This is a genomic window from Streptomyces sp. NPDC050147, assembly GCF_040660195.1.
Taxonomy (GTDB): Bacteria; Actinomycetota; Actinomycetes; order Streptomycetales; family Streptomycetaceae; genus Streptomyces.
The window spans coordinates 1-51,898 of sequence record NZ_JBFALJ010000042.1 but is presented as its reverse complement, the minus strand read 5'-3'; the positions used below and the strand labels follow the sequence as shown (position 1 = coordinate 51,898).

Genomic DNA, 51,898 nt, shown 5'->3' with positions numbered 1-51,898 from the left:
ACGTCGAGACCAAGCAGGCCATGCGCCCGCGCGACGCCATGGCGTCCGCCGGTAAGACCCTGGTCGAGCTGTTCGGTCTGGCCCGCGAGCTCAACATCGACGCCGAGGGCATCGACATGGGCCCCTCGCCGACGGACGCGGCCCTGGCCGCCGATCTCGCCCTGCCGATCGAGGAGCTCGAGCTCACCGTTCGGTCGTACAACTGCCTCAAGCGCGAGGGCATCCACTCCGTGGGTGAGCTCGTGGCCCGTTCCGAGGCGGACCTGCTCGACATCCGCAACTTCGGTGCGAAGTCGATCGACGAGGTCAAGATGAAGCTGAACGGCATGGGTCTCGCGCTGAAGGACTCGCCTCCCGGCTTCGACCCGACCGCTGCCGCGGACGCCTTCGGCGCCGACGACGACGCGGACGCCGGGTTCGTCGAGACCGAGCAGTACTAAGAGCTCGGGACGAGCGGTTTGAATTTGGCTGCGGGATCGTTGTGGTTGATCACGCAGTTCCCCGCGCCCCTGACGGGGCGCGGTGCCACTGACTCCGGTACCTGATACGGCCGGGGCAGATCACAAGGAGAAACACCATGCCGAAGCCCACCAAGGGTGCCCGTCTGGGCGGCAGCGCCGCGCACGAGAAGCTTCTGCTGGCGAACCTCGCCAAGCAGCTCTTCGAGTACGGCCGCATCACCACCACCGAGGCGAAGGCCCGTCGCCTGCGTCCCTACGCGGAGCGTCTGGTCACCAAGGCGAAGAAGGGTGACCTTCACAACCGCCGCCAGGTGCTTCAGGTGATCACGGACAAGAGCATCGTCCACACGCTCTTCACCGAGATCGGCCCGCGTTACGAGAACCGCCCGGGTGGCTACACCCGTATCACCAAGATCGGTAACCGTCGTGGCGACAACGCGCCCATGGCGATCATCGAGCTGGTGGAGGCCCTGACCGTGGCCCAGGAGGCCACCGGTGAGGCCGAGGCGGCGACGAAGCGCTCCGCCAAGGACGCCGAGGTTTCCGAGCCCAAGGTCGACACGACCAAGGGTGACGAGGCTGCCGAGCCCGCCGCGGACGCGGCCGGTGAAAGCGCGAAGGACGCCTGAGGCTCTGCCTTGCTGTGAGCGGGTCCGCCCTTGGGGGCGGGCCCGCTTTCGCATGCACCTGGCGCTGAGAGGATTACTGGTGTGAGTGATGTAGTAGAGCCCGGCTTCGTGCGGGTGCGCCTCGACCTTTCGTACGACGGCAAGGACTTCTCCGGCTGGGCCAAGCAGAAGCAGGGGCAGCGGACCGTCCAGGGGGAGATCGAGGCCGCGCTGCGGACCGTGACGCGGTCGCAGGAGACGTACGAGCTGACCGTCGCCGGGCGGACCGACAGCGGGGTGCACGCGCGGGGGCAGGTCGCTCATGTCGATCTGCCTGAGGGGGTGTGGGCCGAGCACAGCGACAAGCTGCTGCGCAGGCTCGCCGGGCGGCTGCCGCACGACGTGCGGGTCTGGAAGGTCGCCGAGGCTCCCGCGGGGTTCAACGCGCGGTTCGCGGCCGTGTGGCGGCGTTACGCCTATCGCGTGACCGACCACCCGGGTGGCGTCGATCCGCTGTTGCGCGGTCATGTGCTGTGGCACGACTGGGAGTTGGACCTCGACGCCATGAACGCCGCTGCCGAGCGGCTCATCGGTGAGCATGATTTCGCCGCGTACTGCAAGCGGCGCGAGGGCGCCACGACCATTCGTACGCTCCAGGAACTGCGGTGGGAGCGGCGGGCCGACGGGATTCTCGAAGCGACCGTGCGGGCCGATGCCTTCTGCCACAACATGGTGCGATCCCTGGTCGGCGCCATGTTGTTCGTGGGTGACGGGCACCGGCCCGTGGAGTGGCCCGCCAAGGTGCTGGCCGCGGGCGTGCGGGACTCCGCTGTGCATGTCGTACGGCCGCACGGGCTGACGCTCGAGGAAGTCGGTTACCCCGCCGACGAGTTGCTCGCCGCGCGCAGCAAGGAAGCCCGCAACAAGCGGACGTTGCCCGGCGCCGGGTGCTGCTGAGCCCCGGCTGCCGGACTCGCGAGTGCCGGACTACTGCGGGGCGTTGGCCGCGGCGGAAGCCTGCGCCTCGCCCCGCCGCTGGATCTGGCCGAAGGCGAAGCGGGCCAGGTCGTCGCCGACCGTGTAGACCTTGCGCTCCTTGGTCGTGACGTCCTTGGCGCTGGTGAAGCCGGACGTCGTGAAGTAGGCGTAGCGGCCGTGGGCGTTGTACGTGCCGCGGCAGACCGCCGTCTGGCAGAAGGCGGGGACGCCCTTGCCGGGGAGCGCGACGACCAGGCCTTCCTTGGCCTGTTCGTTGACCTTGGTGGCCTGGGCCGCCGTGTCGAAGACGGCGACGCCGACCGTCACGGCGATGTTGTCCTTGACGTAACTGGCGCGGAAGAGTTGCGTGCAGTCGTTCTTGGTGAGGATCGCGCCGAGCGCGGGCTGGGCGACGCTCGCGCACTTCTTCGTGGCGCTGGTGGCGCCCTTCTTGTAGACGCGGTCGCCCGAGGTCAGCGACTTGCCGGGGAAGAGCGTGTCGGCGCTGAGCGGCGCCTTGTCCTTCTTGGCGCTGGAGATGAACTCCTTGGGGTCCGGCGGAGGCGGCGGCGTCGTCTCCTCGAAGGACGGGCCGGGGTTCTCGCTCGCGCCGGGGATGTCGGCGGTCGAGGGCAGCTCGCTCGCCGGTTTGTTCGACGCGGAGGTGTTGTCGCTGTTCGCGGAGACGACCGCGACGGCGACGGCGGCCGCGACCACGACGGTGGCGAGCGCGCCGCCGCCGATCATCAGCCATTTGCGGCGCCGGGTGCGCGATTCGGACGCCTCGGCGAGCGCCGCCCAGTCAGGGGTCCGCGAATCCCCTGGACCCCACTGAGGTCCCCCTTGCCCAAAGCTCATGCGCCGCATCTTAGACGGGCAGTTGGGGATGTTGAGCGGGGGCAGGGGGAGGTGGCCGACCTAGCCTGATCCCTATGAATACGGGCAAAGTAGCTGTTAATGGATGGTTGCTGCGGCCGGTGACCTGGCACGCCTGGGCGGCGCTCGGGGCCGTGCTGATCGCCGCGGTCGTCCGGGTGGGGCTGAAGAGCTCGGGCGGAGGGATGGACAACGCCATCGTGGTGCGGGCGGCCGAGGCCTGGCTGGAAGGGCGTTCGCCCTACGCCGACCGGCACTTCCTCTATCTGCCGGGCGCCGTGCTGGCCGCGGTGCCGCAGGCCCTGCTCCCGCAGTCCGTCGTGCGGTTCCTCGTGCCGGCGGGGGTCACGGCCTCGCTCGTCTTCGGGTGGGGGTGTGCGCTGCGCATCCATGGCGTTCCGTGGCGCAGTCGGTTCGGGGTGCTCGGGCTGCTCGCGCTCGCCGTGGGGTTCGCGCCGTTCGGGCACCTGATCAAGCTCGGCAACTGGACCGTGGCGTCGGCGGCCGCGCTGCCGCTGGCGCTGCTGCTCATCTGCCGAGGGAGGTGGGGGGCCGCCGGCCTGGTGATCGGGGCCGTCGTGGCCGTGAAACCGCTGCTCGTGCCGGTGCTGCTGCTCTTCGTCTTCGCCAGGCGGTGGCGCGCGCTCGGCGGTGCGGTCCTCGTGCCGGGGGTGGTGTCGTCGCTTGCGGCGCTCACGATGCCGGACCCCGCGGGGTTCTTCACGCGGACGCTGCCCTTCCTGCTGCGGGGCGACGACAGCTTCGTACGGCTCTACGAGGCGTCGCCCGCGGCCGTCCTGCCGCGGCTCGGGGTGCCGGAGGGGGTGGCGACGCTGATCGCCCTGGTGGCCGCGGGGGTGGGGGTGTGGTGCGCGTGGCGGCGCTGGCGGGGCGGTGGCGCGCAGGAGCCGCGGGTGGTCGAGACCGCCGTGATGCTGATGCTGGCGGCCTTCCTGGTGTCCAGGCCGTCGTACGACCACTATCTGCTCGTCGCCGTGCCGCTGCTGCTCGCCGGGGTTCTCGTGCCGGGGGCGGTGGCGCGTGAGAAGTGGTTCTGGCTGGCGCTGGTCCCGCAGGTCCCGGGGTTCACCTGGCCCTGGCTGGAACCCGGCACCCGGCGGGCCTTCCGGGACTGCGTAACGCTGTGTGTACTGGCCTTCACGGTCGGCCGGTCCTGTCTGCGGCCGAGGGCGGTTAACCTGGGTGGCGCAGGACCTTCCGAGGCGTTGGAGTCGGCTGTGCCGGTCTCCAGGGCCGCGTTTTGACCCGTACGGGGCAGCGCGGGTACTCTCGGGGATGTTATGCGTATTGGTGTCGTCGTTCTCACGCGAAGGGCCCATACGTAGGTTCCCTGGAGCAGTTACCAGTGGCTCGCATACGGGCAGCGTCCCCGGCATTGTGAGCCCCAGCTGCATGATCGCTTCCTGGGTGCCGTGTGTCTGGACCCCATCCACTGAAGAAGCGAAGGCTACGAAGTGCGTACGTACAGCCCCAAGCCCGGCGATGTGACCCGCCAGTGGCACGTCATTGACGCTCAGGACATCGTCCTGGGCCGTCTGGCGACCACTGCCGCCAACCTCCTGCGGGGTAAGCACAAGGCGATCTACGCCCCCCACATGGACATGGGCGACTTCGTCATCATCATCAACGCCGACAAGGTTCACCTGTCCGGCAACAAGAGGACCCAGAAGTTGGCGTACCGCCACTCCGGCTACCCGGGTGGTCTGCGTTCCGTCCGCTACGACGAGCTTCTTGCGAAGAACCCCGAGAAGGCCGTCGAGAAGGCCATCAAGGGCATGATCCCCAAGAACACCCTGGGCCGTCAGATGCTCTCGAAGCTGAAGATCTACGCGGGTGACCAGCACCCGCACGGCGCTCAGCAGCCGGTCCCGTTCGAGATCACCCAGGTCGCGCAGTAGTTCCGGCCACCACCCCCAAAGACGTAAAGAAATCTGAGGAGAATCGTGGCCGAGACCACCGTTGAGCAGCCGGTCGAAGAGACCGAGGTTGTTGACGTCGAGCAGTACACCACCGAGTCCGAGGTGCCCGTCGAGGGCGAGTACACCTCGGAGTCGAACGCCGCGCGCTTCGGCGACCCGCAGCCGGCCGCCGGCCTGGGCCGTCGCAAGAACGCCATCGCCCGCGTCCGGATCGTCCCGGGCACCGGCAAGTGGAAGGTCAACGGGCGCACGCTCGAGGACTACTTCCCGAACAAGGTCCACCAGCAGGAAGTCAACGAGCCCTTCAAGGTGCTCGAGCTCGACAACCGCTACGACGTCATCGCCCGCATCTCGGGTGGCGGCGTCTCCGGTCAGGCCGGTGCGCTCCGTCTCGGTGTCGCCCGTGCGCTGAACGAGGCCGACGTCGACAACAACCGCGCCGCCCTCAAGAAGGCCGGTTACCTCAAGCGTGACGACCGTGCGGTCGAGCGCAAGAAGGCCGGTCTCAAGAAGGCGCGCAAGGCTCCGCAGTACAGCAAGCGCTAATCTGCCTGCTTGTGCTTTTCGTTCGCCCCGGCGGCACGTTGTGTGCCGCCGGGGCGTTCGTTTATCGGAAACCCTGGTGATACCGGGGAGGGACCCCGGTGACCCCGGGGTAGAAGTCCGGAGGAGGACAGCAGTGGGACGACTCTTCGGCACGGACGGCGTGCGCGGTGTCGCCAACGCGGATCTGACGGCCGAGCTCGCGCTCGGGCTCTCCGTGGCGGCGGCTCATGTGCTCGGCGAAGCGGGCACGTTCGAGGGCCATCGGCCGGTCGCGGTGGTCGGACGAGACCCCCGCGCCTCAGGGGAGTTCCTGGAGGCCGCGGTGGTCGCCGGCCTCGCGAGCGCGGGCGTGGACGTCCAGCTCGTCGGTGTGCTGCCCACCCCCGCGGTGGCGCATCTCACCGGTGCGCTGGGCGCCGACCTCGGCGTGATGCTCTCCGCGAGCCACAACGCCATGCCGGACAACGGCATCAAGTTCTTCGCGCGCGGCGGCCAGAAACTGGCCGACGAGCTGGAGGACCGCATCGAGTCCGTGTACGAGGACCACCGCACCGGCGATCCCTGGCAGCGCCCCACGGGCGCGGGCGTCGGCCGTGTGCAGACGTACGACCAGGGCCTCGACCAGTACGTGGCGCACCTCCTCGGTGTGCTCCCCAACCGCCTCGACGGACTGAAGATCGTCCTCGACGAGGCGCACGGCGCCGCCGCCCGCGTCTCGCCCGAGGCGTTCGCGCGCGCCGGTGCCGAGATCATCACGATCGGCGCCAAGCCGGACGGCCTGAACATCAACGACGGCTGCGGGTCCACGCACCTGGACCTGCTCAAGGCCGCCGTCGTCGAGCACGGCGCCGACCTCGGTGTCGCGCACGACGGTGACGCCGACCGCTGCCTCGCCGTGGACCACACGGGTGCCGAGATCGACGGGGACCAGATCCTCGCCGTCCTGGCGCTCGCCATGCGCGAGCACGGCACGCTGCGCGAGAACACCGTCGTCGCCACGGTCATGTCGAACCTGGGCTTCAAGCTCGCCATGGAGCGCGAGGGCCTCTCCCTCGTGCAGACCGCCGTCGGCGATCGGTATGTCCTGGAGTCGATGAAGCAGCACGGCTTCGCCCTCGGCGGCGAGCAGTCCGGGCACGTGATCATCCTCGACCACGCGACCACCGGAGACGGCACCCTGACGGGGCTGCTGCTCGCGGCGCGCGTCGCCGAGACCGGGCGCAGCCTCGCGGAGCTCGCCGGGGTCATGGAGCGGCTCCCGCAGGTCCTGATCAATGTGCCCGACGTCGACAAGACGCGGGTCAACACCTCCGCCGAGCTGTCGGCCGCCGTCGCCGAGGCCGAGCGTGAACTGGGCGCCACGGGACGGGTGCTGCTGCGCTCGTCCGGCACGGAGCCGCTGGTGCGCGTCATGGTGGAGGCCGCCGACATCGACCAGGCGCGGTCGGTGGCCGGGCGTCTCGCCGATGTGGTGAAGTCGGCGCTGGGCTAAGGCAGTTGTGACTTGGCCGTACGGTCGTGCTGCCTGGCCCAGAAGAACTTCTGGGCCAGCAGCGTGAGCGTCCCGGCCAGGACGATGCCGAGCAGGTTGAGCAGGAGCTGCTCGGTGGAGCCCTGGGTCTGCTTCGCGTCGCCGTAGCTGAGCGCCACCGCCGCGTTGGCGGCCGCCGGGACCGTCGTCACCGAGATCGCGACGCCGACCAGCGCGCCCGATTTGGACGAGGTCAGCGAGAGCGTGCCGGCGGCCCCGGCGAGGACCGCCACGACGAACGAGAACCAGTCGGGCGCGTAGACGAAGCTGGTGTTGGGGCGGTCCTGCTCCAACTGTTTCTCGGTGAACAGGCCGACGGCGTCCATGAAGAAGCTGAAGCCGACCGTCATCGCCATGGCGATGGCGAAGCCCACCAGGATCGCGACGAGCGAGCGCAGCGCGAGGCGCGGGGCACGTCGCACAAGAGCCGTGCAGAAGCCCGCCAGCGGCCCGAACTCCGGGCCCACGGCCATCGCTCCCACGATCAGGATCGCGTTGTCGAGCACCACGCCGCAGGCCGCGATCATCGTGGCCAGCGTGATGAAGGCGACGTACGTGAACGAGAGCGTCGACTCCTCGTGCGTCGCGTCGGTGAGCTGCTCCCACAGGACCGCGTCCGCGCCCTCGCCCGGTGCGTCGTCCGCCGCCTTGTCCGCCCGCAGGGAGAGCGACAGGTCGATGTTCTCCAGCGCGATCGAGCCCGACTTGTCGATGCCGAGCGCGCGCAGGCCGCCGATCAGCGTGTCACCCGCCTCGCGGGCGACGTCGCACGTCACGATGTCGCCCACGGGGTCGCGGGCCGCGCCCGACATGACGGCCAGATGGGTGGCGCCGACCGTCTCCTCGATCAGGCGCACCACGTCGTCCGTCTTGTCCGCCGGGGTGATCAGGCGCAGATGCAGCATCCGCGCAGGGTATCCGGGGGCTGCCGGGGTTACAGCTTGCGCAGGCTCAGGCGCCGCACCTTGTGGTCGGCCCCCTTGCGGATGACCAGGGCGGCACGGCCCCGGGTGGGGGCCACGTTCTCCAGGAGGTTGGGCTTGTTGATGGTGCGCCAGGTCGTACGGGCGTAGTCCAGGGCCTCTTCCTCCGAGACCTGGGTGTACTTGCGGAAGTACGAGGACGGGTCCTGGAACGCCGTGTCGCGGAGCTTCTTGAAGCGGTTCAGGTACCAGCTCTCGATGTCCTCTTCGCGCGCGTCCACGTACACGCTGAAGTCGAAGTAGTCGGCGAGGCCCACGCGGGTGCGGCCGTCCTTGCCGGGGAGGGCCGGCTGGAGGACGTTCAGGCCCTCCACGATGAGGATGTCGGGGCGGCGGACCGTCAGGCGCTGGTCCGGCACGATGTCGTAGATCAGGTGGGAGTAGACGGGCGCCGTCACCTCGTCCTTGCCCGCCTTGATGTCGGCGACGAAGCGGGTGAGGGCGCGGCGGTCGTACGACTCCGGGAAGCCCTTCCTGGACATCAGGCCACGGGCCTCCAGTTCCTTGGTGGGCAGGAGGAAGCCGTCGGTCGTCACACGCTCGACGCGGGGGTGCTCCGGCCAGCGGGAGAGCAGGGCCTGGAGGAGGCGGGCGACGGTCGATTTGCCGACGGCCACCGAGCCGGCGACTCCTATGACGAAAGGCGTGCCCGACTGGGAGCCCTTCTCGCCGAGGAAGGTGTTGAGGGCGCCGCGCAGGCCGTCCGTCGCGCCTACGTAGAGGTTGAGGAGGCGGGAGAGCGGCAGATAGATGTCACGGACTTCGTCCAGGTCGATGACGTCACCCAGGCCGCGGAGCTTGTCCAGCTCCTCGGCGGTCAGGGGAAGCGGCGTCTTGTCACGCAGGGCGCTCCACTCGGTGCGGGTGAGGTCGACGTAGGGAGTCGCCTCCGGCCTGTGCCGGTGGGCGCTCCGCGCGGTCGTCGGGGGTACGGAGACCGATGAGATCACAGTCCATTGTTACGGCTGTTTGAACGGGCCGGGGGGTGGGGTGTGTCACCCCCCGCGGGGCTTGAACGGATGAGGTGCCCGCCCTCGTAGGCTGCTGCCCGTGATTATTGGGGTCGGAATCGACGTGGCCGAGATCGAGCGGTTCGAGGCGGCGCTTGAACGTACGCCCGGGATGGCCGGGCGGCTCTTCGTGGAGCGGGAGCTGCTGCTGCCGAGCGGGGAGCGGCGGGGGATCGCCTCGCTCGCGGCGCGGTTCGCGGCCAAGGAGGCGCTGGCCAAGGCGCTGGGCGCGCCCGCGGGGCTGCGGTGGACGGACGCGGAGGTGTACGTCGAGGAGAGCGGTCAGCCGCGGCTGAGGGCGAAGGGGACGGTGGCCGCGCGGGCCGCCGAGCTGGGGGTGCGGTCCTGGCATGTCTCGCTCAGCCATGACGCCGGGGTGGCCTCCGCCGTGGTGATTGCTGAGGGATAGGCCCTGGGTGACACTCGGGGGTATGCGTACTGCGTACCCGGTGGAGACGGTCAGGGCTGCTGAGCGGGAGCTGATGGCGAGGGTGCCGGAAGGTGCCCTGATGCAGAGGGCGGCGGCCGGGCTCGCGGTGGTCTGTGCCGAGGTGCTCGGCAAGGTGTACGGCTCCCGGGTCGTGCTCCTTGTGGGGAGCGGGGACAACGGCGGCGACGCGCTGTACGCCGGGGCCCGGCTCGCCCGGCGTGGGGCCGGGGTGAGCGCGGTGCTGCTCTCGCCCGAACGGGTGCACGGGGGCGGGCTTGCGGCCTTTCGTGCGGCTGGGGGGAGGGTCGCCGGCGGTGGCGCCGGGGGTGCGGAGGGTGCTCTGCGCGTTCCTGACGTCGTTCACGTTCTTCGCGGGGCCGATCTTGTCGTGGACGGGATCGTGGGCATCGGCGGGAAGGGCGGCCTGCGGCCCCAGGCCTCGGAACTGGCCGGTGCGGTACGGGATGCCGGCATCCCCGTGGTCGCCGTCGACCTGCCGAGCGGTGTCGACGCGGACACCGGAGTGGTCTCGGGCGAGGCTGTCCGTGCCGACGTGACGGTGACCTTCGGGGCGTACAAGCCGGGGCTGCTGATCGATCCCGGGCGGGAGTACGCGGGTGTGGTGCGGCTGGTCGACATCGGGCTCGAGCTGGGCCGTCCGGAGCTGGGCCGTCCCGGGCTGGGCGGGGGCGAGGTCGAAGCTCTGCAGTACGCCGATGTCGCCTCGCTCCTGCCGATGCCGACCGGGGAGAGCGACAAGTACCGGCGGGGCGTCGTGGGGATCGTCGCCGGGTCCGACCGGTATCCCGGAGCGGCGGTGCTCGCCGTCGCGGGCGCGCTGCGGGGTGGCGCGGGGGCCGTGCGGTACGTGGGGCACGCGGCGGATGCCGTCATCGCGCGGTTCCCGGAGACCCTCGTTTCCGCGGGCCCGCCGTCCAAGGCGGGGCGCGTGCAGGCCTGGGTGGTCGGGCCGGGGCTCGGGGACGACGCCGGGCGGCTCGCGGATGTGATCGCCGCCGATGTGCCCGTGCTGATCGACGCGGACGGGCTGCGCCTCGCCGACGCGGCAGCCGTGCGGGGGCGGGAGGCGCCTACCTTGCTCACGCCGCATGCGGGGGAGGCGGCGGCGCTGCTGGGGGTCGCGCGGGAGGAGGTCGAACGCGGGCGTCTCGCCGCTGTGCGGGAGTTGGCGGGGCGGTACGGGGCGACGGTGCTGCTCAAGGGGTCCACGACGCTGGTCGCGGGGCGGGGGGACGGTGCGGTGCGGGTCAACCCCACGGGGACGCCCTGGCTGGCCACCGCGGGCAGCGGTGACGTCCTCTCGGGGCTCGCGGGGGCGTTGCTCGCGGCGGGGCTCGGTGCGGGGGACGCGGGGGCTGTGGGCGCGTATCTGCATGGCCTCGCGGGGCGGCATGCGGCGGATGGGGCGCCTGTGGGGGCGCATGACGTGGCAGAGGCGATTCCCGCGGCTTGGCGGGATGTACGGGGGCTTCGCTGAGGGCGGCGGTGTTGCGGGGGGTCCGCTGGGGGCGCGGGGCCGTCTTTGGGGTCTGCCTCTGCCCTCTGCGGGGCGTCGTGTGTTGCTGCGGGGCCGGTCCGTCTGTGGGGGCGGGGCCGCACCGGTATGTCCGTCCTCGCTATCGTCCGGTGGCCGCGGGGCTGCTTCGGCTCCGGAGTGCCGCGAACCGTGCTCCGGGCGGACAAACCGGCACGTCCCCTCGCGTCTCGCTGCCGGGCAATCGGGCGGGTGGGTGGGAAAGCTTGTTCGTTGCGGTTGAAGCTGCGGGGTGACGGTGGGGGCGGATGCGGGGGAGCGGCGCAGCCCGGCGGTAGGGAGATCGTCAGAGGTGGGCTCTGAGACACTGGTCGGCGTTATGACTGAGACCGCACCTTTGCGTGCCCGCGCCGAGATCGATCTGGCCGCCCTCCGGGCCAACGTGCGGACTTTGCGTGCCCACGCGCCAGGAGCCGCCTTCATGGCCGTCGTGAAGGCGGACGCGTACGGCCACGGGATGGTGCCCTGCGCCCGTGCCGCCGTGGAGGCGGGAGCCACCTGGGTGGGCACCGCGACCCCCGAGGAAGCCCTCACGCTGCGGGCCGCCGGCATCCAGGGGCGCCTCATGTGCTGGCTGTGGACGCCGGGCGGGCCCTGGCGCGAGGGCGTCGAGGCCGATCTCGACATGTCGGTGAGCGGGCTCTGGGCGTTGCGCGAAGTGTCCGCCGCCGCGCGGGCCGTGGGGCGTACGGCGCGTATTCAGCTGAAGGCCGACACTGGCCTCGGGCGCAATGGATGCACGCCCGCCGACTGGCCCGAACTCGTCTCGCAGGCGCTGCAGGCCGAGGCCGAGGGCCTGGTGCGCGTCACCGGGCTCTGGTCGCACTTCGCGTGCGCCGACGAGCCAGGACATCCGTCCATCGCCGCTCAACTGACGCTGTTCCGCGAGATGGTCGCCGCCGCCGAGGAGCGGGGCGTCCGGCCCGAGGTGCGGCACATCGCCAACTCGCCCGGCACGCTCACCCTTCCGGAGACCCACTTCGATCTCGTACGCCCCGGAATCGCGATGTACGGGATCTCGCCCAGCCCCGAGGTCGGCACCCCCGAGGAGTTCGGACTGCGGCCCGTCATGCGGCTCAGCGCCTCGCTCGCCCTGGTGAAGCACGTGCCGGGGGGTCACGGCGTGAGTTACGGGCATCACTACGTCACGCCCGGCGAGACGACCCTTGGACTCGTCCCCGTCGGGTACGGGGACGGGATCCCGCGCCACGCGTCCGGCACCGGACCCGTGCTCGTGGGCGGCAAGTTGCGGACCGTCGCCGGAAGGGTGGCGATGGACCAGTTCGTGGTCGACCTCGGCGGTGACGAGCCGGCGGTGGGCTCCGAGGCGGTGCTGTTCGGTCCCGGCGACCGGGGCGAGCCGACCGCCGAGGACTGGGCACAGGCGGCGGGCACCATCGCGTACGAAATCGTCACCCGCATCGGATCGCGTGTCCCGCGCGTCCATGTGAACGAGGGACCGGCACGGCGCGAAGCGGACGGCGTCTGAGGAGGAGCGGCACGTGAGCGAGACCAGCACGGGGGCGGCCGCGGACGCGGTGACGGAAGTCGTCGCGGCGGCCGGGAACTGGCGCAGGGCCGGCTTCGCCGGTGCCGCGATAGGTGTCGTCGCCGCGGGCGCGGCGGCCGGCGTCGCCGTCGAGCGGCTGACCGTCGGCCGCGGCATGCGCAAGAAGGCGCGGCTCGCACTCGACGCGTCAGGTCCGTACGGCTCGCTGCGCGGCCTGCCGGGCCAGGCGTACGCCGACGACGGCACGGAACTCTCGTACGAGGTCGAAGAGGTCGAGGCGGACAGCGAGCAGGCACCGCGCCGCCGCAGGCTCTTCGGACGCAAGTCGCCCGCTCCCGTCACCGTCGTCTTCAGCCATGGCTACTGCCTGAACCAGGACTCCTGGCACTTCCAGCGGGCGGCCCTGCGCGGCGTCGTGCGCTGTGTGTACTGGGACCAGCGCAGCCACGGCCGCTCCGAGCGCGGCGTGGCGCAGCTGGCGGGCGGGGCGCCGGTCTCCATCGACCAGCTGGGGCGGGATCTGAAGGCCGTCATCGACGCGGCGGCGCCGGAGGGGCCGCTGGTGCTCGTCGGGCACTCCATGGGCGGCATGACGACGATGGCGCTCGCCGACCATTTCCCGGACCTGATCCGCGAGCGTGTCGTCGGCGTCGCCCTCGTGGGTACGTCCTCCGGGCGGCTCGGGGAGGTCAATTTCGGTCTTCCGGTCGCCGGGATGAACGCTGTGCGGCGCGTGCTTCCGGGGATTCTGAAGGCGCTCGGATCGCAGGCCGAGCTGGTGGAGAAGGGGCGGCGGGCCACCGCTGACCTCTTCGCCGGGGTCATCAAGCGCTATTCGTTCTCGTCGAAGGAAGTGGACCCGGCGATCTCGCGGTTCGCCGAGCGGATGATCGAGTCGACGCCCATCGACGTGGTCGCGGAGTTCTATCCGGCGTTCGCCGAGCACGACAAGACGGAGGCGCTGAAGTACTTCGCCGAGCTTCCGGTGCTCGTCCTGGCCGGTGACAAGGACCTGGTGACGCCCAGCGAGCACAGCGAGGCCATCGCCGACCTGCTCCCGGACGCCGAGCTGGTGCTCGTCCCGGACGCCGGGCACCTGGTCATGCTGGAGCACCCCGAGGTCGTCACGGACCGCCTTGCGGACCTTCTCGCGCGGGCGGGGGCGATGCCCGCGGCGGCCGGTGCACGGGCCTCCAGCCGCTAACGTGGGTGGGCATGGAAGCACCGCACAACGTGGCCCCCGTGAACTCCCTCGCCATCACCGTCACCTCCCCCGAGCAGATGGGCGACCTGGGTCGCCGCCTGGCCAAGCTGCTCCGCCCCGGCGACCTCGTGATGCTCACCGGCGAGCTCGGCGCCGGCAAGACGACACTGACCCGCGGCCTGGGCGAGGGCCTCGGCGTTCGCGGCGCCGTCACGTCGCCGACCTTCGTCATCGCCCGCGTCCACCCGTCCCTCTCCGACGGCCCGCCCCTGGTGCACGTGGACGCGTACCGCCTGGGCGGCGGCCTCGACGAGATGGAGGACCTCGACCTCGACGTCTCGCTGCCCGAATCCGTGATCGTCGTGGAATGGGGCGACGGCAAGGTCGAGGAGCTCTCGGAGGACCGGCTGCGCGTCGTCATCGACCGGGCGGTCGGCGACACGACGGACGAGGTGCGGGAAGTGACGCTGACCGGCGTCGGCCCGCGCTGGGCCCAGGCCGACCTCACCCTGCTCTCGGCCTGATCCTCGTCTTTTCGCCCAACATTCCGACAAGGCGTCGGGAAGATGTTGCGCGGCGCGCTGCGCGCGTGGTCACATGGATACCGGCACTGGTTAGGTCTACCTAACCACGTCTGCCCCGGAGTCCAGGAGGCATCCATGTCGGCTTCAGAACATGACGCCAAGCCCCGGCCGCACGGGCTGTCGGGGCCATCGGGGATTTCCATGCGCGATCTGCTGGCGTCCTGCGCCGCCGCGAGCGAGGTCTCCACACCGCCGCGTGCCCCGGCATCCGGGGGCGAAGCGGCTACGGAACGACGACGACCTTCTTGCTGATCGTCGCGAACTCCCACATCGCGTTGCCGTCCTTGCGCGACTCGCGGATGCCGCCGGTCTTCTTCGACGGGTCAGGCTTCGGCGTCGAGCCGTCCACCGCCGCGCTGAAGCCGATCGCGATCCCGTCCACGGTCGCGAAGCGCACGACATGCTCGATCGCCACGCCATCCGTTCCGGTGACGGTGCCCGAGCGAGAGGTGACGGCGTACGTACCGGGGACCGGGTCCACCGTGCTCGGCGTGACCTTGAAGGTGCGCTGCGCCTTGCCGGAGCCGCCGACCAGCCACACGCGGTCCTCGCCCACGGAGTAGACGACCCGCTCGCCCGAACCGGACTGCGCGGGGACCGCCGCCGGATCGGCCTTGTCCTTGGGGGAGCGCGAGGCCGAGGCGGAAGGGGACGTGTCCGGTTTCTTGCCCAGGGTGTCCGGCGCGCTGGCCGAGGCCTGGTAAGCGAGGAAGCCGACCGCGGCGAGCGCAGCGGCGGTGAGCCCGGCCACGAATCCCGAGCTGCTCCTGGACACCTGCGCCACCCTCTTCGTGCTCCGTACGGCTATGGAGTGACGTTAGCAGCAGGTGTGCGGCATCCTCGGTCGGCCGTGCTCCGGGCGTCGGAGCCGTAGGCTATTCGCGTGCTCTTGCTCGCTCTGGATACCGCCACCCCCGCCGTCACCGTCGCGCTGCACGACGGCTCGTCCGTCGTCGCAGCCTCCAGTCAGGTGGACGCCCGCCGCCACGGCGAACTGCTGCTTCCCGCCGTCGACCGGGTGCTCGCCGAGGCGGGGCTCGGACTCGACGCCGTGACCGGCATCGTCGTCGGCGTGGGCCCCGGCCCGTACACAGGTCTGCGCGTCGGCCTGATGACCGCCGACACCTTCGGCCTCGCGCTCGGCGTGCCGGTGCACGGCGTGTGCACGCTCGACGGCCTCGCGTACGAATCCGGCGTCGAGGGCGGCCCCTTCGTCGTCGCCACGGACGCGCGGCGCAAGGAGGTCTACTGGGCGCGGTACGCGGACCCGCGCACCCGCCTCACCGAGGCCGCCGTGGACCGCCCCGCCGACATCGCCGACGAGGTGGCGGGTCTGCCCGCCGTCGGCGCGGGCGCTGTGCTGTTCCCCGAGACGTTCCCGGACGCCCGCGCCCCCGAGCACGTCTCGGCGGCCTCGCTCGCCTCGCTCGCCGCGGAGAAGCTCGCCGCGGGCGAGGAGCTCCTGGCCCCCAGGCCGCTGTACCTGCGCCGGCCTGACGCGCAGGTGCCCAAGAACTACAAGGTGGTCACCCCCAAGTGACATCCGTGACGACAGTCGTCCTGCGCGAGATGCGCTGGTGGGACATCGAGCCCGTCTTCGTCCTGGAGAAGGAACTCTTCCCGGACGACGCCTGGTCGCGCGGCATGTTCTGGTCCGAGCTCTCCCACGCGCGCGGGCCGAAGGCCACCCGCCGCTATGTGGTCGCGACGGACGGGGACCGCCTCGTCGGGTACGCGGGGCTCGCCTCGGCCGGCGACCAGGCCGACGTACAGACCATCGCGGTGGCCCCGAGCCACTGGGGCACGGGACTCGGCTCCCGGCTCCTGACCGACCTGCTGAGCGCGGCGACCGCCTTCGAGTGCGCCGAGGTCATGCTCGAGGTGCGGGTCGACAACACACGGGCGCAGAAGCTGTACGAGCGCTTCGGCTTCGAGCCCATCGGCTTCAGGCGCGGCTACTACCAGCCGGGCAACGTGGACGCACTGGTGATGCGTCTGACCGATCCATCAACCTCAGTGAATCCCGTACAAGGAACCGACACCCATGGCTGACTCGCGCGACCAACCTCTCGTTCTCGGCATCGAGACCTCCTGCGACGAGACCGGCGTCGGCATCGTCCGCGGCACCACCCTGCTCGCCGATGCCATCGCCTCCAGCGTCGACGAGCACGCCCGGTTCGGCGGTGTCGTGCCCGAGGTCGCTTCGCGCGCGCACCTGGAGGCGATGGTGCCGACCATCGAGCGCGCCCTGAAGGAAGCGGGCGTCACGGCGAAGGACCTGGACGGCATCGCGGTGACCGCAGGGCCCGGCCTCGCGGGCGCGCTGCTCGTGGGCGTATCGGCGGCCAAGGCGTACGCGTACGCGCTCGGCAAGCCCCTCTACGGCGTGAATCACCTGGCCTCACACATCTGCGTGGACCAGCTGGAGCACGGCACCCTGCCCGAGCCGACGATGGCGCTGCTCGTCTCGGGCGGCCACTCCTCGCTGCTGCTCTCCACCGACATCACCTCGGACGTGCGCCCCCTGGGCGCGACGATCGACGACGCGGCGGGCGAGGCCTTCGACAAGATCGCGCGGGTGCTCGACCTGGGCTTCCCCGGCGGCCCCGTCATCGACCGGTACGCGAAGGAGGGCGACCCGAAGGCGATCGCCTTCCCGCGCGGTCTCACCGGACCGCGCGACGCGGCGTACGACTTCTCCTTCTCCGGCCTGAAGACGTCCGTCGCGCGCTGGATCGAGGCCAAGCGGGCCGCCGGCGAGGACGTTCCCGTCCGTGACGTGGCGGCGTCCTTCCAGGAGGCGGTCGTCGACGTGCTGACCCGTAAGGCCGTGCGGGCCTGCAAGGACGAGGGCGTGGACCACCTGATGATCGGCGGTGGCGTGGCCGCCAACACGCGGCTGCGCGCGCTCGCGCAGGAGCGGTGCGAGGCGGCCGGCATCCGGCTGCGGGTGCCGCGGCCGAAGCTGTGCACGGACAACGGCGCGATGGTGGCCGCACTCGGCGCGGAGATGGTGGCGCGGAACCGGTCGGCGTCCGACTGGGACCTGTCGGCGGACTCCTCGCTGCCGGTGACGGAGCCGCACGTCCCGGGCCACTCCCACTCGCACGCCCACTCTCATGACCATGACCACGTGCACGAGGTCAGCAAGGAGAACCTGTACTCGTGACCGTCGCGCTGATGTGGGAGGCCCGTGCCGTCGACGGCCGGGGCGACGAACTGCTCGCGTGGGCGCGGGCCCAGGCCCTGGACGGCGATCCGGTCCGGCGGGAGAGCTTCCGCGCCCCGCAGGACCGGGTGCTCGTGCTGACCTGGTGGGACGCCACGTACGACGCCGATCTCCCCGAACTCCCGGAGCCTCCGCCGGAGTTGGTGACGCGGGCGGTGCACCGCTGGCGGTTCGAGTCGGCCGGTCTCGGCTGACCGAGGGGCCCGACCGAGAAAGTCCAAAGAATTTCGGGGCGGGTGTCGATCCGGGTGTCTCCCGTTCGACGCATGAGTGAGAGGCGGGAAGAAGCCCCGCTCGCACACCGAATGGAGAACCGGTCATGCCGCGCTTTCTGACGATGATCCGCATCGACGAGAAGAACTCTCCCGAGGGCGGCCCGAGCCCCGAGATGGGCGAGCGCATGGGCGCGCTGCTCGAAGAGATCACCAAGGCGGGGGTGATGCTCGACACCGCGGGCCTCACCCCGACCTCCGCGGGCACCCGGGTTCACTGGGAGGGTGGCCGACTGTCCGTCACGGACGGACCGTTCACCGAGGCGAAGGAGGTCGTCGGCGGTTACTCGATCTCGCAGTGCAAGGACAAGGCCGAGGCGATCGAGTGGGCCGGCCGCTTCCTGAAGACCCACGACGAGCAGTGGACGGTGACGGCGGAGGTCCGGGAGATCATCGAGGGCTGAGCCCGAGGCGAGGGCCGGGGGCGCCGGTTCTTTGCGGTGCCCCGCGCAGGGTGCTCTGATGGGTGGCCGTGACGGCCCACTCCGCAGAGCACCCACGCCCGGACCCACGCCCGGACTCCCCTGACCGCGCCATCGAGACCGTTTTCCGCATCGAGTCCCCGCGCCTCATCGCGGGTGTCGCGCGGATCGTGCGCGACGTGGGCCTCGCGGAGGAGCTGGCGCAGGACGCGATGGTCGCCGCGCTCGAACAGTGGCCGCGGACCGGCGTCCCCGACAACCCGGGCGCCTGGCTGACGACCACCGCCAAGCGCCGCGCCATCGACCTCGTACGCCGCAAGGAGCGCTACGCGCGCAAGCTGGAGGAGATGGGCCGCGACCTGGAGGCGGCGCCGCCCCATGTCGACGAGCCCGCCGGGCTCGCCGACCCTGATGGCATCGACGACGACCTCCTGCGCCTCGTCTTCACCGCCTGCCACCCGGTGCTCTCCGCCGAGGCCCGCATCGCGCTGACCCTGCGGCTGCTCGGCGGTCTCGCGACGGCGGAGATCGCCCGCGCGATGCTGGTTCCCGAGGCGACGGTGGCCCAGCGCGTCGTGCGCGCGAAGCGCACCCTCGCGACCAAGGGCGTGGCCTTCGAGATGCCGTACGGAGCCGAGCGCGAGGCCAGGCTCGGGTCGGTGCTCGAAGTCATCTACCTCATCTTCAACGAGGGATACGCGGCGACGGCGGGCGACGACTGGCTGCGACCCGCCCTGTGCGAGGACGCCCTCCGGCTGGCCCGCGTGCTGGCCGGACTGATGCCGCGGGAGGCCGAAGTGCACGGCCTGGCGGCGCTGTTGGAGCTCCAGGCGTCCCGCTCGGCGGCGCGTACGGGACCCAAGGGCGAGCCGGTGCTCCTCGCGGACCAGGACCGCCGCCACTGGAACCGGCCGCTGATCCGGCGGGGCTTCGCCGCACTCGCCCGCGCCCGCTCGGCGGCTCCCGGCGCGCCGCCAGGACCGTACGAACTGCAGGCCGCGATCGCCGCCTGCCACGCGAACGCCGCGTCGTACGAGGAAACGGACTGGCCCCAGATCGTCGCCCTGTACGAGCTGCTTGCCGCCCGCACGCCGTCACCGGTGATCGAACTGAACCGCGCGGTGGCGGTGTCGATGGTCTCGGGCCCGGCCCAGGCCCTGCGCCTGGTGGACGCGCTCGCGGAGGAGCCCGCCCTGAAGGGCTACCACTTGCTGCCGAGCGTGCGCGGTGACCTGCTGCTGCGGCTCGGGCGTGCGGCGGAGGCGCGGGCGGAGTTCGAGCGGGCGGCGGCGCTCACGCGGAACTCGCGGGAGCGGGAGTTGTTGATGGGGCGGGCCGAGTCCTGTAGCCCGTCCGGCGTTTGAGGACCAGCTCGGCGGAGCCGGTGATCGACGGTGCCGGAGACCCGGCTTCAAGATTCGGCCACCGGTTGCCCGATCAGCATCGCCGGCGCACCGGCCACCCGCGTCAGAAACACCGTCGCGGAGTTCTTGCCCTGCGGCTTCACCTTCCGTCGCAGTTCCTCCGGTTCCACCGCGGAGCCCCGCTTCTTCACCGTGAGGATCCCGACCTCGCGCTCCCGCAGCACCGCCTTCAACTTCTTGACTCCGAAGGGGAGTTGGTCGGTGATCTCATACGCGGTCGCGTACGGCGTCGCATGCGGCGAGTCGGAGGTGACGTACGCGATGGTCTCGTCGATCAGGCCGCCCTCCACCCGCGCGGCCACCTCCGCCACCAGATGCGCGCGGATGACGGCGCCGTCCGGTTCGTACAGGTAGCGTCCCACCGGCCGCACCTGGGGGTCCGGCAGCATCGCGTCGAGCGAGGACCACAGGGAGGAGCCCGAGGGCAGCAGTGTCGCGCGGTGGGAGGACGGGCTGTCCGAGCCGAACCAGAGCACGGCCTCCTTCACGTCCCCGCCGTCCGAGATCCACTCCGCGGCGGCATCGGCGGGCACCGCCTCGTGCGGAATGCCGGGAGCGATCTTCAGCGCCGCGTGCGGGGCCTTGCGGGCTGCCTCGATCGCCCAGGAGAGCGGCGGGGAGTACGCCTCGGGGTCGAAGACGCGGCCCCGTCCGCCCCGCCGCGCCGGGTCCACGAAGACCGCGTCGTACGCGGACGTGTCGACCTCGGTCACATCGGCCTCGCGCACCTCGATGAGGTCCGCGAGGCCAAGGGCGTCCGCGTTCGCGCGCGCCACCGCGCAGGTCAGCGGGTCACGGTCGACGGCGAGTACGGAGATCCCGGCCCGGGCCAGGGCGATCGCGTCGCCGCCGATGCCACAGCAGAGGTCGGCCACACCGCGTACGCCGAGTGCCTCGAAGCTCTCGGCGCGGTGCACGGCCACGCTCGTACGGGTCGCCTGCTCGACGCCGTTCGCAGTGAAGAACATCCGCCGCGCGTCCTCGGCCCCGAATTTCGCCACCGCACGGCGGCGCAGCCGCGCCTGCGCGAGCACCGCGGTGACCAGCTCGGCCGGGTGATCGCGGCGCAGGCGGGTGGCGACGGCCAGCTCCCGGGCCGGATCGGCCTCCCGTACCTCGTCGAGATCGAGAAGGGACCGGCCTTCGGGGGTGAGCAGCGCGGAGAAGGAGGTCAGGGCGGTCGAGGCGCGGTCGAGGTCGTTCACCCGGCCCATTGTGGGCCAGTCGGTGGATGGTGCGCGCCCGGTGGCGGTGTCGGCCCGGCAGCGGGGCCGTGAGCTGCAAAGATCCGGCGCCATGCAACTAGTAAGACAAAACGACAAATTCAGCCCAAGGTGGCACACTCCGGGGCGAGGCCGGGCGTGGCGCCGGGCCAGGGGACGGGTACGCGCCGGGGTGGCCGTGCTCGCCGTCGCCGCGATCGCCTCCGGCTGCGCCTCGGGCGCCGACGGCGGGTCGAACCCCGCCCCCGGCCAGCAGCGTCTGGACGCGCCGCCCGCCCGCGCCCTCGACTCCTACGCCCAGAAACTCCGCGTCGCCCAGGTCGCCCGCGCCGCCGCCGCCAAGCGCTGGGGCCTGGCGAAGACCCCGCTGGCCGCGCCGCGAGCCCCGGAGAAGAAGCCGAAGATCACCACCCGCAAGGGGTTCGAGGTCAAGGGGCAGTCGAGTCTGCCGCCCGTCTTCACGACGATCCCGACCAAGAAGAAGATCGTCTTCCTGACCATCGACGACGGCGCCGAGAAGGACCCGGCGCTGCTCAAGATGATGAGCGAACTGCAGATCCCCTACACCGCGTTCCTCAGCGACTATCTGGTCAAGGAGGACTACGGCTACTTCAAGAAGATGCAGTCCCGTGGTGTCGTGCTGAACAACCACACGCTCAACCACCGCTACATGCCGGGCCTCTCGTACGCGGGCCAGCGCCGCGAGATCTGCGGCATGCAAGACGTCATCCACAAGCGCTACGGCAAGCGGCCGGAGCTCTTCCGCCCGCCGTACGGCAACTACAACGCGGACACGCTGCGGGCCGCCAAGTCCTGCGGGATCAAGGCCGTGCCGCTGTGGGCCTCCGAGGCCTTCGCCGACCGCATGGAGTGGCGCGAGTGGGACCGGGACCTGCACCCCGGCGACATCATCCTCACGCACTTCCGGGGCCGCGAGGACTGGAAGGGCACGATGCCCGACATGGTCCGCAAGGTCATGAAGACGGTCACCGACAAGGGGTACGCGGTGGCCAGGCTGGAGGACTACCTGTGACCGGGCTGGAGGACCACCTGTGACCGGGCGGGCGCGGGCGCACCGCTTCCTCGCCGCCACCCTCGCGGCAGGCGTGCTCGCGCCCGCGCTGCTCACCGGGTGCGCGCAGTCGGTGGACCCGATCGAGCGCCTCGGCCGCAAGGCGGCGGAGAAGGTCCCCCCGAGAAAACCGGGGGCCTCGCCCAGTTGCGCGCCACCCGCGGGCCCGCCGGAAACCGGGCGGCGCGTGGACGCGAAGACGGAACCGCCGGCCCTCGGGAGACGTTGCGCGGAGGGGCGCGAGGCGGCCTCCGTGCCCCCCGAGCGCACTCCACCCGGATAAGACCCGCGTCAGCGAATTAGCAGTCCGCTTGACCGAGTGCTAATCGTCGTCCTAGTCTCGGCCTTGGCACTCACCACTGGAGAGTGCCAACAGCGACGGGCAGGTCCGGCACCCGCGACGACGGATCCACCTGGTCGCCACCCCAGACTGTTAACCCCGTAGATCTCCGAAGGGGGAGACCGGATCGTGACGACCGCCAGCTCCAAGGTTGCCATCAAGCCGCTTGAGGACCGCATTGTGGTCCAGCCGCTCGACGCCGAGCAGACCACGGCCTCTGGCCTGGTCATTCCGGACACCGCGAAGGAGAAGCCCCAGGAGGGTGCTGTCCTCGCCGTGGGCCCGGGCCGCTTCGAGAACGGCGAGCGCCTGCCGCTCGACGTGAAGGTCGGCGATGTCGTGCTGTACAGCAAGTACGGCGGCACCGAGGTGAAGTACAACGGTGACGAGTACCTCGTCCTCTCGGCTCGCGACGTACTCGCGATCGTCGAGAAGTAATTCACCCGCTTCACCAGATTTTGCTATGAGCTGCGCCCCTGGTCACCCCGCTGATTGCCGGGCGGCGAGGGGCGCGGTTCGTTGCTGAACATTCCGGGGGTCGAGGTCGACCCCGGACCCCCCTGAGTTTTCGAGAGGGCTGAACCGCTCCCATGGCGAAGATCCTGAAGTTCGACGAGGACGCCCGTCGCGCCCTCGAGCGCGGCGTCAACAAGCTTGCCGACACGGTCAAGGTGACGATCGGCCCCCGTGGCCGCAACGTCGTCATCGACAAGAAGTTCGGCGCCCCCACCATCACCAACGACGGCGTCACCATCGCCCGTGAGGTCGAGGTCGACGACCCGTACGAGAACCTTGGCGCGCAGCTCGTCAAGGAGGTGGCGACCAAGACCAACGACATCGCGGGTGACGGCACCACCACCGCGACCGTGCTCGCCCAGGCCCTGGTCAAGGAAGGCCTGCGCAACGTAGCCGCCGGCGCCTCCCCGGCCGCCCTGAAGAAGGGCATCGACGCCGCCGTCGCGGCCGTCTCCGCGGAGCTCCTCGCCACCGCGCGCCCGATCGACGACAAGGCCGACATCGCGGCCGTCGCCGGTCTGTCCGCCCAGGACCCGCAGGTCGGCGAGCTCATCGCCGAGGCGATGGACAAGGTCGGCAAGGACGGTGTCATCACCGTCGAGGAGTCCAACACCTTCGGTCTGGAGCTGGACTTCACCGAGGGCATGGCCTTCGACAAGGGCTACCTGTCCCCGTACATGGTGTCCGACCAGGAGCGTATGGAGGCCGTCCTCGACGACCCGTACATCCTCATCCACCAGGGCAAGATCTCGTCCATCCAGGACCTGCTGCCGCTGCTCGAGAAGGTCATCCAGACCAACGCCTCGAAGCCGCTGCTGATCATCGCCGAGGACGTCGAGGGCGAGGCCCTCTCGACCCTGGTCGTGAACAAGATCCGCGGCACCTTCAACGCCGTCGCGGTGAAGGCCCCCGGCTTCGGTGACCGCCGCAAGGCCATGCTCGGTGACCTCGCCACGCTCACCGGCGCCACCGTCATCGCCGAAGAGGTCGGCCTCAAGCTCGACCAGGTCGGCCTGGACGTGCTCGGCACCGCCCGTCGCGTGACCATCACCAAGGACGACACCACGGTCGTCGACGGTGGGGGCAACTCCGCCGAGGTCGAAGGCCGCGTCAACCAGATCAAGGCCGAGATCGAGTCCACGGACTCCGACTGGGACCGCGAGAAGCTCCAGGAGCGCCTCGCGAAGCTGGCCGGCGGCGTGTGCGTCATCAAGGTCGGCGCCGCCACCGAGGTGGAGCTCAAGGAGAAGAAGCACCGTCTGGAGGACGCCATCTCCGCGACCCGCGCCGCGGTCGAGGAGGGCATCGTCTCCGGTGGTGGCTCCGCTCTGGTGCACGCCGTCAAGGTGCTCGAGGGCAACCTCGGCAAGGAGGGCGACGAGGCCACCGGTGTCGCCGTCGTCCGCCGCGCCGCCGTCGAGCCGCTGCGCTGGATCGCCGAGAACGCCGGCCTCGAGGGCTACGTCATCACCTCGAAGGTCGCCGAGCTCGACAAGGGCTTCGGCTTCAACGCCGCCACCGGCGAGTACGGCGACCTGGTCAAGGCCGGCGTCATCGACCCGGTCAAGGTCACCCGCTCCGCCCTGGAGAACGCCGCGTCCATCGCGTCGCTGCTCCTCACGACCGAGACCCTGGTCGTCGAGAAGCCGGCCGAGGACGAGGGCGACGCCGGTCACGGCCACGGCCACGGTCACTCGCACTGATCCGCTGCTTGACGCTGCCGCGTAGCTGAACCGGAGGCCCGGTACCCCGTAGTGGGGTGCCGGGCCTCCGTGCGTTCTCGGGTGCGGAACCGTCGTGGCTTGTCGCGCAGTTCCCCTCGCCCCTGACGGGGCGCCCCCGGATGTCTTACTGCGGGCCGTACTTACGTCCCGTCCGCGATGTCACTCCGCCGAGCAGCGCCCTCGGGGTCACCTTCACCACGCCCATCAGGGCCTTGTAGCGCGGGTCCGGGATGGACAGAGTCTTGCCCCGCGCCAAGTCGGACAGCGCCGCCGCGACCAGCTTGTCCGCGTCGAGCCACATCCACTTGGGGATGTTCGACGTCCCCATCCCGGCGCGCTCATGGAACTCGGTCCGTACGAATCCGGGGCACAGGGCCATCAGCCGCACCCCGGATCCCGCCAGGTCCTTCGCCGCTCCCTGCGTGAACTGCACGACCCACGCCTTCGACGCGCCATACGTCCCGCGCGGCACGAACGCCGCCACCGAAGCGACGTTGACGACGCCGCCGCGGCCCCGGTCCCGCATCGACTCCGTCGCCGCCGACGTCAGCCGGAGCACCGCCTCGCAGTGCACCTTGAGCATCGTCAGCTCGTCCTCGATCGGCACCTCCAGATACTGCCCCCTGTTGCCGAAGCCGGCGTTGTTCACCAACAGGTCGACCGCGTCCCTGCGGTCCGCGAGACGCTTCTCGACGGCGGCGATCCCGTCGTCGGTCGCGAGGTCCGCGGTGAGGACCTCCGCCTCGATGCCGTGCCGGTCGTGCAGTTCGGTCGCCTGTTCCCGAAGCCGCTCGGTGTTCCGTGCCACCAGAACCAGGTTGTGGCCGTCACCGGCGAGCCGCCGGGCGAAGGCCGCGCCGATACCGGCTGTCGATCCCGTAATCAGAGCCGTAGTCATGTGCCAAGGCTAGTGAGATCCGGGGACCGCCGGTTACGACGCCCGCGAACCGTACTTGTCCGCGTACTTACGGGCCGACTCCAGGATCTCGGGATGCAGCGCGTCACCGGCGGCGAGCAGGCTCGGCAGCAGGTGCTTCTCCGTCATGACGGCCCTGAACTGGAGGGCGACGGTGACGTCGTGTGCCGGGCGGTGCGCGATCTCCATCGTGTCCCCGGCGCGGATCTCACCCGGCTCGATCACCCGCAGATAGGCGCCCGGAGCGCCCTGCCGGGTGAAGCGCTTGACCCACTTCGTCTCGCCGAGGTGGCCCTGGAACGTCTGGCAGGGAATGCGGCCCGACGTCACCTCGAGAAGCAGATCGGGGCCGACCCGCCAGCGCTCACCGATCTTGGCGCCGCTCACGTCGATCCCGGACGTGGTGAGGTTCTCGCCGAAGGAGCCGTGCCGCAGCGAGCGGCCGAGCAGCCGTTCCCACTCGTCGAGATCCTCGCGCGCGTAGGCGTACACGGCCTGGTCGTCACCGCCGTGGTGCCGCAGGTCGCAGACCTCGTCCCCGGCCACCCCGCTGCCGGCGACGCCCTTCGCGCCGGGCGCCGTCACCCGTACGGCCCCTTCGGCGGGGCGCTTGTCGATTCCGGTGCCGCCCGAAGGGGCGTCGGTGTACTCCACGGCCTCGAACCGGCCCTGATTCACGGAGAGAAGCTTCATGACGGAAGGCTAGGGGAGCGTGTTCAAAGTGTCGACGCATTATTGGGCGCCCGCCCCAAGTGCCGCTTATGCTTGCAACATGATCGAAGCCCGTCATCTCCGCGTCCTGCGTGCGGTCGCCACCACCGGCTCCTTCTCGGCCGCGGCGCGCGAGCTCGGCTGCACCCAGCCCGCCGTGAGCCAGCAGATGAAGGTGCTGGAAGCCTCCGCGGGCACGACACTGCTGATCCGCACTGGGCGGGAGATGCGGCTGACCCAGGCAGGCGAAGCCCTGGTCCGGCACGCCACCGGCATCCTGGCGGGGCTGACGGCCGCCGAGGAGGAGGTCGCCGCGATCGCGGGCCTGCGGGCGGGCCGTGTCCGCCTCGTCTCCTTCCCCAGCGGCAGCTCGACGCTGGTGCCGAGCGCGCTGGCCGCCCTGCGCGCGGCTCACCCCGGTACCCGCGTCTCGCTCGTGGAGGCCGAACCGCCGCGCTCGGTCGAGATGCTGCGCGAGGGCGACTGCGACGTGGCGCTCGCTTTCCGCTACGAAGGCGCGTCCGCCGCCGAAGAGTGGGACGACCTGGTCGTACGCCCTCTTCTCGCCGACCGGCTCGTCGGTCTCGTGCCCGAGGGGCACCGGCTCGCCAAGGCGGAGTCGGTCGCCATCGGGGAGCTGGCCGACGAGCCGTGGATCGCGGGCTGCCCGCGCTGTCGGAGGCAGTTGGTCGAGGTCTGCGAAGGGGCGGGTTTCGTGCCCCGCATCGATTTCGCGACCGACGACTATCCGGCGGTGATCGGTCTGGTCGGCGCGGGCCTCGGGGTCGCGGTGCTGCCCGAACTGGCCATCGAATCCGTACGCCCCAAAGGTGCACGCACAGTGACGGTGGAGCCTGCCGTCCAGCGCGAGATCGTCGCGCTCACCCTGCCGGATCTGGCGCAGGTGCCCGCGGTGGCAGCCACGCTGGACCACCTCGCGCGCGCCGCGGAGCGCTGAGCCGGGTACTGAACTGAGTGCTGAGCCGAGCACTTAGTCGATCATGGGGCCGAGCATTGAGCCGTGCGCCTGTGGAGAAACGTTCCTTCAGTTTCGCGTGACCATGCCGCCGTGTGCGGCCGACGCCGAGGGCGCGCTCGTGGTGACCAGGCGGTTGCGGGCGCGGCCCATGAGCTCCTCGCGCTCGTCCTCGGTGAGCCCGCCCCACACGCCGTACGGCTCCCGTACCGCGAGGGCGTGAGCGGCGCACTCCGCGCGTACCGGGCACCTCATGCAGACCTCCTTGGCGGAGTTCTCACGCGCGCTGCGTGCCGCGCCCCGCTCGCCCTCAGGGTGGAAGAAGAGCGAGCTGTCGACCCCTCGGCAGGCCGCGAGGAGCTGCCAGTCCCAGAGATCTGCGTTCGGTCCTGGAAGGCGGGAGAAATCTGCCATTGCTTGTCTCCTGGTAGCCGTTCTGCGCGGATACGGTGCCCACGACCGTACATCTACTGTCTAAGGAGATGAAAATATGACTCATTGGAAAATCTAGCCACATACACTGGCAAAAGGGAAGGAGGGGGGCTAAATGGGGCATGGGTTGTGATGAAAGGTTGAGGGTCTCTTGCGCTGCCTGCTCTGTGTCCGCGCCCTCACGTAGAGTGCCGAACGTGGCTGACCGTCCCGTAACTCTTTCGGGTGACCGTCGTTGAGAGTGCGAGGCGGTTGAAAGAACAAGCGCTCGGGCAGATGTCCGAGAGCGTCAACCGCACAGGTGACGAATATGTACCAGCCTGGAGGCTCAAGGTGACGCGCAGCAGCTGTGAGAGCCGCGGAGGACACTCATGACATCCGTCCTCGTCTGCGACGACTCCCCGCTTGCCCGAGAGGCGCTCCGCCGCGCGGTTGCGACCGTGCCCGGCGTCGAGCGTGTGACGACGGCGGCCAACGGCGAGGAAGTCCTCCGCCGCTGGGGCGCCGACCGCTCGGACCTGATTCTGATGGACGTACGCATGCCCGGTCTGGGCGGCGTGGAGACGGTCCGGCGGCTGCTGTCCGCCGACCCCGGTGCGCGCATCATCATGCTCACCGTGGCCGAGGACCTGGACGGCGTCGCGCTCGCGGTCGCCGCGGGAGCCCGCGGCTATCTGCACAAGGACGCCTCGCGCGCCGAACTGCGCGCGACCGTCACGCAGGCGCTCGCCGACCCGACGTGGCGGCTGGCTCCGCGCAGACTGCGTTCGGCCGAGATGGGCGCGGCGCCCACGCTCACCGCGCGTGAGATCCAGGTGCTTGAAGGCATGAGCCACGGCCGGTCCAACGCCGAGATCGGACGTGAGCTTTTTCTCTCCGAGGACACGGTCAAGACCCACGCGAGGCGGTTGTTCAAGAAGCTCGGCGCCTCGGACCGCGCGCACGCCGTGGCGCTCGGTTTCCGCTGGGGCCTGGTGCGATAGGTGTGCCGCCGTGCGGGCACGGCTTTCCCCGCCCGCCGTGTGGTGGGCGGGGTGACGGACGCCCGTCGCTCCCCCTCGCGGGAGCGGTTGCCGTTGCTTCGCCGCCGATGCCGCATCCTTGAGGGGTGGAGTTCCTCGGGGACAGGTCGGTCGAGCGGGAGGGGAGGGCGCACGAGATGAGTTCCGGCGCACCTGCTCATAACGCTTCGGTGCACAACTACGGACGTGGTGCCGCGGATCAATCAGCGCCAAGGCACCATGGACCGATGCGCGATGACAAGACGACGGTGATCGGTGCCCTCGTTCTTCGCGCGGTCGAGGGTGACGAGCAGGCGACGCACGATCTGCTGGCTCACGTACACCCCCTGGCGCTGCGGTACTGCCGCACCAGACTGTCCCGACTGCCCGGTGACGCGCGGCACTTCGTCGAGGACCTGGCGCAGGAAGTGTGCGTCGCGGTCCTTCTGGCGCTGCCGCGCTACAAGGACACGGGGCGTCCCTTCGAAGCCTTCGTCTTCGCGATCGCCGCGCACAAGGTCGCCGATCTGCAGCGCGCCGCGATGCGCCATCCCGGATCCACGGCGGTGCCGTCGGACGAGATGCCCGAGCGGCCCGACGACTCCCTCGGTCCGGAGGAGCGTGCGCTGCTCAGCAGCGACGCCGCATGGGCCAAGAAGCTCATGGCGAACCTTCCGGAGAACCAGCGCGAGCTGCTGCTCCTGAGGATCGCGGTCGGGCTCACGGCCGAGGAGACCGGGCAGATGCTCGGCATGTCCCCGGGCGCTGTGCGGGTCGCGCAGCATCGCGCGCTGAGTCGGTTGCGGGCACTCGCCGAGCAGTAGGTGAGCCGGTTGCGGGCACTGGCCGAGCAGAAAGGGTCACTGGTCGCCCGATGAGCGCCTTCGGTGTCCGTTCATGACGTACGAACGTACAAACCTGATCGATGATCTTGATCGTGGAATGAGACACCCTCCGTTCCCGTTAGCATGGACATCCGCACCGATCAAGGCCATTTGGGGAAGGTGTCATGACTGCAAACGGCGGTTCTTCGACTGGGGTGCCCGAGAAATTCGCGACGCTCGGGCTGACCTACGACGACGTGCTGCTGCTGCCCGGCGCGTCCGACATGGCGCCGGACCAGATCGACACTTCCTCGCTCATCTCGAAGAACGTGCGCGTGAACGTCCCGCTGCTGTCCGCGGCGATGGACAAGGTCACCGAGTCCCGCATGGCGATCGCCATGGCGCGGCAGGGCGGCGTCGGCGTGCTGCACCGCAACCTCTCCATCGCGGACCAGGCCAACCAGGTCGACCTCGTGAAGCGCTCCGAGTCCGGCATGGTCACCGACCCGATCACGGTGCACCCGGACGCGACGCTCGGTGAGGCGGACGCGATCTGCGCCAAGTTCCGCATCAGCGGCGTACCGGTGACCGACCCGGCGGGCAAGCTCCTTGGCATCGTCACCAACCGCGACATGGCCTTCGAGTCGGACCGCACGCGCCAGGTGCGCGAGGTCATGACGCCGATGCCGCTGGTCACCGGCAAGGTCGGCATCTCCGGCGTCGACGCCATGGAGCTGCTGCGCCGTCACAAGATCGAGAAGCTTCCGCTCGTCGACGACAGCGGTGTCCTCAAGGGCCTCATCACGGTCAAGGACTTCGTCAAGGCCGAGAAGTACCCCGGCGCCGCCAAGGACGCGGAAGGCCGCCTCCTGGTGGGCGCCGCCGTCGGTGTCGCCGGTGACGCCTTCGAGCGTGCCCAGGCCCTGATCGAGGCCGGCGTGGACTTCATCGTCGTCGACACCGCGCACGGCCATTCCCGCCTGGTCGGCGACATGGTCGCCAAGATCAAGTCCAACGCGTCGGGCGTGGACGTCATCGGCGGCAACATCGCCACCCGTGACGGCGCCAAGTCCCTCATCGACGCCGGTGTCGACGGCATCAAGGTCGGCGTCGGACCCGGCTCCATCTGTACGACGCGTGTCGTCGCCGGTATCGGCGTACCGCAGGTGACGGCCATCTACGAAGCGTCGCTCGCCGCCAAGGAGGCCGGTGTCCCGGTCATCGGTGACGGTGGCCTCCAGTACTCGGGCGACATCGCCAAGGCGCTCGTCGCCGGCGCGGACACGGTCATGCTGGGCTCGCTGCTCGCAGGCTGTGAGGAGTCGCCGGGCGAGCTGATGTTCATCAACGGCAAGCAGTTCAAGTCGTACCGCGGCATGGGCTCGCTGGGTGCGATGCAGACCCGCGGCGACCGCAAGTCCTTCTCCAAGGACCGCTACTTCCAGGAGGGCGTCGCCTCCGACGAGAAGCTCGTGCCCGAGGGCATCGAGGGCCAGGTGCCCTACCGCGGCCCGCTCTCCTCGGTCGTGCACCAGCTGGTCGGCGGTCTGCGCCAGTCGATGTTCTACGTAGGCGGCCAGACGGTGCCGGAGCTCCAGAAGAACGGCCGCTTCGTACGGATCACCTCGGCGGGCCTCAAGGAGAGCCACCCGCACGACATCCAGATGACGGTCGAAGCGCCGAACTACACGAACAAGCGCTGACAGCCTTGCACGCCCAGCAGCGCTGAAACGGCGCTCCATGCGCGCGTGGGGGCGGTCCGGATTCCCCGGGCCGCCCCCTTTGCGCGCGTCGGGGATACTGGAGCGGCAGACCGAGTGCCGAAGTGCCGAAGAAGTGCGAAGTACCGAAGAAAGCTGAAGGGCCACCCACGTGACTGAGATCGAGATCGGGCGCGGCAAGCGCGGCCGCCGGGCGTACGCCTTCGACGACATCGCCGTCGTGCCGAGCCGTCGTACCCGCGACCCGAAGGAGGTCTCGATCGCCTGGCAGATCGACGCCTACCGCTTCGAGCTGCCCTTCCTGGCGGCGCCGATGGACTCGGTCGTCTCGCCGCAGACCGCGATCCGCATCGGCGAGCTGGGTGGTCTCGGCGTCCTGAACCTCGAAGGACTGTGGACGCGGTACGAGGACCCGCAGCCGCTGCTCGACGAGATCGCGGAGCTGGACACCGACAACGCGACCCGGCGTCTCCAGGAGATCTACGCCGCCCCCATCCAGGCCGACCTGATCGGGCAGCGCATCAAGGAGGTGCGCGACTCGGGCGTGGTCACCGCCGCCGCGCTCTCCCCGCAGCGCACCGCCGAGTTCTCCAAGGCCGTCGTGGACGCCGGTGTCGACATCTTCGTCATCCGCGGGACCACCGTCTCCGCCGAGCACGTCTCCGGAGCCGCCGAGCCGCTCAACCTCAAGCAGTTCATCTACGAGCTCGACGTGCCGGTGATCGTCGGCGGCTGCGCCACGTACACCGCCGCGCTGCACCTGATGCGTACGGGCGCCGCCGGTGTCCTCGTCGGCTTCGGTGGTGGCGCCGCGCACACCACGCGCAACGTCCTGGGCATCCAGGTCCCGATGGCCACCGCCGTCGCGGATGTCGCCGCCGCCCGCCGTGACTACATGGACGAGTCCGGTGGCCGGTACGTGCACGTCATCGCCGACGGCGGCGTGGGCTGGTCGGGTGACCTGCCCAAGGCCATCGCCTGCGGTGCCGACGCGGTCATGGTGGGCTCCCCGCTGGCGCGCGCCACGGACGCGCCGGGCAAGGGGCACCACTGGGGCATGGAGGCCGTCCACGAGGACGTGCCGCGCGGCAAGCGCGTCGACCTCGGTGTGGTCGGCACGACGGAGGAGATCCTCACCGGTCCCTCGCACATCCCGGACGGCTCGATGAACTTCTTCGGGGCGCTGCGCCGGGCGATGGCGACGACGGGCTACAGCGAGCTCAAGGAGTTCCAGCGCGTCGAGGTGACGGTCGCGGACTCGCAGCACAGCCGCTGACGGTTCAGTTTCAGGAAGGGCCCCGGTATCCGTACCGGGGCCCTTTCCCGTGCGTCTTTCCGCCGTCAGAGGCGGTGGGCCGCGCCCGCCGGGGTCGCGCCGCGGGTGTCGAGGAGCAGCTGGGCCTTCACGGCCAGGCCCTGCAGGTCGTACGTCCGGTGGTGCTGGAGCAGGATCGTGAGGTCGGCGTCGGCCGCGGCCTCGTAGAGGGAGTCCGCGCGCGGGACGGGGTGGCCGAGCACGCTCCAGCTGGGGACGTAGGGGTCGTGGTAGCTGACGGCGGCGCCCATCTCCATCAGGCGGGTCGCGACCTCCTGGGCGGGGGAGCCCTGCTGGTCGGCGAGGTCGGGCTTGTACGTGACGCCGAGGAGCAGGACGCGGGCGCCGCGGGCGGACTTGCCGTGTTCGTTGAGCAGGGCCGCCGAGCGCTGGATCACGTACCGGGGCATGCGGTCGTTGACCTGCTGGGCCAGTTCGACCATGCGCAGGGGGTGCGTGCCGCGGCCGGGGCCCGGGATGTCCAGGGGGACGCCGTGGCCGCCGACGCCGGGTCCCGGGCGGAAGGCCTGGAAGCCGAACGGCTTGGTCTCGGCGCAGCGGATGACGTCCCACAGGTCGATGCTCAGGTCGTGGCAGAGCACGGCCATCTCATTGACCAGGGCCATGTTCACGTGCCGGTAGTTGGTCTCGAGGAGGTGCACGGTCTCGGCCTCGCGTGGGCCACGCGCGCGTACGACCTTGTCCGTGAGGCGGCCGTAGAAGGCGGCGGCCGATTCGGTGCAGGCCGGGGTGAGGCCGCCGATGACCTTGGGGGTGCCGGCGTAGCCGTGGGTGCGGTTGCCCGGGTCGAGGCGGCCGGGCGAGTGGGCGAGGTGGAAGTCGCGGCCCGCGCGCAGGCCTGAGCCCTCCTCGAGGATGGGGCGCAGGAATTCCTCCGTGGTACCGGGGTAGGCGGGTGACTCGAGGATCACCGTGGTGTGCGGGCGCAGCCGCGCGGCCAGGGCGCGGGCGGCATCGGCCACCTGGCTCAGGTCGAGGCTGCGGTCGGCTGCCTGAGGGGTGGGAGCGCAGATGACCGCGGTGCGGACCCGGCCGAGCTCGACCGGGTCGGTGGTGGGCCTGAAGCCTCCCGAGAGCATCCGGCGGACATCGGCGGCCGTGAGGATTCCCTCGGCGCCGTCACAGGGCAGGCGTCCGCTCGCCAGGTCGACGGCGCGGGCGGGGTCGTAGCCGATGGTGGCGATGCCGCCGGAGACGGCGGCCTGGGCGAGGGGCAGGCCGAGGTGGCCGAGTCCGATGACGGCGAGATCTGCGGGCATGGCGGTGGGCCGTCCTCCCAATAGCCGGAGCGGGACGAGCGCGCAAGTCCTGTGGACAAGGTGGACCAGCGCAATGTCAGACTAGGAGTAAATATGACCGTTATGTGGCATTGCGCTGCGCCGGGCGTCGGAGTGTTGGCCGCTTGTTGTCCACAGGCGGCACGTGAACTCAGCGGACCCGGCCACAATCTGGGCATGATGTGAGCGCGACCACACCCGACAGCAAACGGGAGGCAGCGGTGAGGACAGCGACCTTGGGACCGGCGGAGCGTGCCGAGTCACTTGCGGGAATGGCCGAGCGGGAGCTGGATGTCCTGGTCGTGGGCGCGGGAGTGGTCGGTGCGGGCACCGCACTTGACGCCGTGACCCGCGGCTTGTCCACCGGCTTGGTCGAGGCGCGGGACTGGGCCTCGGGCACGTCGAGCCGGTCGAGCAAGCTGATCCACGGCGGACTGCGCTATCTGGAGATGCTCGACTTCGCGCTGGTGCGCGAGGCGCTGAAGGAGCGCGGCCTGCTCCTGGAGCGGCTCGCCCCCCACCTGGTGAAGCCGGTGCCGTTCCTGTACCCCTTGCAGCACAAGGGCTGGGAGCGGATCTACGCCGGATCGGGCGTCGCGTTGTACGACGCCATGTCGATGTCCAGAGGGCACGGCCGAGGCCTGCCCATGCACCGCCACCTGACCCGGCGTCACGCTCTGCGCGTCGCCCCGTGCCTGAAGAAGGACGCACTCACAGGGGCCATGCAGTATTACGACGCGCAGATGGACGACGCGCGCTATGTGGCGACACTCGTGCGCACGGCCGTGGCGTACGGCGCCAAGGCAGCCAACCGCGCGCGGGTCACGGGCTTCCTGCGCGAGGGTGAACGCGTCGTCGGCGCCCGCGTCCAGGACGTGGAGGGCGGCGGGGAGTACGAGGTCCGGGCCAAGCAGGTGGTCAACGCCACCGGGGTGTGGACGGACGACACACAGGCCATGGTCGGGGAGCGGGGACAGTTCCACGTCAGGGCGTCCAAGGGTATCCATCTGGTCGTACCCAAGGACCGGATCAACTCGACGACCGGGCTGATCCTGCGGACGGAGAAGAGCGTCCTCTTCGTCATTCCGTGGGGACGGCACTGGATCGTGGGGACGACCGACACCGACTGGGACCTGGACAAGGCACATCCCGCGGCGTCCAGCGCCGACATCGACTATCTCCTCGAGCACGTGAACTCGGTGCTCGCGGTGCCCCTTTCACGGGACGACGTCCAAGGGGTGTACGCAGGACTGCGGCCGCTGCTCGCCGGCGAGTCGGACGCCACGAGCAAGCTGTCGCGCGAGCACACGGTGGCCCATCCGGCACCGGGCCTCGTGGTCATCGCGGGCGGCAAGTACACGACGTACCGCGTCATGGCGAAGGACGCCGTGGACGAGGCGGTGCACGGCCTCGACCAGCGGGTCGCCGACTGTGTCACCGAGGACATCCCGCTGGTCGGCGCCGAGGGGTACAAGGCGCTGTGGAACGCGCGTGCCAGGATCGCGGCCCGCACCGGGCTTCATGTGGTCCGTGTGGAGCACCTGTTGAACCGGTACGGCTCATTGGCGGAAGAGGTCCTCGCCCTCGTCACGGCCGATCCCACACTGGGCGAGCCGCTGCCCGCCGCGGACGACTATCTGCGCGCCGAGATCGTCTATGCCGCGTCGCACGAGGGGGCACGGCACCTGGATGACGTGCTGACCCGGCGCACGCGCATCTCGATCGAGACGTTCGACCGGGGCACGCGCAGCGCGCGGGCGTGCGCGGAGCTGATGGCGCCGGTCCTCGGCTGGGACAAGGACCAGGTGGAGAGGGAGGTTCAGCACTACGAGAAGCGGGTGGAGGCGGAGCGGGAGTCGCAGCGGCAGCCGGACGACCAGACGGCGGACGCGGCGAGGCTGGGGGCGCCGGACATCGTGCCGCTTTAGGGAGGCCGGTCGTGCCGCTCCAGGGAGCGGCATCGCGGCGCTCTACCGCGGACAGAACTGCGCTGCCAGGAGTGTCCGTTCGAGGGCCGGGTCGACCCTCTCGTCCGTGTTGACCCGGAAAGTGAGGACGCGGTCGCCGTCGCGGGTGGCGGCCGTGCGTACGTAGCTTCCGCTGATGCGGCCGTTGTGGCCCCAGACCGTGGTGCCGCAGGGCAGCTTCTGCGGGTAGACGCCCATGCCGTAGCGGCCTTGTGCGGCGCGGGTGTTGAGCATCTGGCGGAGCTGGGTCATGGGGAGCAGCCGGCCGGCGAGGAGGGCGGCGTAGAAGCGGTTGAGGTCGGCGAGCGTGGAGATCAGTTCTCCCGCGGCGCCCGCGCCGCCCGGGTTGAGGGCGGTGACGTCCTGGCCCTCGCTCGTGTACGCGCGGCCGTGCGGGGACGGGAGCGTGGTGCGGGTGCCGGGGAAAGAAGTGCCGGACAGGCGAAGGGGGGTGAGGATGCGGCGTGCGGTCTCGGCGGCGTACGAACGGCCGGTGACCTGCTTGATCACCATGCCGAGGACGACGTAGTTGGTGTTGGAGTACGACCAGCGGCCGGGTGTGGTCGCGGGGAGGGCGAGGGCGGTGCGGACCGCCTCCGTCGGAGTGAGGGGGACGGGCCCTTTGGCGCCGGTGGTGTAGTAGTCCGCAAGGCCGCTGGTGTGGGTGAGCAGAGAGCGCAGGGTGAGGGCGCGGTCCTCGGGGTCACTGTCGCGGAAGAGGCCGGGCAGATGGCGTTTCACGGGGTCGGACAGGGAGAGACGGTGTTCGGCGGCCAGTTGAAGGATGACCGTCGCGATGAACGTCTTGGTGATGCTTCCGGCGCGGAAGTGGTCGGTGCGGCGGATCCGGGCGGCGGCACCGTCGTTGTCGGGTTCCGTGCCGGCGGCGGGTGCCGGGTTACCGTCCGTGCCTGGGGCGGTGGCGTCGGCTGTGGGCCGGTTGGCGTGGGCGAAGTGCCAGAGGGGCCGTTGGGTCGTCTGCCGGTCAGGTGGAGGAGCCGGGGCTCCCGGCGTGGTCGTTGACCATGGGGCTTCACGGGCCAACAGAGCCGCGGCGGGGGCCTTGCCTCGGGTGACGAGCAAAGGAAGAGTGGCGTCCGCGGCCGGTTTCGCGGCCGGCGGCGCACTGGCGGAAGCCAGGCCGATGAGGGTCACCGCAAGGGGTATGGCCAGCAGTGTCCGTGTATGGGGCATGGCGGTCCCTCCTTGTGCGCAGCCCATCATGAGGGACGTTGGACCCTGGGCGTGGACCAGTCCTTGAGTGAGGGACAATGAAGGCTCTGTCAGGGCGGGTTGCGCGGGTAGCAGCGGTAGCAGCAGAGGGGACGCATGTCGGACGCGGAGAAGACGGGTCAGTCCCGTCAGGACAAGAGCGAACGTCTCCTCTCCGGGCGCTACCGGCTGGGAGAAGTGCTCGGCCGCGGCGGAATGGGAACCGTCTGGCGCGCCAAGGACGAGACACTCGGCCGTACGGTCGCGGTGAAGGAGCTCCGCTTTCCCTCGAGCATCGACGAGGACGAGAAGCGGCGGCTCATCACGCGTACGTTGCGTGAGGCCAAGGCGATCGCGCGGATCCGCAACACCAGTGCGGTGACCGTGTACGACGTGGTCGACGAGGACGACCGGCCGTGGATCGTGATGGAGCTGGTCGAGGGCAAGTCCCTCGCCGAGGCCATTCGCGAGGACGGGCTGCTCACACCGAGGCGCGCGGCCGAGGTCGGCCTCGCCGTGCTCGACGTACTGCGGTCCGCGCACCGCGAGGGAATTCTGCACCGTGACGTGAAGCCGTCGAACGTGCTGATCGCCGAGGACGGGCGGGTCGTCCTCACGGACTTCGGCATCGCACAGGTCGAGGGCGACCCGTCGATCACGTCCACCGGCATGCTCGTCGGCGCGCCCTCGTACATCTCGCCGGAGCGGGCGCGAGGGCACAAGCCCGGCCCGGCGGCCGACCTGTGGTCGCTCGGCGGTCTGCTGTACGCGGCTGTGGAAGGCGTGCCTCCGTACGACAAGGGGTCGGCGATCGCGACCCTCACCGCCGTCATGACCGAGGACGTCGAACAGCCGACGAACGCGGGGCCGTTGGAGAAGGTCATCTACGGCCTGCTGGCCAAGGACCCTGAGCAGCGGCTCGACGACGCGGGGGCGCGGGCGCTCCTGCTCGACGTGATTCACGCGCCGGAGGTCAAGGACGAGCCGGAGCCGGTGGACGCGACGAAGGTCGTGCCGTTGCCTCCTGTGCCGCCGACGTCAGGGATGGCGAAGCGGTTCGGCAAGGGCAAGGGAAGCTTTGGTCGAGCGGGTGCGGCGGGTGCCGGGGCTGCGGGTACTGGGGCTGTGGGTGCTGCTGGGGCTGTTGGTTCGCCGGGTACGGCAGGTACCGCTGAGACTTCTGGGGGCTCTGGAGGCTCTGGGGTCGGTGGGGCCGCTGGGTCCTCTGTGGACTCCGGGCGGAAGGGCGAGGATGCCGCCGAGCGGCTGAAGGGTGCGCTCCGGTCGGTGCGGAAGGCCGCGACTGCGGCTACCACGCGGGGCGCGGGGGCCGGGGCGGCTGGTTCCGGTTCTGCTCCTTCGGCTTCATCACCTGACTCCGGTTCTGGTTCCGGTTCCGGATCTCGTCCCGGTTCCGGCTCTGCTTCCGGGGCGGTGACGGGGAGGCCTTCGCGTTCCGGGGCGGCCGGTGCCGGGGCAGGTACCGGTTCTGTTGCCGGCGCCTCCGGTGCTCGCTCTTCTTCTGTTTCCAATTTCTCCGCTCCCTCCGCTTCTTCCTCCGCTGCTCCCGCGGCTGCTTCCGGTTCTGGGGCCGGCGGCGGGACGGCTCCGCCGCGTGCGACACCGCCCAAGGCCTCGCTCACCGACGTGGTGCCTCGGCGCACCCTGGTGATCTTCTCGTTGGCGCTCGCGCTCGCGGTGCTCGGGACCGTGCTCGCGTTCGCGCTGAGTGACGGGGACGAGGGCGGTGCGAGGGACAGCAAGAACGGCGGTGACAAGGCCGCGTCCAGCGGGGCGACCGCCGGTGACGGCGGCAAGGAGCAGGAGGAGGACAAGGGCGCCGGGCAGGACGACGGTGCCGAGGGGGACAAGGGCAAGGGCGACTCGGAAACGGGCTCGGGGGCGAGCCCTGGTTCGAGCGAGGGCCAGGACCCGAGCGAGAGCGGTGACGGCGAGGGCGACGATTCCGGCAAGAAGCCGGAGGACGCCGCCGAGTCGACGTACAAGCACTCCCAAGGGTTCTCGGTGGGGATGCCCAAGGGCTGGAAGTACCAGTCCACGGGAGCCGCCGGCGCGCGCTTCTCCGGTCCTGACGGGCAGAAGCTGCTGATCGGCTGGACTCCGACCCCCAAGTCGGACCCCGTCGGCGACTGGAAGAACCAGGAGTCGTACATGGTCCGGTCGCAGTACAAGCGGCTCCGGATAGAGAAGGTCGACTTCCGCGGCTGGAACACGGCCGACTGGGAGTTCACGTACGTCGACGGCGGCACGAAGTACCGCTCGATAGACCGTGGGTTCGTCGTCAACGGCAACCTGGGCTACGGAATCATGTACACGGCCAAGGCTGCCAAGTGGGACAGCGTCGAGCGCAAGGACGCGTGGCAGACCTTCACGAAGACGTTCGAGCCGAAGAAGTAGCGGCCGACGAAGTAGCTGTCGAAGAAGTAGCTGCCGAAGAAGTAGCGGTCGAGGGCGCAGCGGCCGGGGATGCGGCTGCCAAGCAAGTGGCTGCCGGGGGCGCAGCGGCCCAGGAAGCGGGAATCGGGGGAGTCCGCGGAACGGGTCCGGTGAGATGTCGCATCCCCTCAATGTGGTTTGCCTCTGGCACGTATCGTGAGTGCTTGCGGACGGTACGCAGCCGCAACAGCGCGTAAGGCGAGCGGAATTGACCGCCGGGCGGACGGGGGAGGCGTCGTGGACGAATACGCGGGACGGGTACTCGCCGACCGCTATCGCCTGCCTCTGCCGCCCGCGGATGAGTACGAACTCGCGGAGACGCGGGCCTTTGACACCTACAGCGGGCAGGAAGTCCTGGTCAGGCAGGTGCCCTTGCCCGAGGTCGTCGACGCGGAAGTGCTTGAGCTCGACGAACGCGACCTCCCGGAGGGGGAGCTTCCGGCCGGGTTCGTGAGTGCGGGGGCGGTGCGGCGGCCGTCGGCGCGTACGACGCGGCGGCCATCGGATCCGGCGGTGCGCCGCGCGATAGAGGCGGCGCAGGCCGCGGCGCAGATCCCCGACCACCCGCGGCTCGACCAGGTCTTCGACGTGTTCGCCGAGGGCGGTTCGCTGTGGATAGTCAGCGAGTTGGTGGCGGCGAGGCCGCTGGCCGCGCTGCTCGCGGACCGGCCGCTGAGTCCGTACCGAGCGGCGGAGGTCGCGGCGGACGTGGTCACAGCGCTGCGAGTGCTGCACGCGCATGGCTGGGTCCACCGGAACATCACCGCTCGCACGGTTCTGGTCTGCGACGACGGCCGCGTGGTCCTCACGGGCCTCGCGGCGGGCGCGGCGGAAGAGGCGCTGTGCGGGTACGACCCTCGGCCCGAGGAGTTCCTCGCGGGGTTCGAGGGCGGGGGCGCGGCTGGTGCGGACGCTGAGGCCGGTGGTGGGCCTGATGAGCGCTATGGCGCCCCTGGAACCCCTGGCGCCCCTGATGCCTCCGATATCCCTGTCACTGGTGAGACCGATGACGCCTACGGGCCCTATGAGGCGTACGAGGCGGGGTACGAGACCGCAGATTCCGCCGTCTCGCGGGGGCCGTCCGCGATCGAGGCCGCCCCGGCCCCGGCCCCGGAGCCCGGAGGCGGTGCGCGGGCGGCAGCACGGACCAGCGCCATGGCCGCGTATCGGGCCGGGGCACGGGCCGCGGCGCGGGTGAACGAGGTCGAGGGGCGCCGGAGCGGGGAGCTGCCGGCCCCCAGGAGCGGCGGATCGTCCCGTCAGGGCGGTCGGGGCGGCCAGGGCGGTGACCCGGCGAGGGCCCAGGGCCGCGAAGGGTACGACGAAGGGGAACCGCACAGCAGCGGCGAAACTGAGGCCGAAGCCGAAGCCGCCGGGCGAATCCTGGACCCGTACGGCGTCGGGGGCGCGAAGCCGTGGCACGGGGCGGTGCCGAGGGGCGGAGCCCCGGAGGGTACGAGTCCCGGCGCAGGCAGGAGCGTTGGACGCGCCGGAGGCCCTGCCGGAGGTCTCACCGGCGCGGAGCCCACCAGCGCCGGAGGTTTCACCGGCGCGGAGCCCACCAGGGGCGGGCCCGGTGGGCACGGAAGCCAGGGCGTGGCCGGTTCCGCGGTCAGCCGTGGCGGCCCGGGGGCGATCCCTGCCCCCGCCACCCCCGATTCCGCCACCCCTGGCCCCGCCACCCCCGACCCCGCCACCCCTGCCCTCGGCCCCGCGACTTCCGCGTCGTCCGGCCACAGTTACTGGGACGCCCTCGTCGCCGAGCGGAATGGGCCCCGGCGTGGGCCCGCCACCGCGCTGGCCGCGGAGCGGGCCCGGCACGCCCGGATGACGGTGGTCGGAGGTGTGACCGAGCGGTGGGCGCCCGAGCAGGCCGGACCCGTGCACGAGAACTGGCAGCTCGCCCCGCCCATCGGGCCCGCCACCGACCTCTGGGCGCTGGGCGCGCTGTTGTTCCGGGCCGTGCAGGGCCACGCGCCCTATCCGGAGGAAAGCACTTTCGAACTCGTCCAGTTGGTGTGCGCCGAGCCGCCCGCCTTCGCCGAGGAGTGCGGGGCCCTGCGGCCCGTCGTCGAGTCCTTGCTCCGTCAAGACCCCACCGAGCGTCTCGACATCGAGGAGCTGAGCGGCTGGCTGCGGTCGCTCGTGCGCTCGGCGCCCGAACCGGAAGCCGGTGTGAACGTCGTGCCCGCGCCGCCGTTCGACGCCCGGCGGCTGCCTGTCGTACGCCGTCGCGGTGAGGTCGTACGGCGCAAGAAGCGGCGCGCTCCCGCGCCTGCCGCCACCCCGAGCTCCCGGCAGAACGGGCGCCACAAGCACAAGCACAAACGAGGGCGCGAAGCCGGGCAGGCAGCCGCCGCGCCCATGCCCAAGGGGGCCGCGGCTCCCGCACCCAGGCGGAGCGGGACAGGACGGCCACGGTCCCTGGGGCGCCTCCTGCTCCTGCTCATCCTGGTCGGCCTGGCCGCGGCGATCGCGTACGCCATGGTCTTCATGCCCAAGTCGGGGGAGAACGAGGGCGGCGAGCGTGCGGGCTCCGCAGGAGACCCCGGCACCAGCCAGGCGCCCGATCCGGCCGGCAGTTCCAGCGCCCGGCCCAGCGAGGACGGCAAGTCCGACGAGCCGAACGAGAAACCGGAGAAGAGCCCCAGCTCGCAGAAGCCACAGACCAGCGGGCCCGAGGTGCCGCAGGGCTTCACGCTCCGCAAGGACGCCGAGGGCTTCCGGATCGCCGTGGCCAGCGGCTGGGACCGGCAGCCCAAGAACGGGCGGGGGCAGGTCGTGTACACGAAAGGCGACTTCGAGCTGATCGTGGTGCCGGGCCGGGACGGCACGGACGAGTACGGCAGCGATCCCATGAAGTACCAGCGCGAGCACGAGCGCGAGTTGCAGCCGTTCCGCGACTCGACCTGGGCGGTGTCCTCCGGGATGCGCAGGATCGACGTGGGTGGTCGGGTCATGGGCGAGGGGCAGTTCACCTGGAACGGCCCGGACGGCGGCGAAATCTTCGTACGCAATCTCGCGATGATCGTCGGCGGGAAGTACCACGTCGTGCAGGTCAGGGGGCCCGAGGCCGAGCGTGACGAGGTGGACCGGCTCTATGAGCAGGCGTCGGCGACCTATCAGGTGACCGATTGAGCACGAGCCATCGCCCAGCGCTCATCGCCTGCCGCCTGCCGCCCGCCGCTCATCGCCTCTAACTCATCGATCGTCAGCCATTGCTTCCCATCCGTCATGGTCCACTTCAGGAACGGTGTTTGACTGTTCCTGACCATTCCTGACTGTTGTTTCGCGGTGTCTCTCGGCCGCGGGAACGGCCCGGAGTCGTTGCGTCGCGCGTCACAGTGAGGTCTCCGAGCACCCCCGGAGGTTCCGCGTACGTCGGCCGCTCCCTAATCTGTGCCATGTCAGAACCATTGCGGGGGATCGTGAATCAGATGCAGGGCCTGCTCCTCGCGGGCCGCTACCGGCTCGGAGAGTCCATCGGCCGCGGTGGCATGGGACGGGTGTGGCGCGCGCAGGACGAGGTGCTGCACCGGACCGTCGCCGTCAAGGAACTGACGGCCGCGCAGTTCGTGGCGGAGGCCGACCGCGCGATCCTCTTCGCCCGTACGCACGCGGAGGCGCGGGCCGCAGCACGGATCAACCACCCCGCGGTCGTCACCGTCCACGACGTCCTCGAGTACGACGACCGGCCCTGGATCGTGATGGAGCTGGTCGAGGGCTGTTCGCTCGCCGACGCCGTCAAGGAGCGGGGCCGCATCGAGCCCGCCGAGGCCGCCCGCATCGGCCTGTGGACCCTGAAGGCCCTGCGTGCCGCGCACGCCGCCGGTGTCCTGCACCGCGACGTCAAGCCCGGCAACGTACTCCTGGCGGACGACCGGCGCATCCTGCTCACCGACTTCGGGATCGCCGCGATCGAGGGAGACACGACGATCACGCGGACCGGCGAGGTCGTCGGGTCCGTCGACTATCTGGCGCCCGAGCGGGTCAGCGGCGCCAACCCCGGGCCCGCGTCCGACCTGTGGGCGCTCGGCGCGACGCTGTACACGGCGGTCGAGGGGAACTCCCCGTTCCGGCGTACGTCCCCGCTGGGCACCATGCAGGCCGTGGTCACGGAGGAGCCCGCGCCGGCCAAGTACGCGGGGGCGCTGGCCCCGGTCATCAGCGCGCTCCTCCGCAAGGACCCGGACACCAGGCCGACCGCGGACGTCGCCGAGTTGATGCTCGCCGAGGCGGCGGAGGGGCGACGGCCGAGCGCGGCGCAGGCGTACGTACCGACGCAGATCCACGCCACCTCTCAGCAGCCACATCAGCCACAGCAGACACAGCAGCCACGGCCTCAGCCGCAAGCACACACCTCACCGCAGGCGCACACACCGCCGCCGGCACACACCCCTCCACAGACGCACACCCCGCACTTCGGCCACCACACCGGAGAGCCCGGCACTGCCGTCAACGGGAACGGCTATGGAACCGACTACGGGAACGGCTACGGGAGCGGGGACACCGCCGGTTCCTCCGTCTCCGCCGGTACCGCCGTCCACAACGCCCATCAGCCGACGCCTCGCTCCCCGAAGCGTCGCAAGGGGCCCGCGATCGTCGCGGCGGCAGCGGCGGTCGTGCTGCTCGGTGGCGGAACCGCGGGCTACCTGTACTACGCGGACGGCGACGACGGCGGTACGCAGCAGTCCAGCGACGGCGGCCCGGGCAAGACCGTCGGCGGCATCCCCGAGGACTGGCATCGCGTGAAGGACGCCGAGGGCTTCAGCATGATGCTGCCCAAGGGCTGGGAGCGCGAGGCCGACGGCAGCCAGATCGACTACACGCCCGACCACGGACGCCATTTCGTGCGCATCGGCATAGACCGCAACCCGACGTGGGAGAGCCCCTACACGCACCAGCTGGACCTGGAGAAGAACTCCAAGGTCAAGCTGCCCGAGTACAAGCGACTGCAGTTGGACCAGAACACCTTCCGCGACCGGCCGGGCGCGCTCTGGGAGTTCAGCTGGACAGCGGGCGCGAACGACACGACCGCGGGCCCGCGCCGCGCGATCGAACAGATGTATCTCGGCCGTGACGGCGTCGAGTACGTGATTTACATGTCGTCCCCGGCGGGCGACTGGAGCAAGGCGCGCCAGCAGTTCGACGCGATGCTCCGTGGCTGGCGGGAGCGCTGAATGCGCCCGCTCGCGACCGGGGTGACTGGGACGAGCGGCCGGAACCAGTCCGCCGCGCACGCCCGCAGGGTCCGACCGCAGACGTGTGGGGCATGATGGCCGCATGGGGAGCGTGGGGGACAACGCCCGGGTCATAGCTGGCCGTTACCGCCTGGATGCGCGGCTCGGCAGGGGTGGCATGGGCGTGGTCTGGCAGGCCACGGATCAGTTCCTCGGCCGCCAGGTCGCCGTCAAGGAACTCGCCCTCGACGACACGCTCTCCGAATCCGATGCGACGCAGCAGCGCGAGCGGACCCTGCGCGAGGCGCGGGCGGCCGCGCAGCTGAGACATCCGCACATCATCGTCGTCCACGACGTCGTCGTGCAGAGCGACCAGCCGTACATCGTCATGGAGTTGATCGATGGCGGTTCGCTCGCCGGGCGTATCTCGCGGGCGGGCCCGATGAGCGCGCGGGAAGTGGCCCGGATGGGCATCGCCCTGCTGGGTGCGCTGCGCGTCGCACACGCCGCCGGGGTCCTGCACCGCGACATCAAGCCCGCGAACGTGCTCATGGAGGAGGCGACCGGCCGTGTCGTCCTCACCGACTTCGGGATCGCGCAGGTCAGCGGGGCGACGACGCTCACGGAGATCGGGTCGTTCGTGGGCTCGCCCGAATACACCGCTCCCGAGCGGATGTCGGGCGAACGGACAGGGCCCGAGTCCGACCTCTGGTCGCTCGGCGCGCTCCTCGTCGCCGCGCTGACCGGTGAGTCGCCCTTCCGCCGGGATTCGATCAGTGCCGTTCTGCACGCCGTCGTCTTCGACGAGATCCGCCCGCCGCCGGCCGCGGCGCCGTTGCTGCCCGTCATCCTCGGCCTGCTCGAACGCAACCCCGACCGGCGGCTCGGCACCGTGGACGCGGAGCGGCTGCTGCGGACGTACGTCGACACGGGACGGATGCCGTCGACGCCCGCGGGCCGGGCCGGCGGCCAGCCGGCGGCACTGCCGACCGGGCGGCTCGGCGGCTACACGCCCACCTACCGTGACCTGCCCACGCGCCCGCCCGCGCAGTCGGCGGGCCCTTCCCGTCGCCGACGCCGGGCCATGCTGATCGCCGCCGCGCTCGTGGCCGCGGTGGCCGGGGCCGGGGTGTCCGCCGCGCTTCTGATGAGCAGGGACGGCAACGGTGGCGGTACGCCCACCACGCCGGCCACGCAGTCCGCGCAGACGAAGACGGTGAGCCCCTCCCCTTCGCCGACCCCGACGGTGACGGTCACGCGCGGCTCCCGTACCCCCAAGCCCTCCACGCCCGAGGCACCCGAGGGCTACCACGTGAGGAAGGACCCGCGGGGTTTCACGCTCGCCGTGCCCGACGGCTTCACGCGCGAGGTCGACGGGCCCCGCACCTTCTACAAGTCGTCGGGCGGCACCTTCCGCATAGGCATCAAGGAGTCGACCCCGGAACCCGGCGGCCCGCTCGCCGTGCAGCGCCGCTCCGACGCCAAGGGACCGGAGAACAACCCCGGTTACCGGGACGGAGAGGTCACCGAGACCTCGCACAACGGACGGCCCGCGGCCCTCTGGCAGTTCAGCTGGGACGGCTTCACGGAGGCGGAGGGCGACCGGCACACGTTCGACCTGTGCTGGGAGGAGGGCGGCCGGATGTACGACGTATGGGTGTCGGCTCCGGTCGGCAAGGCCAAGGAGGGGCGGCGGTACTTCGACACGGCGGTGGACTCGTTCGTACGCCGTTGAGGCGCCGCCCGTAAGCCGCTGACGCTTCGCCCGTACGCCGCTGAGGCTCCGCCGGGCGCGTCACTGTCACAAGTCGGTGACCCGAGTGGAACGCGGGGCCGTCGGCAAGGTAGTCATGGGGCATGAGTAATGACGGGGGAGCCTCCTACGGCCCGTACGAACCAACCAGTTACGGACTGCAGCCACCGCAGCCGCCGGAGCAGCCCCAGTCGCAGCAGCCGACCGCGCGGCACCCGGTGGGGCAGCAGCACCCGGCGGGGCAGCAGCCGGCGGGATCGCGGCAGCCCGGCGCACCGACGCCGCCCCCGTCGCCGTACGCCCAGCCCACCCAGGTGGTGCCGAACCAGCCGTCCGAGCCGGAGCCGGGCGCGGGCCGTCTGGTCGCGGGCCGTTACCGCCTGCTGTCCAAGCTCGGCCACGGCGGCATGGGCACGGTCTGGCGCGCGAAGGACGAGACGGTGGATCGCGAGGTCGCCGTCAAGGAACCCCGTATCCCCGACCATCTGCCCGAGCGCGAGCGTGCCAACGCCTTCGAGCGGATGCGCCGCGAGGCGCGCGCCGCGGCCCGCCTCGACCACCCGGCCGTGGTCAACGTCCACGACGTGGCGGTGGAGGACGGCCAGCCGTGGATCGTCATGGAGCTGGTCCAGGGCCGCTCGCTCGGCGCCGCGCTCCAGGAGGGCACCCTGGGCGCCCGCGACGCGGCCCGCATCGGCCTAGAGGTCCTCGGCGCCCTGGACGCCGCGCACCAGGCGGGCATTTTGCACCGTGACGTCAAGCCGGACAACGTGATGCTGGGGCGGCACGACCGTGTCGTCCTCACCGACTTCGGCATCGCCCAGATCGAGGGCGAGACCAACCTGACGGACACGGGCGGCTTCGTCGGTTCGCCCGAGTTCATCGCCCCGGAGCGGGTCCTCGGCCAGCGTCCGGGACCGGCTTCCGACCTCTGGTCGCTCGGCGTGGTCCTCTACGCCGCCACGGAGGGCGTCTCGCCGTTCCGGCGCAGCAACACCCCCGCCACGCTGCAGTCCGTCCTGAACGCGACTCCCGCGGCGCCCGCTTCGGCCTCGGGACCGCTCGCGCAGGTGATCAACGGGCTCCTGATCAAGGACCCCGCCCAGCGCCCGCGCGCCGCCCAGGTCCGCGCCCTCCTGGAGGAAGCGGCGCAGCCTCCGCAGGCGGCGCCGACGCGGGTCGTCCAGGTCGGCGGTGGCGGTGGCGCCTCGGGCGGCAAGGGCGTCACCATCGGTCGCAAGGGGCTGCTGGGGATCGGCGCGGTGGTCGTCGCGGCCGTGGTCGCAGGCGTCCTGGTCGTCACCAACCCGTTCGCGGCGGACGAGGCGGACAGCTGGAAGACGCACGAGGAGAAGGCGCTGGGCGCGACGCTCGCGGCGCCGCCGGCCTACGTGAAGTCCGTGCCCGACGGCATCAACAAGACCGAGCACTGGGTCCGTTACACCGATCCGAGCACCGCCATCTCGATCACTCTGTACCTGCAGAAGAAGTCCGAGGACACCACCGGGCAGATGGCGGGGTCCGCGGCAGCGCAGGCGTACAGCGACGGCGACGGGATCGAGAGCGGCGACCAGAGCAACATGGCCGAGACGCCCGCTCCCCGGAGCAGGACGGCGAAGACCTCGTACAAGGACCGGGAGTCCGCCGAGAACACGGTCACGTACGTCGACGACTCGGACTCGGACTCGCCGAGGCCGCGCGAGGCCAAGGTCTTCTACTACAAGACCGCCAAGCCCGGTGACATGTACAAGCTCTGGGTCGACTATCCGGGCAAGGGCGATTTCGTCGAGCGGGGCCGTGAGGTCGCCGAGACGGCGATAGCCGAACTGGAGATCGCGAAGCCCTGATCCGCGGTCCTCTTCCGCGTGCGCCGGTGGAATGGGTGGCATGTTGTTGATCAACTGCGACTAAGCCCCTGATCAGGGGCTTTACCGCCAGTGAACGCTGGCATCGTGTGTGTGCTCGGTGAAAGCTGATTACCGACGGGTACCCAAATCCCTGACCTCGGCCTACGCTCACCTCCATGACGGACTCGCAGGCCACCGCAGCGCCCCTCGGCACGAACCCGATAGCCACCGCCCCCGATGGCGCGCGCACCGCCGCCGACGTGGTGACTCCCGAGCTCATCGCGCAGCTCACCCGCGACGTGATCGGTTCGGGACGGACCGCCAACCACACGCCGTTCACCGGCGAGAAGCTGGCCGACCTGCCCGAGTCCACCCCCGAGGACGTGGCCACCGCCTTCGAGCGCGCCCGGGTCGCCCAGATCTCCTGGGAGCGCACGCCGGTCCGGCAGCGCGCCGCGGTCCTGCTGCGCTTCCACGACCTGGTCCTGCAGCGCCAGGCCGAGGTCCTCGACCTCATCCAGCTGGAGACCGGCAAGGCCCGGCTGCACGCGCACGAGGAGCTGCAGGCCGTCGTCGTCGCCGCGCGGCACTACGGCCGCAAGGCCCCCGCGTATCTGAACCCCAAGCGGCACACCGGTGTCGTACCGACCCTCACGAAGGTCACCGAGAACCGTCAGCCGCGCGGTGTGGTCGGCCAGATCGCGCCCTGGAACTATCCCTTCGAGCTGTCCATCGGCGACGCCCTTCCCGCGCTCGTCGCGGGCAACGCGCTGGTGATGAAGCCCGACACGGAGACCTGCCTGACCGCCCTGTGGGCGCGCGACCTCATCATCGAGGCCGGTCTGCCCGCCGAGGTCTTCCAGATCGTCCTGGGCGACGGCCCGGTCGTCGGTCCCGAGATCGTCAAGCACGCCGACTACGTCTCCTTCACCGGCTCCACCCGCACCGGCCGCGAGGTGGCGCAGGGCGCCGCCGGCCGGCTCGTCGGCGTCTCGCTCGAACTGGGCGGCAAGAACGCCATGCTGGTCCTGCACGACGCCGACATCGACAAGGCGGCGGCGGGCGCGGTGCGCGCCTGCTTCTCGTCGGCGGGCCAGCTGTGCATCTCCATCGAGCGTCTTTACGTCCATGAATCGATCGCGGACGAGTTCGTGGAGCGGTTCGCCACGCGGACGAAGGCGATGCGGCTCGGCCGCTCCCTCGCGTACGGAGCGGAGATGGGCTCGCTGGTCGGCGAGCGGCAGCTGGAGACCACGAAGCGGCACGTCGACGAGGCGGTCGCCAAGGGCGCCACGCTGATCGCGGGCGGCGTCGCCCGGCCTGACATCGGCCCGTTCTTCTTCGAGCCGACGATCCTGGACGGCGTCGAGGCGCCGATGGCGGTGTGCGGCGAGGAGACCTTCGGTCCGGTCGTCTCCATCTACCGCTTCACCGACGAGAACGAAGCGGTCGAACTCGCCAACGCCACCTCGTACGGACTGAATTCCTCGGTCTGGACGAAGGACGGCAGCCGGGGCCGCAAGATCGCCGCTCGCCTGCGCACCGGCACGGTCAACGTGAACGAGGGCTTCGCGCCCGCCTACGGCAGCGTGCAGTCGCCGATGGGCGGCATGAAGGACTCGGGCCTGGGCCGCCGGCACGGCTCCGAGGGCATCCTGAAGTACACCGAGGCGCAGACCGTCGCGCACCAGCGGCTGATACCGCTCGCGCCGTCCTTCGGCATGGACGACGAGAAGTACGCGGCGTTCATGAGTCTGAGCCTGAAGGTCATGAAGTCACTGCGCATGCGCTAGCCGGGCGGCGGATCCGGGTCGTGACGGGCCCGGGTCCTCAAGAGCCTTTCTCTAGGGGTTAGTTCTCAACGAGGAGAGTCGATGTCACAGGAGAGCTCTGTCCAGGAACAGCCGGACAGCGAGGCGGGTGGGTACGACGACGCGTCGTACGACTACGACGTCATCGTCATCGGGTCCGGCTTCGGCGGCTCCGTCTCCGCTCTGCGGCTCACGGAGAAGGGCTACCGCGTCGGCGTGCTCGAAGCGGGGCGCCGCTTCACCCGTGAGTCGCTCCCGAAGAACTCCTGGGACCTCAAGAACTACCTCTGGGCACCGGCCCTCGGTCTCTACGGCATCCAGCGCATCCATCTGCTCGGCAACGTGATGGTGCTCGCCGGGGCGGGCGTCGGCGGAGGTTCGCTGAACTACGCGAACACGCTCTACGTGCCCCCCGCGCCGTTCTTCAACGACCCGCAGTGGAAGGACATCACGGACTGGCAGGACGAGCTCGGCCCCTACTACGAGCAGGCCAAGCGCATGCTCGGGGTGCGGCTCAACCCGACCACGACTCCGTCCGACATCCACCTGAAGGCGACCGCCCAGGCCATGGGAGTGGGCGACAGCTTCCACATGGCGCCGGTCGGTGTCTTCTTCGGTGACGAGCAGGACGCCTCGGGTACTTCAACGGCCAAGCCCGGCGAGGAAGTTCCCGACCCCTACTTCGGAGGCGCGGGGCCCTCGCGCACGGCCTGCAGCGAATGCGGCGAGTGCATGACGGGCTGCCGGCGCGGCGCGAAGAACACCCTCAACGAGAACTACCTCTACCTGGCCGAGAAGGCGGGCGCCGTCATCCACCCGATGACGTCCGTCGTCACCCTCACCGAGGACTCGCGGGGCGGTTACGCGGTCGCCACGCTGCCCACCGACGGCAGGCGCAAGGGCAAGGGGAAGACGTTCACGGCGCGCCAGGTCGTCGTCGCGGCGGGCACCTACGGCACGCAGACGCTCCTGCACCGCATGAAGGACACCGGCCTGCTCCCGCGCATGTCCGCCAGGCTCGGCGCGCTCACCCGCACCAACTCCGAAGCGCTGGTGGGCTCGCAGACCACCGACCGCCGCTACCGCAAGCAGCACGGCGCCCAGAAGGTGGACTTCACCAAGGGCGTCGCGATCACCTCGTCGATCCACCCGAACGCCACCACGCACATCGAGCCGGTCCGCTACGGCAAGAAGTCCAACGCGATGGGCAGCCTGACGATCCTCCAGGTGCCGTACAGCATCAAGGGCGGCAAGGCGCGCGTCGCCGGTTGGGTCGGCAACGCCGTCAAGCACCCCTGGCTGGTGGTCCGCTCGCTCTCCAACCGGCGCTGGTCGGAGCGGACCATCATCGGCCTGGTCATGCAGACGCTCGACAACTCCCTGACCACATACCGTAAGGAAAAAGGCATCGGCAAGGGTCTGCTGACCGCGCGGCAGGGCCATGGCGCTCCCAACCCGAAGCAGATCCCCGAGGCCACCGAGGCCGCGTCGCTGCTCGCCAAGGAGATCAACGGCTTCGCGGGGTCGAACGTGGGCGAGCTGATGGGTACCCCGCTGACCGCGCACTTCCTGGGCGGCTGTCCGATCGGCGACTCCGCGGACACCGGAGTCATCGACCCGTACCACCGCCTCTACGGCCACCCCGGCATCTCGGTCGTCGACGGCGCCGCGGTCTCCGCGAACCTGGGCGTGAACCCTTCCCTGACGATCACCGCGCAGGCCGAGCGCGCGATGTCGTTCTGGCCCAACAAGGGCGCCGAGGACACGCGGCCCGCACAGGGCGCGCAGTACGTGCGTCTCGCCGCCGTCGCGCCGAAGTCCCCCGCGGTACCGGCGGACGCGTTCGGCGCGCTGAAGCTGCCCTTCCTGGGGATGCCTGCCGTGCCGGCCAAGAAGTAACCCGGGCGGCGGCCGTAGAGACGGCTCTTCAGCTACGTACGTAACTACTGACCTTGTTGGCGTGATGTCGCGAGGGCTGACAAGTCTTGGTTTTCGCAGTAGGCCGGTCATATGAGGTATCCGCAAGGGGGTGGGCTGAC

General features: G+C 70.6%; 44 protein-coding genes and 1 pseudogene. 35 read left to right on the top strand and 10 right to left on the bottom strand.

Features of this window, described 5'->3' with window-relative positions; all coding sequences use genetic code 11:
• The 3 genes from AB0I94_RS40040 to truA all read left to right on the top strand — a co-directional run.
• On the top strand, nt 1–440 hold a 440-nt coding region (locus AB0I94_RS40040), incomplete at its 5' end, for a DNA-directed RNA polymerase subunit alpha C-terminal domain-containing protein (RefSeq protein WP_363208726.1).
• 137 nt (nt 441–577) lie between these two features.
• On the top strand, nt 578–1,090 hold the full coding sequence (gene rplQ, locus AB0I94_RS40035) for a 50S ribosomal protein L17 (protein WP_363314737.1): 513 nt from the start codon (nt 578–580) through the stop codon (nt 1,088–1,090).
• An 81-nt stretch (nt 1,091–1,171) separates the two neighbouring features.
• Nucleotides 1,172–2,026 (top strand): tRNA pseudouridine(38-40) synthase TruA, encoded by an 855-nt coding sequence (gene truA, locus AB0I94_RS40030; protein WP_363314736.1) that lies wholly within the window; start codon nt 1,172–1,174, stop codon nt 2,024–2,026.
• A gap of 30 nt (nt 2,027–2,056) precedes the next feature.
• Here truA and AB0I94_RS40025 read toward each other — a convergent pair whose 3' ends face one another.
• Entirely contained in the window at nt 2,057–2,905 is an 849-nt protein-coding gene (locus AB0I94_RS40025; RefSeq protein ID WP_363314735.1) for a hypothetical protein, read from the bottom strand.
• 110 nt (nt 2,906–3,015) lie between these two features.
• Between AB0I94_RS40025 and AB0I94_RS40020 the strand changes: the two genes are divergently transcribed.
• From AB0I94_RS40020 to glmM, 4 genes are all read left to right on the top strand, one after another.
• On the top strand, nt 3,016–4,188 hold the full coding sequence (locus AB0I94_RS40020; protein ID WP_363314740.1) for a glycosyltransferase family 87 protein: 1,173 nt from the start codon (nt 3,016–3,018) through the stop codon (nt 4,186–4,188).
• Between the two features lie 210 nt (nt 4,189–4,398).
• Nucleotides 4,399–4,842 (top strand): 50S ribosomal protein L13, encoded by a 444-nt coding sequence (rplM, locus tag AB0I94_RS40015; RefSeq protein ID WP_363314734.1) that lies wholly within the window; start codon nt 4,399–4,401, stop codon nt 4,840–4,842.
• Between the two features lie 45 nt (nt 4,843–4,887).
• Nucleotides 4,888–5,409 (top strand): 30S ribosomal protein S9, encoded by a 522-nt coding sequence (gene rpsI / locus AB0I94_RS40010; protein WP_361716623.1) that lies wholly within the window; start codon nt 4,888–4,890, stop codon nt 5,407–5,409.
• Nucleotides 5,410–5,542: 133 nt separating this feature from the next.
• Nucleotides 5,543–6,901 (top strand): phosphoglucosamine mutase, encoded by a 1,359-nt coding sequence (glmM, locus tag AB0I94_RS40005; protein WP_363314733.1) that lies wholly within the window; start codon nt 5,543–5,545, stop codon nt 6,899–6,901.
• Here the strand turns inward: glmM and AB0I94_RS40000 are convergent.
• Nucleotides 6,898–7,845: a DUF389 domain-containing protein gene (locus tag AB0I94_RS40000; protein WP_363314732.1), complete on the bottom strand. Its 948-nt coding sequence runs from the start codon at nt 7,843–7,845 to the stop codon at nt 6,898–6,900. The two genes, glmM and AB0I94_RS40000, sit on opposite strands and share 4 nt — an antisense overlap.
• 29 nt (nt 7,846–7,874) lie before the next feature.
• Nucleotides 7,875–8,873, bottom strand: a complete 999-nt coding sequence (gene coaA / locus AB0I94_RS39995) for a type I pantothenate kinase (protein ID WP_363314731.1) — start codon at nt 8,871–8,873, stop codon at nt 7,875–7,877.
• Nucleotides 8,874–8,973: 100 nt separating this feature from the next.
• Here coaA and AB0I94_RS39990 point away from each other — a divergent pair, with 100 nt between their 5' ends.
• The 5 genes from AB0I94_RS39990 (at nt 8,974) to tsaE (ending at nt 14,156) form a co-directional block, all read left to right on the top strand.
• Nucleotides 8,974–9,342, top strand: coding sequence for a holo-ACP synthase (locus tag AB0I94_RS39990; RefSeq protein ID WP_363314730.1), 369 nt, complete (start codon nt 8,974–8,976; stop codon nt 9,340–9,342).
• Nucleotides 9,343–9,364: 22 nt separating this feature from the next.
• A complete protein-coding gene (locus AB0I94_RS39985) occupies nt 9,365–10,861 on the top strand; it encodes an NAD(P)H-hydrate dehydratase (RefSeq protein ID WP_363314729.1) in 1,497 nt (498 codons plus the stop codon).
• Nucleotides 10,862–11,237: 376 nt separating this feature from the next.
• On the top strand, nt 11,238–12,407 hold the full coding sequence (gene alr, locus AB0I94_RS39980; protein ID WP_363314728.1) for an alanine racemase: 1,170 nt from the start codon (nt 11,238–11,240) through the stop codon (nt 12,405–12,407).
• A gap of 13 nt (nt 12,408–12,420) precedes the next feature.
• On the top strand, nt 12,421–13,632 hold the full coding sequence (locus AB0I94_RS39975) for an alpha/beta hydrolase (RefSeq protein WP_363314727.1): 1,212 nt from the start codon (nt 12,421–12,423) through the stop codon (nt 13,630–13,632).
• Nucleotides 13,633–13,643: 11 nt separating this feature from the next.
• Nucleotides 13,644–14,156: a tRNA (adenosine(37)-N6)-threonylcarbamoyltransferase complex ATPase subunit type 1 TsaE gene (gene tsaE / locus AB0I94_RS39970; protein ID WP_363314726.1), complete on the top strand. Its 513-nt coding sequence runs from the start codon at nt 13,644–13,646 to the stop codon at nt 14,154–14,156.
• A 283-nt stretch (nt 14,157–14,439) separates the two neighbouring features.
• Here the strand turns inward: tsaE and AB0I94_RS39965 are convergent, their stop codons facing one another.
• On the bottom strand, nt 14,440–14,991 hold the full coding sequence (locus AB0I94_RS39965) for a hypothetical protein (RefSeq protein ID WP_363314725.1): 552 nt from the start codon (nt 14,989–14,991) through the stop codon (nt 14,440–14,442).
• A gap of 108 nt (nt 14,992–15,099) precedes the next feature.
• Between AB0I94_RS39965 and tsaB the strand changes: the two genes are divergently transcribed.
• The 6 genes from tsaB to AB0I94_RS39935 all read left to right on the top strand — a co-directional run bounded on the left by tsaB (nt 15,100) and on the right by AB0I94_RS39935 (nt 19,503).
• A complete protein-coding gene (gene tsaB, locus AB0I94_RS39960) occupies nt 15,100–15,756 on the top strand; it encodes a tRNA (adenosine(37)-N6)-threonylcarbamoyltransferase complex dimerization subunit type 1 TsaB (protein ID WP_363314724.1) in 657 nt (218 codons plus the stop codon).
• A 29-nt stretch (nt 15,757–15,785) separates the two neighbouring features.
• Complete coding sequence (gene rimI, locus AB0I94_RS39955) at nt 15,786–16,268, top strand: ribosomal protein S18-alanine N-acetyltransferase (RefSeq protein ID WP_363314739.1); 483 nt, start codon at nt 15,786–15,788, stop codon at nt 16,266–16,268.
• The gene (gene tsaD / locus AB0I94_RS39950; RefSeq protein WP_363314723.1) at nt 16,261–17,385 is read left to right on the top strand and encodes a tRNA (adenosine(37)-N6)-threonylcarbamoyltransferase complex transferase subunit TsaD; all 1,125 of its coding nucleotides are present in this window, start codon (nt 16,261–16,263) and stop codon (nt 17,383–17,385) included. The genes rimI and tsaD overlap by 8 nt, the downstream gene beginning before the upstream one ends.
• Complete coding sequence (locus tag AB0I94_RS39945) at nt 17,382–17,639, top strand: hypothetical protein (protein WP_363314722.1); 258 nt, start codon at nt 17,382–17,384, stop codon at nt 17,637–17,639. Before tsaD ends, AB0I94_RS39945 begins: the two co-directional genes overlap by 4 nt.
• Before the next feature lie 125 nt (nt 17,640–17,764).
• Nucleotides 17,765–18,121 carry a YciI family protein gene (locus AB0I94_RS39940; protein ID WP_363314721.1) on the top strand — a complete coding sequence of 119 codons (357 nt, stop codon included), beginning with the start codon at nt 17,765–17,767 and terminating at the stop codon, nt 18,119–18,121.
• Between the two features lie 68 nt (nt 18,122–18,189).
• On the top strand, nt 18,190–19,503 hold the full coding sequence (locus tag AB0I94_RS39935; RefSeq protein ID WP_363314720.1) for an RNA polymerase sigma factor: 1,314 nt from the start codon (nt 18,190–18,192) through the stop codon (nt 19,501–19,503).
• 47 nt (nt 19,504–19,550) lie between these two features.
• Here AB0I94_RS39935 and AB0I94_RS39930 read toward each other — a convergent pair whose 3' ends face one another.
• A complete protein-coding gene (locus tag AB0I94_RS39930) occupies nt 19,551–20,777 on the bottom strand; it encodes a methyltransferase domain-containing protein (protein ID WP_363314719.1) in 1,227 nt (408 codons plus the stop codon).
• 82 nt (nt 20,778–20,859) lie between these two features.
• Here AB0I94_RS39930 and AB0I94_RS39925 point away from each other — a divergent pair, with 82 nt between their 5' ends.
• The 4 genes and pseudogenes from AB0I94_RS39925 to groL all read left to right on the top strand — a co-directional run bounded on the left by AB0I94_RS39925 (nt 20,860) and on the right by groL (nt 24,417).
• Nucleotides 20,860–21,819, top strand: coding sequence for a polysaccharide deacetylase family protein (locus tag AB0I94_RS39925; RefSeq protein WP_363314718.1), 960 nt, complete (start codon nt 20,860–20,862; stop codon nt 21,817–21,819).
• Nucleotides 21,820–21,892: 73 nt separating this feature from the next.
• Nucleotides 21,893–21,976, top strand: a pseudogene (locus AB0I94_RS39920) (polysaccharide deacetylase); the annotation flags it as partial.
• A gap of 351 nt (nt 21,977–22,327) precedes the next feature.
• Nucleotides 22,328–22,636 carry a co-chaperone GroES gene (gene groES / locus AB0I94_RS39915; protein WP_006347174.1) on the top strand — a complete coding sequence of 103 codons (309 nt, stop codon included), beginning with the start codon at nt 22,328–22,330 and terminating at the stop codon, nt 22,634–22,636.
• Between the two features lie 152 nt (nt 22,637–22,788).
• The gene (groL, locus tag AB0I94_RS39910; protein ID WP_363314717.1) at nt 22,789–24,417 is read left to right on the top strand and encodes a chaperonin GroEL; all 1,629 of its coding nucleotides are present in this window, start codon (nt 22,789–22,791) and stop codon (nt 24,415–24,417) included.
• Between the two features lie 145 nt (nt 24,418–24,562).
• Here groL and AB0I94_RS39905 read toward each other — a convergent pair whose 3' ends face one another.
• Together AB0I94_RS39905 and AB0I94_RS39900 are read right to left on the bottom strand one after the other, a co-directional pair.
• Nucleotides 24,563–25,336: an SDR family oxidoreductase gene (locus AB0I94_RS39905; protein ID WP_363314716.1), complete on the bottom strand. Its 774-nt coding sequence runs from the start codon at nt 25,334–25,336 to the stop codon at nt 24,563–24,565.
• A gap of 33 nt (nt 25,337–25,369) precedes the next feature.
• The gene (locus AB0I94_RS39900; protein ID WP_363314715.1) at nt 25,370–26,047 is read right to left on the bottom strand and encodes an MOSC domain-containing protein; all 678 of its coding nucleotides are present in this window, start codon (nt 26,045–26,047) and stop codon (nt 25,370–25,372) included.
• 79 nt (nt 26,048–26,126) lie between these two features.
• Between AB0I94_RS39900 and AB0I94_RS39895 the strand changes: the two genes are divergently transcribed.
• Nucleotides 26,127–27,023, top strand: coding sequence for a LysR family transcriptional regulator (locus AB0I94_RS39895; RefSeq protein WP_363314714.1), 897 nt, complete (start codon nt 26,127–26,129; stop codon nt 27,021–27,023).
• Nucleotides 27,024–27,110: 87 nt separating this feature from the next.
• On the opposite strand, the gene AB0I94_RS39890 is transcribed toward AB0I94_RS39895, so the two are convergent.
• Nucleotides 27,111–27,455, bottom strand: a complete 345-nt coding sequence (locus AB0I94_RS39890) for a WhiB family transcriptional regulator (protein ID WP_363314713.1) — start codon at nt 27,453–27,455, stop codon at nt 27,111–27,113.
• 389 nt (nt 27,456–27,844) lie between these two features.
• On the opposite strand from AB0I94_RS39890, the gene AB0I94_RS39885 reads away from it, so the two are divergent.
• The 4 genes from AB0I94_RS39885 to AB0I94_RS39870 all read left to right on the top strand — a co-directional run bounded on the left by AB0I94_RS39885 (nt 27,845) and on the right by AB0I94_RS39870 (nt 32,295).
• On the top strand, nt 27,845–28,456 hold the full coding sequence (locus AB0I94_RS39885) for a response regulator transcription factor (protein ID WP_003948568.1): 612 nt from the start codon (nt 27,845–27,847) through the stop codon (nt 28,454–28,456).
• Between the two features lie 266 nt (nt 28,457–28,722).
• Complete coding sequence (locus tag AB0I94_RS39880; protein WP_363208749.1) at nt 28,723–29,298, top strand: sigma-70 family RNA polymerase sigma factor; 576 nt, start codon at nt 28,723–28,725, stop codon at nt 29,296–29,298.
• Nucleotides 29,299–29,483: 185 nt separating this feature from the next.
• The gene (gene guaB / locus AB0I94_RS39875; RefSeq protein WP_363314712.1) at nt 29,484–31,001 is read left to right on the top strand and encodes an IMP dehydrogenase; all 1,518 of its coding nucleotides are present in this window, start codon (nt 29,484–29,486) and stop codon (nt 30,999–31,001) included.
• A 169-nt stretch (nt 31,002–31,170) separates the two neighbouring features.
• Entirely contained in the window at nt 31,171–32,295 is a 1,125-nt protein-coding gene (locus AB0I94_RS39870; protein WP_363314711.1) for a GuaB3 family IMP dehydrogenase-related protein, read from the top strand.
• A gap of 65 nt (nt 32,296–32,360) precedes the next feature.
• Here the strand turns inward: AB0I94_RS39870 and AB0I94_RS39865 are convergent, their stop codons facing one another.
• Entirely contained in the window at nt 32,361–33,614 is a 1,254-nt protein-coding gene (locus tag AB0I94_RS39865; RefSeq protein ID WP_363314710.1) for a nucleotide sugar dehydrogenase, read from the bottom strand.
• Nucleotides 33,615–33,853: 239 nt separating this feature from the next.
• Between AB0I94_RS39865 and AB0I94_RS39860 the strand changes: the two genes are divergently transcribed.
• Nucleotides 33,854–35,560, top strand: coding sequence for a glycerol-3-phosphate dehydrogenase/oxidase (locus AB0I94_RS39860; protein WP_363314709.1), 1,707 nt, complete (start codon nt 33,854–33,856; stop codon nt 35,558–35,560).
• A gap of 42 nt (nt 35,561–35,602) precedes the next feature.
• Here AB0I94_RS39860 and AB0I94_RS39855 read toward each other — a convergent pair whose 3' ends face one another.
• Nucleotides 35,603–36,793: a serine hydrolase domain-containing protein gene (locus tag AB0I94_RS39855; RefSeq protein WP_363314708.1), complete on the bottom strand. Its 1,191-nt coding sequence runs from the start codon at nt 36,791–36,793 to the stop codon at nt 35,603–35,605.
• Between the two features lie 135 nt (nt 36,794–36,928).
• Here AB0I94_RS39855 and AB0I94_RS39850 point away from each other — a divergent pair, with 135 nt between their 5' ends.
• The 7 genes from AB0I94_RS39850 (at nt 36,929) to AB0I94_RS39820 (ending at nt 51,758) form a co-directional block, all read left to right on the top strand.
• Nucleotides 36,929–39,229, top strand: coding sequence for a protein kinase (locus AB0I94_RS39850; RefSeq protein ID WP_363314707.1), 2,301 nt, complete (start codon nt 36,929–36,931; stop codon nt 39,227–39,229).
• 276 nt (nt 39,230–39,505) lie between these two features.
• Nucleotides 39,506–42,406: a protein kinase gene (locus AB0I94_RS39845; protein ID WP_363314706.1), complete on the top strand. Its 2,901-nt coding sequence runs from the start codon at nt 39,506–39,508 to the stop codon at nt 42,404–42,406.
• Nucleotides 42,407–42,705: 299 nt separating this feature from the next.
• Nucleotides 42,706–44,448 carry a serine/threonine-protein kinase gene (locus AB0I94_RS39840; RefSeq protein WP_363314738.1) on the top strand — a complete coding sequence of 581 codons (1,743 nt, stop codon included), beginning with the start codon at nt 42,706–42,708 and terminating at the stop codon, nt 44,446–44,448.
• A 103-nt stretch (nt 44,449–44,551) separates the two neighbouring features.
• Nucleotides 44,552–46,183, top strand: a complete 1,632-nt coding sequence (locus tag AB0I94_RS39835) for a protein kinase (protein WP_363314705.1) — start codon at nt 44,552–44,554, stop codon at nt 46,181–46,183.
• 122 nt (nt 46,184–46,305) lie between these two features.
• Nucleotides 46,306–48,048, top strand: coding sequence for a serine/threonine-protein kinase (locus AB0I94_RS39830; protein WP_363314704.1), 1,743 nt, complete (start codon nt 46,306–46,308; stop codon nt 48,046–48,048).
• Nucleotides 48,049–48,224: 176 nt separating this feature from the next.
• Nucleotides 48,225–49,841, top strand: coding sequence for a succinic semialdehyde dehydrogenase (locus tag AB0I94_RS39825; protein WP_363314703.1), 1,617 nt, complete (start codon nt 48,225–48,227; stop codon nt 49,839–49,841).
• 81 nt (nt 49,842–49,922) lie between these two features.
• Nucleotides 49,923–51,758: a GMC family oxidoreductase gene (locus AB0I94_RS39820; RefSeq protein ID WP_363314702.1), complete on the top strand. Its 1,836-nt coding sequence runs from the start codon at nt 49,923–49,925 to the stop codon at nt 51,756–51,758.
• The last annotated feature ends 140 nt before the right edge of the window (nt 51,759–51,898 follow it).

Excerpts from the sequence above, each read along its gene's own strand:
- rplQ (WP_363314737.1), top strand. The coding sequence starts at position 578 with ATGCCGAAGCCCACCAAGGGTGCCCGTCTGGGCGGCAGCGCCGCGCAC.
- AB0I94_RS40025 (WP_363314735.1), bottom strand. The coding sequence starts at position 2,905 with ATGAGCTTTGGGCAAGGGGGACCTCAGTGGGGTCCAGGGGATTCGCGG.
- AB0I94_RS40000 (WP_363314732.1), bottom strand. The coding sequence starts at position 7,845 with ATGCTGCATCTGCGCCTGATCACCCCGGCGGACAAGACGGACGACGTG.
- AB0I94_RS39985 (WP_363314729.1), top strand. The coding sequence starts at position 9,365 with ATGCGTACTGCGTACCCGGTGGAGACGGTCAGGGCTGCTGAGCGGGAG.
- alr (WP_363314728.1), top strand. The coding sequence starts at position 11,238 with ATGACTGAGACCGCACCTTTGCGTGCCCGCGCCGAGATCGATCTGGCC.
- tsaE (WP_363314726.1), top strand. The coding sequence starts at position 13,644 with ATGGAAGCACCGCACAACGTGGCCCCCGTGAACTCCCTCGCCATCACC.
- rimI (WP_363314739.1), top strand. The coding sequence starts at position 15,786 with ATGCGCTGGTGGGACATCGAGCCCGTCTTCGTCCTGGAGAAGGAACTC.
- tsaD (WP_363314723.1), top strand. The coding sequence starts at position 16,261 with ATGGCTGACTCGCGCGACCAACCTCTCGTTCTCGGCATCGAGACCTCC.
- AB0I94_RS39940 (WP_363314721.1), top strand. The coding sequence starts at position 17,765 with ATGCCGCGCTTTCTGACGATGATCCGCATCGACGAGAAGAACTCTCCC.
- AB0I94_RS39930 (WP_363314719.1), bottom strand. The coding sequence starts at position 20,777 with ATGGGCCGGGTGAACGACCTCGACCGCGCCTCGACCGCCCTGACCTCC.
- AB0I94_RS39925 (WP_363314718.1), top strand. The coding sequence starts at position 20,860 with ATGCAACTAGTAAGACAAAACGACAAATTCAGCCCAAGGTGGCACACT.
- groL (WP_363314717.1), top strand. The coding sequence starts at position 22,789 with ATGGCGAAGATCCTGAAGTTCGACGAGGACGCCCGTCGCGCCCTCGAG.
- AB0I94_RS39905 (WP_363314716.1), bottom strand. The coding sequence starts at position 25,336 with ATGACTACGGCTCTGATTACGGGATCGACAGCCGGTATCGGCGCGGCC.
- AB0I94_RS39900 (WP_363314715.1), bottom strand. The coding sequence starts at position 26,047 with ATGAAGCTTCTCTCCGTGAATCAGGGCCGGTTCGAGGCCGTGGAGTAC.
- AB0I94_RS39895 (WP_363314714.1), top strand. The coding sequence starts at position 26,127 with ATGATCGAAGCCCGTCATCTCCGCGTCCTGCGTGCGGTCGCCACCACC.
- AB0I94_RS39890 (WP_363314713.1), bottom strand. The coding sequence starts at position 27,455 with ATGGCAGATTTCTCCCGCCTTCCAGGACCGAACGCAGATCTCTGGGAC.
- AB0I94_RS39885 (WP_003948568.1), top strand. The coding sequence starts at position 27,845 with ATGACATCCGTCCTCGTCTGCGACGACTCCCCGCTTGCCCGAGAGGCG.
- AB0I94_RS39880 (WP_363208749.1), top strand. The coding sequence starts at position 28,723 with ATGCGCGATGACAAGACGACGGTGATCGGTGCCCTCGTTCTTCGCGCG.
- guaB (WP_363314712.1), top strand. The coding sequence starts at position 29,484 with ATGACTGCAAACGGCGGTTCTTCGACTGGGGTGCCCGAGAAATTCGCG.
- AB0I94_RS39865 (WP_363314710.1), bottom strand. The coding sequence starts at position 33,614 with ATGCCCGCAGATCTCGCCGTCATCGGACTCGGCCACCTCGGCCTGCCC.
- AB0I94_RS39855 (WP_363314708.1), bottom strand. The coding sequence starts at position 36,793 with ATGCCCCATACACGGACACTGCTGGCCATACCCCTTGCGGTGACCCTC.
- AB0I94_RS39850 (WP_363314707.1), top strand. The coding sequence starts at position 36,929 with ATGTCGGACGCGGAGAAGACGGGTCAGTCCCGTCAGGACAAGAGCGAA.
- AB0I94_RS39840 (WP_363314738.1), top strand. The coding sequence starts at position 42,706 with ATGCAGGGCCTGCTCCTCGCGGGCCGCTACCGGCTCGGAGAGTCCATC.
- AB0I94_RS39835 (WP_363314705.1), top strand. The coding sequence starts at position 44,552 with ATGGGGAGCGTGGGGGACAACGCCCGGGTCATAGCTGGCCGTTACCGC.
- AB0I94_RS39830 (WP_363314704.1), top strand. The coding sequence starts at position 46,306 with ATGAGTAATGACGGGGGAGCCTCCTACGGCCCGTACGAACCAACCAGT.
- AB0I94_RS39825 (WP_363314703.1), top strand. The coding sequence starts at position 48,225 with ATGACGGACTCGCAGGCCACCGCAGCGCCCCTCGGCACGAACCCGATA.
- AB0I94_RS39820 (WP_363314702.1), top strand. The coding sequence starts at position 49,923 with ATGTCACAGGAGAGCTCTGTCCAGGAACAGCCGGACAGCGAGGCGGGT.